Genomic DNA, 57,671 nt, shown 5'->3' with positions numbered 1-57,671 from the left:
CGCTCCCGGGTGACCTGCGCAACACCACTAAACTGCTGGTCGCAAGTCTGCAGTCGAAGTGGGAGACCCTGAAGTGAAGGACGCCGCCGCGGCGCTTACCCGGGGTCTGTCGGCCCGTCACATCCGATTCATCGCCCTCGGCTCGGCGATCGGTACCGGCCTGTTCTACGGCTCGGCCGGCGCGATCGAGAAGGCCGGACCGTCGGTCCTCCTGGCCTACCTGATCGGCGGTGCAGTCGTCTATCTGGTGCTGCGCTCGCTCGGCGAGATGGCGGTCCGGAACCCCGTGTCCGGGTCGTTCGGTGAATACGCGAGCACCCACCTCGGCCCGCTCGCCGGCTTCATGACCGGCTGGACGTACACCTTCGAGATGATCGTGGTCTGCCTGGCGGACGTCACGGCCTTCGGCGTCTACATGGGCTTCTGGTTCCCCGACGTGCCCCGCTGGATCTGGGTGCTGGCGATCGTGTTCTTCATCGGCGCCCTCAACCTGCTCAGCGTGAAGGTGTTCGGCGAGCTCGAGTTCTGGTTCACGCTGGTCAAGGTGGCCGCGATCCTCGCCCTCATCGGCGCAGGCGTGGCGACACTGATCTTCGGCTTCGGCATCTACGACACCGCGGAGGGCGCGAGCAACCTCTGGGACGAGGGCGGATTCTTCGCGAACGGGTTCGGCGGGTTCGTGGCCTGCTTCGCGATCGTGATGTTCGCCTTCGGCGGCACCGAGATCATCGGCATCACCGCCGGTGAGGCGGAGGACCCGGCGCGCACCATCCCGCGCGCCGTGAACACCGTCCCGGTCCGGATCATGCTCTTCTACATCGCCACCCTCGCGGTCATCATGGCGATCATCCCGTGGCACACCATCGGAACCGGCAGCAGCCCGTTCGTGCAGATCTTCGAGGCGATCGGAGTGGGGCCGGCCGCCGCCGTGCTCAACGTCGTCGTCATCACCGCGGCGCTGTCGGCGATCAACAGCGACATCTTCGGCGCGGGCCGCATGATGTACGGCATGGCGCAGCGTGGGCAGGCACCTGCCGCGATGACGAAGCTGTCGCGCTCGGGCGTGCCCTGGATGACGGTCGCCGTGATGATCGGTGCGCTGCTCCTCGCGGTGTTGCTCAACTACCTCATCCCCGAGTCGGTGTTCATCGTGATCGCGTCGATCGCCACCTTCGCCACCATCTTCGTGTGGGTGATGATCCTGCTCGCGCAGATTCGGTCGCGCAGGCGGATGACGAGCACCGAGGTGCGGTCGCTGAAGTTCCCGGTACCGATCTGGCCCGCCGGGCAGATCGCGGCGCTCGGGTTCCTCGGGTTCGTGATCGTCGTCCTCGCGTTCGACGCCGACACCCGGGTCGCCCTTGTCGTCGGTGCCGTGTGGCTCGCCGCACTGACCGCGGCGTACCTGCGCTTCGTCAAGCCGCACGTACACGCGCCGAGCCCGGCGGTCGAGCCCTCGCCGAACTGAGCGAGGGGTCTCACCCGCGCCGGGTGAGGAAACGCCGCCGGTCCGGCGGTTGACTTGGCCCCGTTGCGTCGTAGACGAAGGGCGGGACCGTGAGCGCTGACGTTCGGGCTGTACCCATTCCGGGCGGCGACTCGCTGCCGTTCCCCCCGACCCCGTCCGGGAGCGTCGCGGGCCGGACGATGCAGGAGTCCGTCTACAGTCCGCGTCCGAAGGAGGGGCGCCTGCCGGCGGACGCTCCGAACATCCTCGTCGTCCTCGTGGACGACGCGGGTCCGGGACTGCCGAGCACGTTCGGCGGCGAGGTGCAGACCCCGACGCTCACCCGGACGCTGGGGGAGGGCATCGGCTACAACCGCTTCCACACCACCGCGATGTGCTCGCCGACGCGGGCGTCCCTGCTCACCGGGCGCAATCACCACCGCGTCGGGAACGGTCAGATCGCGGAACTGGCGAACGACTGGGACGGGTACTCCGGGCACATCCCGAAGTCGAGTGCGACCGGCCCCGAGGTGCTGCGCCGGTACGGGTACACGACGGCGGCGTTCGGGAAGTGGCACAACACGCCCGCCGAGGAGACCACGGCCGCGGGCCCGTTCGACAACTGGCCGACCGGCGTCGGTTTCGACTACTTCTACGGGTTCCTCGCGGGGGAGGCGTCCCAGTACGAACCGCACCTGGTCCGGAACACCACCGTGGTGCTGCCGCCGAAGAGTCCGGAGGAGGGCTATCACCTCAGCGAGGACCTCGCCGACGACGCGATCGGATGGCTGCGGAGGCACCGGGCGCTCGACGCGGACCGGCCGTTCTTCATGTACTGGGCGAGCGGGTGCCTGCACGGACCGCACCACATCATGAAGGAGTGGGCGGACCGGTACGCAGGCAAGTTCGACGACGGCTGGGACGCCTACCGCGAGCGGGTGTACGAGCGGGCGAAGGACCAGGGCTGGATCCCGCAGGACGCCGACCTCACCGACCGCGACCCGACGATGCCCGCCTGGGGCGACATTCCCGAGGAGGAGAAGCCGTTCCAGCGGCGGTTGATGGAGGTGGCGGCGGGCTTCGCGGAGCACTGCGACGTACAGGTGGGCCGTCTCCTCGACGAGCTCGACGACCTCGGGTACCGAGACAACACGCTGGTCGTCTACATCTGGGGTGACAACGGCTCGTCCGGTGAGGGCCAGAACGGCACCATCAGCGAGCTGCTCGCGCAGAACGGGATTCCGACGACCACCGCCATGCACATCGCCGCGCTGGAGGAGCTCGGTGGCCTGGACGTGCTGGGCTCGCCGAAGACCGACAACATGTACCACGCGGGCTGGGCGTGGGCGGGGAGCACGCCGTACAAGGGGATGAAGCTGCTCGCCTCGCATCTCGGTGGAACCCGGAACCCGATGGTGGTCCGGTGGCCCGCCAAGGTCGACCCCGACCCCGTACCGCGGGCCCAGTTCCTGCACTGCAACGACCTCGTACCGACCTTCTACGACCTGGTCGGCATCACGCCGCCGCGGACCGTGCACGGGGTTCCGCAGGATCCGCTCGACGGAGCCAGCTTCGCGGCGACCCTGGTGGACCGGGACGCGAAGGCGGGCAAGCTCACCCAGTACTTCGAGATCATGGGCAGCCGCGCGATCTACCACGACGGCTGGATGGCGTCCGCGTTCGGCCCGCGCTCCCCGTGGGTGCCGGGCCTGCCCGCAGGTATCCACGACTGGAACCCGGACGACGACACGTGGGAGCTGTACCACCTCGACGAGGACTGGACGCAGAGTCGCGACCTCGCGGCGCAGCACCCGAAGAAGCTGGCCCAGCTGCGTGAGCTGTTCGCGATCGAGGCGGCGAAGAACAAGGTCCTGCCCGTCGGCGGCGGCTTGTGGGTTGCCGCGATGCATCCGGAGCAGCGCATCTCCACGCCGTACACCAGCTGGAGGTTCACCGGGGACGTCGTCCGGATGCCCGAGTTCTGTGCCCCGGCGCTGGGGAACAAGGACAACCGGGTCACGATCGACCTCGTCGTTCCGGAATCCGGATCGGGTGTGCTGTACGCGCTCGGAGGTAACGGTGGCGGACTCACCTGCTTCCTGGATGACGGGCACCTCTGCTTCGAGTACAACCTCTTCATCCTGATGCGGACGAAAATTCGCTCTGCACAGCCGGTCTCGCCGGGACGGCACACCGTCGAGGTCGTCACGACCTACGCCGAGGTGCGGCCGGGTGGGCCGCTCGACGTGGTGCTGTCCGTCGACGGGTCGGAGGTGGGACGGTCGACGGTTCCGGTCAGCGCGCCACTCCTGTTCACCGCCAACGACTGCCTCGACATCGGCACCTGCCTCGGCTCGCCGGTGTCACTGGACTACTTCGACAGGGCGCCCTTCCCGTTCGACGGCACCATCGACACCGTCGTCGTCGAGTACCTGTGACGTGCGTCAGGTGAGCGGGAACCGCAGCGTACCGATCGACGTGTAGTCGGTTCCGTCGTGGCCGATCATCCACGAGCCGCCCTGCTGTCGACATCGCGCGACCGCGTCGAACGCCTTCAGCATGAAGAGGATCGCGTCCTCGGCATTCGGCGCGAGGGCGAGCTGGTGGGATTCGCCGGGCCGGGACATGTCCAGCCAGACACCCTTGTTCCCGTCGAGTCGCATCCCGACCACGTGGGTGACGTCGACGTACTGGTACTTGCGCTGCTCCCATGGAGTGCTGCGCGAGTATCCCTGTTCGAGCACTTGGATCAGGATGGTCATCGAAGCCTCCCGGGGGCCGACGAGGGTGCAGCCGTCTCGATGCCATCCTCCGCCCATCGTCGCTGTGACTCCACCGTGTCCGACTCGGGTGGTTGGATGGTCCGGTGGTGCATGCGGTGTGGTCGTCCGGATCGGGAGTGCTGCTCTGGGTCGACGACAGTGCCGACACATCCGAGTGGCCGTCACCGCTGCCGGGAATGCTCGGTCGCCGGTTCCGGCATCGGGCCACCGTCACGGTCCCCGACGCTCGCGGCGAGCTGACCGAGGTCACGGTACCGGCGCTGGCGCTGGCACCGGCCGACGCGGCGTCGCTGCTGCTGGATCTGCCAGCTGCGGATCCGCGGCTGCCCGGCGACCTGCGCTACCTGATCCATGTCGCCCGGGGGATCCGGCGCTGGGCCGAGGCCGGCCGGGTGGTTCCCGAACTGCGGCGCGAGGACGGCAATTGGTGGACGCGCTGGCGACTCCTCGGCGGGGACCGTCAGCGCGCGTGGCTCGCCGAACTCGGCGCGGCGATGCCGGGGGTGCTCCGAGCGGCCGGCGGCAGGCAGGCGCTCGACGAGTTCGTCCTGGCGCTGACCGATCCGATCGTCCGGGACCGGCTCGGCGGACGGGACGGCGACCACCCACTGCTGCACGCCCTGCTCACCGACACCCCGCTCGAGGTGCCCGAACGCGCTCGCGTCGGGGAGGCGGAGTCGCGGCTGCGACGGTGGCGCGACTCGCTCGCGGTGGAAGAACCCGATCTCGTCCTGCGGCTGGTCGAGCCGGACGATCTCGACGGTCCCGATGCGGACGTACTGCTGTGGCGGCTCGAGGTGTGCCTGCGAGCGGCGGGGGAGGCCCCGGCGCCGGTCCGCCACACCGACCCCGAGGGACTGCGGGTCGCGCTGCGCCTGCTCGGCAAGGCCATGGAGGTGTATCCGCGGCTGCGCGGGGTGCCGTCGGACCCGGACGGGCTCGACCTGTTGCTCCCGCTGGCGGTGGTGACCGACCTGGTCGCGCACGGAGCTCGGGCACTCGCGGCGGCGGGCGTGACGCTGCTGTTGCCTCGGGCGTGGGTGGTCGCGGCACCGTCGCTGCGACTGACGGTCGCCAGCCCTCCGGTACTCCTCGACACCGACGAACGCGACGTCGGACTTCACCAACTGCTCTCCTACAACTGGGAACTCGCGATCGGAGACCTGGTGCTCACGGCGGCCGAGGTCGAGCGGCTCGCACGGTCGGCGGCGGACCTCGTGCAGCTGCGGGGCCAGTGGGTACAGGCGGACGCAGCTGCGCTGGCGAAGGCCGCGAAGTACGTCGGCGCCCACGGCTCCGACGGTTCGACGACACTCGGCGGGCTGCTGGCGCAGTTGACGGCGGCGGATCCGCCGCCGCTTCCCGTCGACTCGGTCACCGCGACGGGATGGGTGTCGTCGCTCCTCGGTGGTGGCGCGCGTCCCGATCCGGTGCCGCCGCCCGCCGCGCTCGAGGCGACGCTGCGGCCGTACCAGCAGCGCGGACTCGACTGGCTCGCCTTCATGAGCGGTCTCGGGCTGGGCGGAATCCTTGCCGACGACATGGGCCTCGGCAAGACGGTGCAGCTGCTCGCGTTGCTCGCCCACGAGCGGGAGCGATCCGATGCCGCGGTCGCGCCGACCCTGCTGGTGTGCCCGATGTCGGTGGTGGGGAACTGGCAGCGGGAGGCTGCGAGATTCACTCCCGGCCTGCGAGTGCACGTCCACCACGGACCCGGCAGGCTCCGCGATTCCGCGTTCGCGGCGGCCGTCGCGGACAGCGACCTGGTGATCACGACATACGCGGTCGCGACCCGCGACGTCGAACTGATGCACGAAAAACGCTGGGGTCGAGTCGTTCTCGACGAGGCGCAGCACATCAAGAACGCGGCGACGGCGCAGTCGCGGGCGGTCCGCTCGATCCCGGCGAGGCACCGTCTCGCCCTCACCGGCACCCCGGTCGAGAACCGACTGGAGGAGCTGCGTTCGATCCTCGACTTCGCCAATCCCGGCCTGCTCGGGTCGCCGCAGCAGTTCCGGGCCCGGTTCGCGGTGCCGATCGAGCGGTTGCAGGACGAGTCCGCGCTGGCACGCCTGCGCACCGTCACCTCCCCGTTCGTGCTGCGCCGGGTGAAGACGGATCCGGCGGTGATCGCGGACCTTCCGGAGAAGTTCGAGATGACGGTGCGGGCGAATCTCACCGCCGAGCAGGCGGGCCTGTACCGAGGTGTGCTCGACGACATGACGCGTCGCCTGCGCGACGCCGACAACCCGCGGGCGCGCAAGGGCGTGGTGCTCGCCGCCCTGACCAGGCTGAAGCAAGTGTGCAACCATCCGGCGCACTTCCTGGCGGACGGCTCGCCTGCGGTGCGCCGTGGGCGACACCGCTCCGGGAAGCTCGCGCTCGTCGAGGACATCGTCGAGTCGGTTCTCGCCGACGACGAGCGGGTCCTGCTGTTCACCCAGTTCCGCGAGTTCGGGGCGATAGTGGCGCCCTACCTCGCCGAGCGGTTCGGGGTGGACGTGCCGTTCCTGCACGGCGGCGTGTCGCGCACGGCGCGCGATGCGATGGTGCGGGACTTCCAGGACGGTGCGTCCGCGTCCCCGATCATGCTGCTCTCCCTCAAGGCCGGTGGCACCGGATTGAACCTGACTGCTGCGAATCATGTTGTGCACCTGGATCGCTGGTGGAACCCGGCCGTCGAGAACCAGGCCACCGACCGGGCGTTCCGGATCGGGCAGCGGCGCGACGTCCAGGTCCGCAAGCTGCTCTGCGTCGGCACCCTGGAGGAACGCATCGACGCGATGCTTACCGGAAAGGCCGAGCTGGCGGACCTCGCGGTCGGGGTCGGAGAGAAGTGGATCACCGAGATGAGCGACGACGAGCTGGCCGCGCTGATGATGCTCGGCGAGGACGCGGTGGGCGAATGAGGCGGGTGGCGCGGCGGGGTGCGGGCGAGGGCTGGGGACGCCTGCTGACGGCGGCGGTCGAGAAGGCAGCCGGAGGTGCGCGGCTGGCTCGGGGCCGCAGTCACGTCCGGGCCGGGCAGGTGCTCGCGATCCGGATCGCACCCGGACTGGTGATCGGCGAGGTGCAGGGCAGCCAGAACGCGCCGTTCACGGCGAGCGTCACGGTCCGGGTCCTGGAGCGGGACGCGATCGACGAGGTGGTCGGTCGCGTCCGGGGCGCGCCAGGGGTGCTCGCCGCGGTCGCGGGCGGCACGATGCCCCTCGAGCTCGGTGAACTGCTGTTGCCTGCCGGTGCGTCGGACGTCGACTTCGGCTGCACGTGCCCCGATCAGGGATGGCCGTGCCGGCATGCGGCGGCGCTCGTCACGGTGCTCGCGGATCGGCTGGAGGACGACCCGACGCTCCTGCTCACCCTGCGCGGCATCGACCTGGACACCCTCATCGGTGGGGTGGACGAGGCTGCCGGATCCGCAGGCGACGTGGACGACTGGTTCGGCGATCGCGCCGAGCTGCCCGCCCTCCCGAGGCCGGCGTTCGTGTCCGCCCCGCAGGACCTCAACTCGGTGCACCTGCGGGCGGCGCTGCGAGCGCTGACGCCGGAGGAGGATGCCGCCCGTCGCGCCGCCCGCGACCTCGACGATCTGTACAGGGGTCTGTCCGGCGAGTAGACGATCGCCGCGCAGCGGTGAGTTTCGAGGCTGCGGACAGTCGGTACCTGTGACGGAACCGAATCGAAGGAGCGACCCGTGACGATCCCAGCAGGAACAATCGACCGCCGCTACAGCGACGGGACGGCAGTGCCGACTCCGTGGACGGACGTGACGGCGATTCTCGACGCCTCGCAGATCTTCTGGGTGACCACGGTGCGTCCCGATGGGCGCCCGCACGTCACACCGCTGATCGCGGTGCGCGTCGATGGTCGGCTGTACTTCTCGACCGGCCCGGAGGAACGCAAGGCCGTCAACCTGGAGGCCAACGGTGCATGCGTCCTGACCACCGGATCGAACTCGATCGAGTACGGCACCGACGTGGTGGTGGAGGGGATTGCGGCCGTGGTGACGGACCGTGACCTGCTCGAGCGGGTTGCCGACGCGTACAGGGTCAAGTACGGCCGGGAGTGGAGCTTCGAGGTGCGGGAGGGGCGGTTCGTTCACACCGATGCCGGCGGGCAGGCCCTGGTGTTCGGCCTCACCGCCGACACCGTGTTCGCCTTCCAGAAGGGGAATGCCTTCGCTCAGACGCGTTGGCGGTTGTGAGCGTGAAGTCCGGTCGGCCGCGGCCCGCCCTAGACATACATGGACATCCAACTATAGGATGAGCGACATATTTGAGAGGTTCAGCCGCGCCCACGACTCGGGCGCGGAGTCCGCAGTTGGTCTTCGATCGGTCAGGACAGGAAAAATGGTTCAGGAACTCACCCATTTCGTCGACGGCAAGCGCGTCCCCGGCACGTCGGGCAAGTTCGGCGACGTCTACGACCCCAACACCGGCCAGGTCCAGGCTCGTGTCCCGCTCGCGGACAAGGCCGAGACCGAGGCGATCATCGCGAACGCGGAAGCGGCGCAGCGGGAGTGGGCGGCGTTCAACCCGCAGAAGCGTGCCCGCGTGCTGATGAAGTTCCTGCAGCTCGCGCAGGCGGAGATGGACTCCCTCGCGCGGCTGCTCTCGGCCGAGCACGGCAAGACCGTCCCCGACGCGAAGGGCGACATCCAGCGCGGCCTCGAGGTCATCGAGTTCGCGCTCGGCGCTCCGCACCTGCTCAAGGGCGAGTACACCGAGTCCGCGGGCACCGGCATCGACGTCTACTCGATGCGCCAGCCGCTCGGTGTCGTCGCCGGCATCACCCCGTTCAACTTCCCCGCGATGATCCCGCTGTGGAAGGCCGGCCCGGCCCTCGCCGCGGGCAACGCGTTCATCCTCAAGCCGTCCGAGCGTGACCCGTCGGTGCCGCTGCGCCTGGCGGAGCTGTTCCTCGAGGCCGGTCTGCCGCCGGGCGTGTTCAACGTCGTCAACGGCGACAAGGAGGTCGTCGACGTCCTGCTGACCGACGACCGGATCAAGGCCGTCGGGTTCGTCGGGTCCACCCCGATCGCGCAGTACATCTACGAGACCGCCGCCGCGCACGGCAAGCGCGCGCAGTGCTTCGGTGGCGCGAAGAACCACGCCATCGTCATGCCCGACGCGGACCTCGACGAGGTCGCCGACGCCCTGATCGGTGCCGGGTACGGTTCCGCCGGTGAGCGCTGCATGGCCATCTCCGTGGCAGTGCCCGTCGGTGAGGAGACCGCCGACGCGCTGGTCGCCAAGCTCACCGAGCGGGTCGCCGAGCTGCGCATCGGCCGCTCCGACGACGAGGCCGCCGACTTCGGCCCGCTGGTGTCCAAGGACGCCGTCGACCGGGTGAACAGCTACATCCAGATCGGTATCGACGAGGGCGCCGAGGCGGTCGTCGACGGTCGCGGCTTCACCCTCGAGGGCCACGAGGACGGTTTCTTCGCGGGCGCGACCCTGTTCGACAAGGTCACCACCGACATGCGTGTCTACAAGGAGGAGATCTTCGGTCCGGTGCTGCTCGTCGCGCGCGCCGCGGATTACGAGGAGGCGTTGCGTCTGCCGACCGAGCACGAGTACGGCAACGGTGTCGCGATCTTCACCCGTGACGGTGACACCGCGCGTGACTTCGTCTCCCGGGTGAACGTCGGCATGGTCGGCGTGAACGTGCCGATCCCGGTGCCGATCGCGTACCACACGTTCGGTGGTTGGAAGCGGTCCGGTTTCGGTGACCTCAACCAGCACGGTCCGGACTCGTTCCGCTTCTACACCAAGACGAAGACGGTCACGCAGCGCTGGCCGTCGGGCAAGAAGGAAGAGACCAATCACTTCGTCATCCCGACGATGAACTAGGTGGCGGTCATGTTCACCCTGACCGACGACGAGCGGGCGATCAGCGAGACCGCCCGCGACTTCGCCGCCGAGTTCCTCGCGCCCAATGCCGTCGAGTGGGACCAGGCCAAGCACTTCCCGGTGGACGTGCTGCGCAAGGCCGCCGCGCTCGGCATGGGCGGCATCTACGTCCGCGAGGACGTGGGTGGCTCGGGGCTGCGCCGACTCGACTCGGTGCGGATCTTCGAGCAGCTCGCCACTGGTGACCCGTCGATCGCCGCGTACATCTCCATCCACAACATGGTCGCGTGGATGATCGACACCTACGGCACCGACGAGCAGCGCCGACAGTGGCTGCCCGACCTGTGCTCGATGGAGCGCCTCGGCAGCTACTGCCTGACCGAGCCGGGAGCCGGCTCGGACGCCGCGGCGCTGGCCACCAAGGCGGTCCGCGACGGCGACGACTACGTCCTCACCGGCGTCAAGCAGTTCATCTCCGGTGCCGGCGCCTCGGACGTGTACCTCGTGATGGCGCGTACCGGCGACGCCGGTGCCCGCGGCATCTCGGCGTTCGTCGTGCCGAAGGACTCCGTCGGGCTCTCGTTCGGCGCGAACGAGAAGAAGATGGGCTGGAACGCGCAGCCGACACGCCAGGTGATCATGGACGGTGTCCGCGTGCCTGCGGCGAACCTGCTCGGCGGCGAGGGCAACGGTTTCCGTATCGCGATGAACGGACTCAACGGCGGACGTCTCAACATCGCGGCCTGCTCGGTCGGCGGTGGACAGGCGGCGCTGGTGAAGGCGCTCGACTATCTCACCGAGCGACGCGCATTCGGTGCGGCCCTTGTGGATTCGCAGGCCCTGCAGTTCCAGCTCGCCGACATGCGCACCGAACTCGAAGCGGCCCGCACCCTGCTGTGGCGGGCGGCGTCGGCCCTGGACGAGGACACCCCGGACAAGGTGGATCTGTGCGCGATGGCGAAGCGATTCGCCACCGACACCGGTTTCGAGGTCGCGAACCGGGCCCTGCAGATGCACGGTGGCTACGGCTACCTGTCGGAGTACGGTCTGGAGAAGATCGTCCGGGATCTGCGTGTGCACCAGATCCTCGAGGGAACCAACGAGATCATGCGGGTGGTTGTCGCCCGCAGCGTCGTCGCGGGAAAGGTGGGAACCGTATGAGCCAGGCCGACGAGCAGGAAGTTGTCGTCAGACGGTCGGGTGGGGTGGGGCGACTGACCCTGAACAGGCCCAAGGCGATCAACGCCCTCAACCATGCGATGGTGCGGACGATGGCGTCCGCACTGCTCGAGTGGGAGGCCGACCCCGAGGTGACCGCCGTGGTCGTCGACGGTGCCGGTGAACGGGGCCTGTGCGCGGGCGGCGACATCGTCGCAATCCACGACGACGCCAAGTTCGGCGGGACGGGTTCACGCGAGTTCTGGCGTGACGAGTACGTGCTCAACGCCGCGATCGGCCGCTACCCCAAGCCGTACGTGGCGATCATGGACGGCATCGTCATGGGCGGCGGCGTCGGGATCTCCGGGCACGGCAGCGTCCGCGTGGTCACCGAGCGGTCCACCATCGCGATGCCGGAGACCGGGATCGGCTTCGTGCCCGACGTCGGCGGCACGTTCCTTCTCTCCCGCACGCCGGGCGAGATCGGTACCCACGTCGCGCTCACCACGGGCCGCCTGAACGCCGGGGACGCGATCGCCCTCGGGTTCGCCGACCACTTCGTACCGTCCGAGTCGCTCGGCGACTTCGTCGCCGCGATCGAGACCCGCTCGCTCGACGAGGCGCTCGCGACGTTCGCGCAACCGGCTCCCGAGTCACCGCTGCTCGCGCAGCGGGACTGGATCGACGCCGCGTACTCCGCCGACACCGTCGAGGAGATCGTCTCCCGTCTGCAGGCCGCGGGCACCCCGGAGACGACGAAGGCGGCCGAGCGGATCCTCGGGAAGTCGCCTGTCGCACTGACGGTCACACTGCGGTCGCTGCGCCACGCCCGCACCCTCGACTCCCTCGAGGAGGTCCTCAACGAGGAGTTCCGGGTGTCGGTGGCATCGCTGTCCTCCCACGACCTCGTCGAGGGCATCCGCGCGCAGGTGATCGACAAGGACCGCAACCCGCAGTGGTCGCCGGCGACCCTCGCCGACGTCACCGCCGCGGACGTGGACCGCTATTTCCAGCCCCTCGGTGAGCTCGAACTGGGGCTCGCCGCACCCGATCTCGAGGAGGTTCGACAATGAGCACCCTTCCCACCATCGCGTTCCTCGGCCTCGGGCACATGGGCGGGCCGATGGCCGCGAACCTGGTCAAGGCCGGGTACGAGGTCACCGGCTTCGACCCGATGCCCGCCGCGCAGGAGCAGGCGTTCAAGGACGGCCTCACCGTCGCCGACACCGCGGTCGCAGCGGTCGCCGACGCCGACGTGGTGATCACCATGCTGCCCAACGGCAAGCTGGTGCTCGACCTGTACGACGAGATCCTCGGTGTCGCGAAGGCGAACACGCTGTTCGTCGACAGTTCGACCATCGACGTGGCGGACGCGAAGGCCGCCGCGGACAAGGCACACGCCGCCGGCCATCGCGCCGTCGACGCACCTGTCTCGGGCGGTGTCGCGGGCGCATCGGCAGGCACCCTGGCGTTCATGGTCGGAGGCAGCGAAGCCGACTTCGACTCGGCGAAGCCGCTGCTCGACGTCATGGGCGCCAAGGTGGTGCACTGCGGTGGTTCGGGAGTCGGGCAGGCCGCGAAGATCTGCAACAACATGATCCTCGGCATCTCGATGATCGCCGTGAGCGAGGCGTTCGTGCTCGGCGAGAAGCTCGGCCTGACGAACCAGGCGCTCTTCGACGTCGCGTCCAATGCCTCCGGCCAGTGCTGGTCCCTGACCAGCTACTGTCCGGTGCCCGGGCCGCTGCCGACCAGCCCGGCCAACAACGACTACCAGCCCGGCTTCGCCGCCGCACTGATGGACAAGGACCTCGGTCTCGCGTCGAATGCGCTGCGCGCCAACGGGGTCGAGGACGGACTCGGTCTGCGTGCGGCCGAGATCTACCACCGCTTCAACACCGAAGGCAATGGGGGACTGGACTTCTCCGCCATCGTCAACGACATCCGCACGCGATCAGAGGGAACCAAGTGAGCGAGTACGAAACCATCCTGGCCGAGCGCAAGGGCCGTGTCGGCGTCGTCACCCTGAACCGGCCGAAGGCGCTGAACGCGCTGAACAGCCAGTTGATGCGTGAGGTCGTCGCCGCTGTGGAGGCGTTCGACGCGGACGCCGAGATCGGCGCAATCGTCGTCACCGGGTCCGAGAAGGCGTTCGCCGCCGGCGCGGACATCAAGGAGATGCAGTCGAAGACGTTCGCCGAGGTGTACTCGGAGGACTTCTTCTCCGAGTGGGACCGGCTGTCGGCGGTGCGCAGCCCGATCGTCGCGGCGGTGTCGGGCTACGCGCTCGGCGGCGGCTGCGAGCTCGCCATGATGTGCGACTTCATCATCGCTTCCGATACCGCGAAGTTCGGTCAGCCCGAGATCAAGCTCGGCGTCATCCCGGGCATCGGCGGATCGCAGCGCCTGACCCGCGCCGTCGGCAAGGCCAAGGCGATGGACCTGTGCCTGACCGGCCGGAACATGGACGCGGAGGAGGCCGAGCGCGCCGGTCTCGTCGCGCGCATCGTGCCCGCTGCAGACCTGCTCGACGTCGCGCTGGACGCGGCGACGACCATCGCGTCCATGTCGCTGCCGATCGCGCGGATGGCGAAGGAGGCCGTCAACCGGTCCTTCGAGACAACCCTCGCGGAGGGCGTGAAGTTCGAACGCCGCGTGTTCCACTCTACGTTCGCCACCGCCGACCAGAAGGAAGGCATGGCCGCGTTCGTCGAGAAGAGGACGCCGAAGTTCGTGAACGGCTGATCCACTCGGACACACGACGACGGTCCGCGACGCGCACGCGTCGCGGACCGTCGTCGTGTGTCGGCCGTGTGCCGGTATTCGGGTTCCCTAGGGTGTCCTCGTGGACATCGACGAGCTCACCGTTGCCCACCGCGGTTCCGGCACACCCGTGTACAGACTCACCGGCGGAGCCCAGTTCCACTTCCGCTGCGGAGACGGGGGAACGCCGTTCCCGCACTCGTGGGATGTGACGGCGCGCCGGATCGAGGCGATGCTCCGGCTCGATCGATGGCTCGGACCCATCGACGCCACGCCGCGGCCGATGCCGTCGACCACCGCGCCTGTGCTCGATGTCGTGCTGGCCGACCGCCACAGCGCGGAGGAACGCTTCTCGGCCGTCACCCTCCGGGCGTACAGCACACCGCTTCCACCGCGTGAGCAGCTGACTCTCGTTCTCCCCTCCGACGGGCGTCCACCCTGGGCGAGTCTGGTCACGGGCGAGCCGCCCTCGACGTTTCGGGACCGCCCGGACGACGTCGTCGAAGCCACCCTTCGGGATGCCGCACTCCTGCGCCCGATCGTCGGGGCCGTCGGCTTCCACCTGATGTCGGAGCCGTGGATGGAAAGTCAGTACACGGCCCACGCGCTGCCGTTCCTGCAGCGGTACCCCGGACTGAACCTGCCGCACCGGTACGACTGGAACATCGACGGCGCCCGAGTCCAGTCGGTGGACTGGCTCACCGTGCTGGGCGACGAGCTGCTCAGCCCGCTCGGCGGCCGGGACCGGCTTCGGACGCGGCTGGCCGACACCGCGGAGCGGATGGGCGCCCCGGCGCCCACCGTCCTGCCGTACGACGGGGGAGTGGTGGTACGGGCCGGTGCGGGCCCACAGTTCGGCGACAGTGCGGGCCAGGGGGCTCCGCCGAGCTACCGGGTGGTCGACGCCGTCGTCCGGCGGGTGCGCTGGGACGGGATCGCGCACACACCCAGCGGACTGCTCAAGACCGCCCGCGGCGTCGACAGAGTCGACGCGACGCGACGCTGGGCGGCCCGATTCGAGTGAAGGCACCCGGCCCCGACGTCCAGGGACATCGGGGCCGGGTCACGATCGAGCGAGTCCGATCAGAGGCCGAGGTCCTTCGCGATGATCGTCTTCATGACCTCGCTGGTGCCGCCGAAGATGCGGGTGACGCGAGTGTCCGCGTAGAGACGCGCGATCGGGTACTCGGTGACGTAGCCGTAGCCGCCGTGCAACTGCAGGCACTTGTCGATGACCCTGCCCGCCGCCTCGGTGCAGAACAGCTTGGCCTTGGCCGCGTCGGGGACCGTCAGCTCACCGGCGTCGTGCAGTTCGATCGCCCGGTCCACCATCAGCTGGATGGCCTGCACCTCCGTAGCGCACTCGGCGAGAACGAATTTCGTGTTCTGGAACGCTGCCACGGGCTTGCCGAACACCTTGCGGTCCTGGACGTAGGCGAGCGCGTGCGCGAGCGCCGCGGAGGCTGTGGCGGCGGCGCCGAACGCGATCGTCAAACGCTCCTGCGCCAGGTTGTGGGTGAGGTAGCTGAATGCCGCGCCCTCGTCGCCGAGACGGTCCTCCACGGGAACGATCACATCGCTGAACGACAGCTCGGCGGTGTCGGATGTCTTCAACCCGATCTTCTGCAGCTTGCGTCCGACCGCGAAGCCCTCGGTGGCGGTGTCGACGACCAGGATCGTCAACCCGATGCGGCGGTTCTCCTCCGAACTCGGCGCCGTCCGGCACACCACAAGGATGCGGTCGGCGAGCGCGCCGCCGGTGATGAACGTCTTCGCCCCGTTGAGGACGTAGTGGCTGCCGTCGTCCGAAAGCTTCGCACTGGTCGCGATGTTGGCGAGGTCGGAGCCTGTGCCCGGCTCGGTCATCGCGATCGCGAACATCAGGTCACCGGACGCGAATCCGGGCAGCCACCGCTGCTTCTGCTCCTCGGTGCCGTGCTCCAGCAGGTACGGCAGGATCAGGTTGCTGTGCACCGAGTAACTGCCGAACGAGGCGCCCGCCGCCGCGACCTCTTCGGCCACGACGACGTTGAACTTGATGCTCGACTCCCCGCCGCCGCCGTACTCCTCGGGCGTCTGGATGCCCAGGACACCGAGCTCGCCGAGTCGGCGGTAGAAGTCGCGCGGAGGGTGGCCGTCGGCCTCCCAGTCGTGGTGGACGGGTACGACCTCCTTGGCGATGAACTCACGAATGGTCTTGCGGAAGGCTTCGTGATCCTCGCCGAAGATGGTTCGCTGCACGGGAAATCTCCTCTTCGAGTCCGAACGGTGCGGTCGTAGAATGGCTGTGTATCCACGTCCCGCGACCCTGGCACCAGCATGCCCCGCGCCGACGAATCGGCACCATATCGATCGGCTATCGGACCCTTCGTGGTTCCCAATGACAGGTCCCCGCGAAGGTCACCACTTCGTGGGAGCGTCCCCGGTGTCGAAGTCCCCGGCATCCCGGCGCAGTTCCGCCAGAATACGGACGAGGGTGTCGAGCTTGGCGGCCGGAAGTCCGGGATTGGCGAACACCTTGCTGTTGAGGAGTTCGGTGGCCTCGACCGCCAGATCCCTTCCCTGCTGGGTGATCTCGACGAGCGTTGCGCGCCGGTCGCTCGGGTGCGGGACGCGCCGCACCAGACCGGCCTTCTCCAGACGGTCGACCGCGTTCGTCACCGACGTCGGGTGAACCTGCAGTCGCGCACTGGCCTTCGCCATCGGCAGCGCGCCGGTGCGGGTGAAGGTGAGCAGCGCCAGAAGTTCGTAGCGGGAGAACGTCAACCCGGTGGGCTTGAGGACCTCCTCGACGCGGGCGATCATGATCTGCTGCGCTCGCATCACCGACGTCACCGCCGCCATGCCGTCGGCGACGTCGCCCCAGCCGTGTGCCTCCCACTGGCGGTGGGCCTCCTCGATGGGATCGAGCGGTAGCGGTTGTGACGGCATGATCGCCATCATCCCACGAGGTGGCCGGGGGCTCGCGCACGTCGCGCCTGTACCTTCCTTTGCGGAGGTAAAAAGTTGAGCGATGCCCGGACACCGTGGGCGCAGCACGCACTGGTCCAAGCGGTCTTCTTCCTGATGGGCGCCGAACTCTTCCTCGCATCGCCGCTGCTGCCGACGATCGCCGAGGACTTCGGCACGTCGATCCGGTCCACGGCGTGGGTCGTCACCGTGTTCGGACTGACCTACGCGGCGGCGAGCCCGCTGTTCGGCGCGCTCACCGAACACCTGCCGCGCAAGCGGGTGATCCTTGCCGGCGTCGGCGTGTTCGCCGTCGGGGAGGCACTGTGCGCGCTGGCCCCGGGCCTCGGGTGGCTGCTCGCGGCGCGCGCCGTCGGCGGACTCGGCGGGGCCCTCGTCGGTCCGGCGATGTGGGCCTATCTCGCGGAGACCGCGGCGCCACGCGAACGCGGTCGCGCCATCGCAGGCGGGACCGCCGCGTACGCGGGCGGGCAGATCGTCGGGGTGCCGCTCGCGACTTTCGCGGCGGCGGCCTCCAGTTGGCGGGTGGCGTTCGCGGTCGTCGCGGGCGGTCTGATCGTCGCGGGAACGCTGATCGCGCTCCGGCTGCGGGACTCGCACACCGCGGCGCCGCGCCGCACTCCCGCCCACGCAGCGCTCCGCTCGTCCTTCGGCCTGTGGCGAGTGGGGGTGTTCCGGACCATCATGGCGGGGAACTTCTTCGTCCAGGCCGCACGATTGGGTACCTACGCCTACGCCGGTGCGCTGTTCGCCACCCGGTTCGACTTCGGCACCGGCGTTCTCGGCCTCGTCGGGATGCTGGTCGGGCTCGGTTCGTTGCTCGGATCGCTGGTTGCCGGTCCGTTCATCGATCGCTGGCAGTCCACCGGCAGGCACGTCAGTCTGCTCGGCATCGGCTGGGGACTGCTGATGGCGGTCGGGCTCGGTGTCGCGACCACCGCGACGACCTGGCAACTGTGTCTCGCCGGGTTCGTGCTGTCGTTCTTCTCCGGCACCGGCTTCTTCGCGACCGCGCAGGTGTACCTGACGACGGTGATGGCGGAGCGACGCGGTCCTGCGGTGTCGTGGAACAACTCGGTGCTCTACATCGGCACCGGCGCAGGAACCACGATCCTCGGCTTCACCACGCTCGGAGGCACCGCCTTCGCCGTCTGTTCGGTCGCCTTCGCGCTCTGCGCCGCCGGCTTCAGCGCCCTGACCGCCACCCGTCGCGCCTGACCGATTCGGGCATCCCCACGCCAGTGGCTGAAAGTGGCGTTCGTGCGGTCTGTCGAGGTGAACGTGGCTTTCAGCCGGTGGTCGGGGTGGGTGCCGCCTTTGGCTGAAGGTGGCGTTCGTGCGGTCTGTCGAGGTGAACGTGGCTTTCAGCCGGTGGGCCGGGGTGGATCGGGCGGGTTCGGATCACGATGAGCGGAAGGGTGGGCGCCGGGCGGCGAGGAGGGCACAGTGATCGGTGATGCGGGTGTGGCTGAGTGGTCAGGCACCGGCCTGCAAAGCCGTTCACACGGGTTCGAATCCCGTCATCCGCTCGAAGGTCGGGGCCGGTCTCGCAGCCGGCCCCGACTCGTTTCACAGGGGTGCGGGAATCCGGGTGGACCGGTAGCCGCGACCGTCGCGCGTCGGCTGCCACGTCCGCCAGTGCTTGGTGGACAAGCGGAACGGCAGGTTTTCCTGAACCTGGGCAGCCGCCACGGCGAGTCGCTCGTCGGCGGGAAAGTTCAGCCACAGGGACAGCGACGACGACGCGGTGCCGATCGTGGCGCGAACCCCGGATTCGCCGAGCATCCGGCCGTAGCCGTCCACCGGAAACATGCCGAATGTGTCGGCGTCGATTCCCTCGTACACGCCGCCCGTCGTGGAATCGATCAGCCGAACCGGTGCGCTCCAGGTGACGGCCGCGAGCGAGTGACCGTGTCCGGTTCTCGCATCGGTGCCGGCGTCGCCGAGGAGGTCGAGCATCGCCTCGAGGACATCCGCGCCGACTGCCCATTCCGTGTGCGTGCGGTCCCGGCGTCGGGGACCCCCGAGCGCCTCTTCGGTCCGCGACACGAGGCGGGCGGTCACGTCCTCGGGGCCGCCGGACCAGATCCGGAAACCCACCTCGGCGAAGGAGATCGGGGAGGTGTTGCCGTCGACGAACCTGCTGACGTGTTCGTATGCGGCGCGGGGCTTCCTGGTGCGGAGGGAGTGTGCCGCGCCTGCCGACGCGGGGAGTCCGTCATAGGTCACGACGTGGTTCGGCTTCACACGCGCATTGTCCCGTGGCACCGGTACGGACGCGCGAAGGCCCGGCCGGTGCAGCACCGGCCGGGCCTTCGCGTTCGGGTCGAGGTCAGCCGACCGTCGGCGGCTGGTCGACGAGTTGTGCCAGGTAGAGCTGTTCGCCGAGCTTGTCGATGAGTTCGAGCTGCGTCTCGAGGTAGTCGACGTGATCCTCCTCCTCGGCGAGGATCTTCTCGAAGATCCCAGCCGTCGTGTGATCGCCCTTCGCGCGGCACATCGTGATACCGGGTCGGAGCCGCTCGACGACTTCGAGTTCGATCGCGAGATCGGAGGTGAACTGTTCACGAATCGTCTGACCGATGCGGAGTGGGAGGATGCGCTGGTAGTTCGGCAGGGCCTCGAGCATGAGGATGCGATCCGTGAGCGTCTCCGCGTGTTGCATCTCCTCGAAGGACTCCTGCCGCGTTTTCTCCGCGATCTTCGTCAGGCCCCAGTTCGCCTGCATCTTCGAGTGGAGGAAGTACTGGTTGATCGCAGTGAGCTCGCTCGTCAACTGTTCGTTGAGAAGGGCGATGACCTCATCGTCGCCACGCATGACAGCACCTCCGGAGGGTTGGCTGGACGTTGTACACAGCCTAGCCCGCACCGGAGGAGATATCTCGGTGTACTTGTTGCGAGTCTTTGCTCGCTGACGAATGGGTTACGCGCTGATCGGCTCGGCCTCGCATTCCTCGACGACGGCGTAGTGCTGCTCGATCATCGACTTGATGCGGTCGCGGCACATTCCGCAGCCGCGTCCGCGTCCGGCGCCGCAGCCCATGGCCACGTGCTTGGCGGTGCGTGCACCGGCGGCGATGCACTGGTGCACCGTGTCCTCGGTGGTTGCCTCGCAGACGCACACGTACATGTCGTGATCCTCCAGCCCTACTTCCTGGAGGGAAGGCTACACTAACTGCGGCCCGTTTGTGAAGGCTAGGCTAACCCAAGTTTTTGATCTTGATCGTGCCTGCCGAGGGCACTCGGAACGATTGGTTTCGCACCGGCGACGTCGTCGCGGAGTGGCCGGGGAACACTCCGCCACGGGCATTGGAATCGCAGGTCGGCGACGTGGACGACCGAATCGTGGAGCTGGTGCGTGCGCTCGCTCCAGGCATCGATCCGGTCGCCCACGGGGACCACGTGTCGGGGACTCAGACCCCGAAACGCTCGTTCACCTCGGCCTGGGTGAGGCCGTACTCCTCGAGCGTGTAGCGGTGCACCGGCTTGCGGTCACCCGTCTGGGACTCCGCGTGCAGGGCCTCCATGTTCCGCTGCGCCGCCGAACTCAGCGACATCCCGAAGCTCGAGTAGATGTCCTCGACGGTGCCGAGCGGGTCCGCGTGGAAGTCGCCGAAGTCGACGTCGACGAACTGGGCCGGGTCGTACTTCGCGCGCGCGGCGGTGAACGTCTCCAGGCCGCGTGCCCAGAGTTCGAGCTGGCCGCGCCCGATCACGTCACCCTTGAAGGTGTTCGACCAGCCCTCGGTGGCCTGCTCGGCGAGACTGCACGTCGATGCCATGATCGTGCTCGGCGGACGGTGCGTCTGGATGATCAACGCGTCCGGGTACACCGCCATCAACTCGTCGAGCGCGAACAAGTGGCTCGGGTTCTTGAGCACCCAGCGCCGGTCCTGATCGGGCAGGCCGATCAGCTGCAGGTTCTTCTTGTGCCGCGCGTAGGCGTTCGTCCAGTCCTGGCCTTCGAGCCATTTCGAGTACGTCGGCAGGTTCGCGAGGCACTCGTAGGAGACCGACTTGAACGTCTGCCGCAGCAACTGCCAGCACTCCTCGACCTCGGCGGCCGACATGTAGTGCACACCCATGAACTCGGGATGCTCGACGTGGTGCTGGCTGAACTGCGCCTCGATGCCCTGGAACACCGGGTTCGACTCCCACGTGTCCCGCGGCGGCCGCGGCTGCGGCATTTCCGTCAGCCACATCTCCAGGCCCTGGTTCGCGGGGTCGACAGTGAGCAGGCGATGCAGCGCGGTGGTGCCGGTGCGCGGCAGCCCGGTGACGAAGACGGGTCGCTCGATCGTGACCTCGGCGTGCTCGGGGTTCGCCTTCCACGCCGCCTCGGACAGCAGTCGCGCGACGAGAGCCCCCCGCAGGAACACTCGCGAGATCTTGCTGCCGAACGGAGTCAGGTCCTCGTCCCGCGCGTACGAGTCGAGGAGGACGCCGAGGGCTTCGGTGTAGTCGTCCTCGCCGAAGTCGGTCATGCCGGTCATCTTCGTGGCCGAGGCGTGCAGGTCCTCGACGGTGCCGACCGTGGTGCGCTCGGTGCTGTCAGTCATGTGTCCGGATCCTCTAGTGATGGAATTCGCCGCAGTTGACGTCGAGGCACTGCCCGGTGATGCCGCTGGCCATGGGGGAGGCCAGGAAGATCACCGCGTCCGACACCTCGTCGGTGGTGGGCAGCCGCTTGAGGTCGGTGCTCGCCGCGGTGTGGTCGTAGATCTGCTCGACGGTGGTGCCGTACTTGTTCGCCTGGTGTGCGAAGTACTGCTGCAGGGTGTCTCCCCAGATGTAGCCGGGTGCAACCGAATTGATCCGGATCCCCTTCGGTCCCAGCTCTGTTGCCAGCGACTGCGAGACGGACAGCAGGGCGGATTTGGCCATCTTGTAGCTGCCGTACCGCTCCTGCGAGTGCCGCAGCACCATCGAGTTCACGTTCACCACGGCGCCCTTCGACTCCTCCAGCGCGGGTGTGAACAGCTGGGTCAGTCGCAGTGCACCGAAGACCGTCAGCTCGACGGCGTCACGCATGTGCTGGAAGTCGGTGCGCTCCAACGGCTTCATCGAGGGCACCGAGAACGCGTTGTTGATCAGCACGTCGGCGCGGCCGTAGGCGTCCTGTGTGGCGGCGACGAGGTTCTCCACGGAGGCGTGGTCGGTGATGTCGGTGGCCACGGTCAGTGCGCGACGGCCGAGGTCCGCGACCTCCTTCGCGACCTCGTCCAACCGCGACTGGGTGCGGGCGGCGAGCACCAGGTCGGCTCCGGCCTCGGCGCAGCGGAGCGCCAGCGTCCGGCCCAGTGCCGGGCCGACGCCGGAGATGACGACGATCTTGTCCTGCAGAAGTGAAGACATGCTTGTCCTTGTCTGGTTTCTGTCGAGTCGTGTTGTCTAGCCGAGCATCCGGTCGGCGATGGCCGCCTGACGGGCGCCGATACGCGCTGCCCAGTCCTGCTGGGTGATCCGGTTCTCGTCGTGGAAGGGGAGCTTCGCAGCGACCTCGTCGATGCCGACGACCTCGACGGTGGGACCGTCTTCGGGCGTCAGGTCGCGGGATGTCCGCTGCCAGCGGAACTGCAGGATGCCGCGGGGGTGGCCGACGGTCTCGATCCAGTTGGCGATGCCGGGATTGCGCTCGGACACGACCATCCGGATCATCCTGTCCGGGTCGACCTGGGCCTGGTTGTGGTTGAGCGAGGTCTGGTGCCCGGTGTAGTCGAGCGAGATGTACCACATGCTGCCGAGCTGGAAACCCTGGTACGGCGCATCGGATTTCGGGACTGTGATGATCATCGCCTGGTCCTCGGCGAGGTCGTAGTGACCCACGGAGGAGAACTGGGTGGCCAGTCCGCCCGGAGTCGGCCGCGGTGCCGTCATCGTGTTCACCGGCAGCTTGAGGTAGAACCACTCGGGGAACTGCAGCCACGTCTTGACCCGGCTGACGAGGGCCTTGCCCGCGCGCGCGAAGCGCTTCGCCGTCTCCTCGGGCGTCAGGGCGTCGAAGGCGACGCCGATGCGGTCCACCCGTTCGACGCGGATCGATCCGCGCCGCTGGGACCAGTCGCTGTACACCTCGCGCACCACCAGCTGGGACGCCCCGGGGGCGAGGGTGAAGTGGTTCCGTCGGCCACCGCCGTACGGCGACCCGTCCGCCTGTGCCGGGCCGAAGCGCACCTCGAAGTGCCCGTCCGGGTCGATGTCGATGGCGCGGTCGTCGAAGGCGGACTCGCTGCCGGGGACGTTCGAATCGGTGTAGTTGCCGCTGAGTACCTGGAAGCTCAGGTCGCAGGTGCTGCCGCGCTCGCCGGTGACGACGTACTCGGCGTCGTCGTTGACACGGGTGCCGAAGTACAGCGTGTCGGGGTTGTCGAGGCCCATCTTCATGTACGGCCCGGTGCCCTGGATGAAACTCGGGTGGGTCTTCTCGGTCGCCCATGCCGCGTGCGTGCAGGCCAGGATTCCGCCCGCCAGGTACTGGTAGCCCTCGAGCAGGTCCTGCTCCGACCGGATGTGGGGCGCGGCGGCGACGAGCGCCTCGGCTTCGGCGATCGCGTCCGTCAGTGGCCCCGTCAGTACGCCGACCCCGGCCACCGGGGACGTCGCGCCCAATTGATCTGTCACTCCCGCTCCTTGCGTCGCTGGTGCTACCGAACTGGTGGTACAAATATGTACCTATGTGGTAGGAGATTGTTGCTCAGACCATAGAACGCGTTCTAAGGAGTGGTCAATGGCTGCCGAGCCGGACAACGTCACCGGACGTCGATCGCCGCCGACCGAGCGGGTGATCCAGGTGCTCGACCACCTCGTCGCCCGGCCGGACGGCCGATTCGGGCTCTCGGAACTCTCCCGCGACCTCGGGATCAGCAAGCCGACGTGCCTGGGCATCCTCACCGCGCTGGTCGGCGGCGGCTACCTCACACGGGATGTCGACGCGCGTTACGGGCTCGGGCCCGCACTCATCGCCGCCGGCCGGGCCGCCCAACGTGGGTACGCAGCCGGGTCGGTCGTCCGCCCGCACCTGGACGCGCTCGCCGCCGAGTTCGGCGCCGTGTGCACCGCGTCCAGCGTCGTCGGAGATCAGGTGATGATCCTCGAGGTGGCGATCCCCCCGGGTGGCGAGCCCGGCCGGGCCGCGGCGCGGGTGGGGCAGGTGTACCCGTTCGCACCACCGGTCGGGCTGATGTACGTCCTGTGGAGCCACGACGACGAGTTCGCGCGGTGGCTCGAGCGCGACCCCGCCTTCCCCGTGGTCCTCGATCGCGAGTTGCTGCGCCGCGTCGTCGACGACTGCCGGGAGGCCGGGTACCTCGTCGAGAGGCTCACGCCGACCGGGCGCAGGCTGTTCTCCCTGATGGCCGGGGTTGCCGATCGCAACTTGCCCGCCGAACTGCGTGAGCTGGTGGGCGAGATGGTCTCCAGCCTCGGGGAGCGGGTCTACCTCGGTCGCGAGAGGGCTGTGGACGTGGAGTATCCGGTGAGCCTGATCGCGGCCCCGACCTACGACGCGGACGGCAGGCAGTCGATGGTGCTCACCCTGGACGTGGGCGCGGCGATCAGCGGCGCCGAAATCGAGCGCCGGGGGCGGGCACTCGTCGAGGTGGCGGACGCCGTCACCGCGGAGTTCGGTGGGCGATTGCCGAGCCGGGCGGTCCGCTGACCGGCATTGACCGTCGCTGGAACAGGTTCTACAGTCGGCACCACACTTCCAAATTGGTACCGATGCGGTACAAAAATGTACCGACTGCAGCCTCGGAGGCTCGATGACAGCACAGTCCCCACCTGCCAGTTTCCCGCCCAACTACCAGTTGACGCATCTCGATGCGCTGGAAGCCGAAGCGGTGCACATCTTCCGGGAGGTCGCCGCGACCTTCGAGCGGCCGGTGCTGCTCTTCTCCGGCGGCAAGGACTCGGTGGTGATGCTGCACGTAGCACTCAAGGCCTTCTGGCCTGCGCCGCTGCCGTTCGCGGTCATGCACGTCGACACCGGCCACAACTTCGACGAGGTCATCGAGTTCCGGGACCGCGTCGTCGCGGAGCACGGGCTGCGGCTCGTCGTCTCCAGCGTGCAGGAGGACATCGACGCCGGGCGCGTGGTCGACGAAACCGGACCACGGGCCAGCCGCAACCGGCTGCAGACCCACGCCCTGCTGCGTGGCATCCGCGACGGCCGATTCGACGCCGTCTTCGGCGGTGCGCGCCGGGACGAGGAGAAGGCCAGGGCCAAGGAGCGCGTCTTCAGCTTCCGGGACGAGTTCGGGCAGTGGGATCCGCGGGCGCAGCGTCCCGAGTTGTGGCACCTGTACAACGGCAAGCACCGCAAAGGCGAGCACATCCGGGTGTTCCCGCTGTCCAACTGGACCGAACTCGACATCTGGCAGTACATCGCCGCCGAGCGGATCGAGCTGCCGTCGATCTACTACGCGCACCGCAGGCCCGTCGTGCCGCGCGACGGAATGCTGCTGGCGCACACCAGGTTCCTCACGCTGCTCCCCGGCGAGGAGTCGTACGAGGAGCTGGTGCGATTCCGGACCGTCGGCGACGCCACCTGCACCGGCTGCGTCGAGTCCACCGCCGTCACGGCGGAGGACGTCGTCGTCGAGGTCGCGGCCAGCCGCATCACCGAACGCGGCGCCACCCGCGCCGACGACCGCATCTCCGAGGCGGGCATGGAAGACCGGAAGAAGGAGGGGTACTTCTGATGACGCAGCAGCAACTACTTCGCGTCGCCACGGCGGGCAGCGTCGACGACGGCAAGTCGACGCTCATCGGCCGGCTCCTTTACGACTCGAAGTCGATCTTCGAGGACCAGCTCGAAGCGGTCGAGCGCAGCAGCCGCGAACGCGGCGACGAGCACGCGAACCTCGCCCTGCTCACCGATGGCCTACGTGCCGAACGCGAACAGGGCATCACCATCGACGTCGCGCACCGGTACTTCGCGACGCCGCGCCGCAAGTTCGTCATCGCCGACACCCCCGGCCACGAGCAGTACACCCGCAACATGGTCACCGGGGCGTCGACCGCCGACCTCGCCCTGATCCTCGTGGACGCCCGCAACGGCGTGCTGGAGCAGACGCGGCGGCACGCGTTCCTGTCGGCGCTCCTCGGCATTCCCCATCTCGTCGTGTGCGTCAACAAGATGGACCTCGTCGACTGGTCGCAGGACCGATTCGAGGAGATCTGCGAGGAGTTCCGGCAGTTCGCGGCCAAACTCGACGTCCACGACCTGACGTTCGTCCCCGTCTCGGCGCTCAAGGGTGACAACATCGTCACCCGCACCGAGAGCATGCCGTGGTACGAGGGTTCCTCGCTGCTGCACCTGCTCGAGGAGGTACACGTCGCCTCCGACCGCAACCTGATCGACGCCCGGTTCCCCGTCCAGTACGTGATCCGGCCGCAGCGGCAGACGGATGCGGATCTGCACGACTTCCGTGGGTACGCGGGCACGATCGCCAGTGGCGTGTTCAAGCCCGGCGACGACGTGGTGGTCCTGCCCTCCGGCCGTGCCACGCAGATCGCCGAGATCCACGCGCCCGGCGGCGCGCCGCTTGCGGAGGCGTTCGCGCCGGCGGCCGTGTGCATCCGACTGACCGACGACATCGACATCGCGCGCGGTGACACCCTGTGCCGTCCCAACAATCGCCCGCAGGTCGGGCAGGAACTCGACGCCATGGTCTGCTGGCTCACCGAGCAGTCCGAGCTCGCCGAGGGCGGCAGCTACACCCTGCTGCACACCACCCGTTCCACCAAGGCGCGGGTCGAGCGGCTGGACTACCGGCTCGACGTCAACACCCTGCACCGCGACGAGTCCGCAGGGGCGTTGCAGCTCAACGAGATCGGACGCGTCCAGTTGCGTGCGCAGCAGCCGCTGCTGTTCGACCCGTACCGCCGCAACCGGGTCACGGGCAGCTTCATCCTCGTCGACGACGCCACCGGCAACACTGTCGCGGCCGGCATGATCACCGGCCCGACCCTGCGGGAGACCGCGGTGGTCTGGCACACCTCGACCATCGATCGCAGCGAGCGCGCCACCCGTGGCGTGACGGTCTGGCTCACCGGACTGTCGGCCTCCGGGAAGTCCTCCGTCGCAGCGGAACTGGAACGCCGACTGGTGGCCGCGGGAACCCCGGCCTACCGCCTCGACGGCGACAACCTCCGGCACGGGCTCAACGCCGACCTCGGGTTCGGGGCCGACGACCGCGCCGAGAACGTGCGTCGCGTCGGAGCCGTCGCGCAGTTGTTCGCCGACGCGGGCATGGTCGCGGTCGCGTCGCTGATCAGCCCGTACCGCGAGGACCGCGACCGGGTGCGCGCCGCACACGAGGCCGCGGGTCTGCGTTTCGTCGAGGTGTTCGTCGACACCCCGCTCGAACAGTGCGAGGCCCGGGACCCGAAGGGCATGTACGCCCGGGCCAGGGCAGGGGAGATCACCGGTTTCACGGGAATCGACGATCCCTACGAACGCCCGGAGCGGGCCGAGCTGGTCCTCACCCCGGAGGACGGCGATCCGGTCGCGCAGGCCGCCGCGATCATGGAGTACCTGGCCTGATGAGCACCGATTTCGAACTCGACGACGCGCAGCTCGCCGCCGAACTCGCCGCCCGCGCGGGTGACCTGCTCCTCGACCTCCGGGACCGCGAGCTCGGCACCGATCCGCTGCCGAAGGACGACGCCCGGGCGCTGAGCCGGCGGGGTGACGCGGACGCCAACGGCCTGCTGCTGGCGATGCTCGCCGACCACCGGCCCGGCGACGCCGTGCTCTCCGAGGAGTCGGTGGACGATCCGGCCCGGCTGGGTGCGGCCCGGGTGTGGATCATCGATCCGCTCGACGGTTCCCGTGAGTTCGGACTGCCCGGCAGGCCCGACTGGGCGGTGCACGTCGCGCTGTGGGAACGGGACGCCGGAATCACCGCCGCCGCGGTCGCGCAGCCCGCACTGGGGCGGGTGTACCGCAGCGACACCTGCAGCGCGGCGTTCACCGATCACGCCAGGCCGCGAATCCTGGTCAGCGACAGTCGCCCACCGGAGTTCGCCGCGCCGTTGGCGGAACGGATCGGCGGTGACCTCCAACCGATGGGGTCGGCGGGCGCGAAGGCGATGGCGGTCCTGCGGGGGGACGCCGACGCCTACGTGCACGCGGGCGGACAGTGGGAATGGGACTCCGCGGCCCCCGTCGGAGTCGCCCTCGCCGCCGGACTGCACTGCTCGCGCGTCGACGGGACCGAACTGCGGTACAACGAGGCCCATCCCTACCTGCCCGACCTGCTGATCTGTCGTCCCGATCTCGCGCCCGCACTGCTGTCGGGGATCGCGGACCTCACCGGGGCGGCCGCGGACAGTCCTCGAGTGGCGATGGTGCGGGAGTACCTCGGCTCGCTGCTCAGCCACGACGCGAGCAAGGTGCGCCTCGCCGCCGACTGCTTCCGCGTCGAGAACGGCCGCCGAACCGGAGAATCCGGTCCCGAGATCGTTCGCGAACTCGAAACCGGTGCGCAGTACCTGCCGCTCACCGCCATCCGTGAACTCACCTTCACCGAGTTCGGCACCGACGTGGTCGCGCGTTTCCTGCTCGACATGAGCGTCGGGGACGAGACCTCCACGGTCGCGCTGACCGAGCACTTCGCCGTCCCCGGCGCCGAGATCGCGGCCGTCACGGCGATCATCGAGCCCGCCTGATCCGAACCACCAGCACACCGACACAGGAGATCACGAGTTGAGCACCCCCGACCGCATCGTCACCGAGTTCTGCGCGGCCTGGGCCGACGCCGACGTCGACGTCCTCGCGGCGTACTTCACCGAAGACGCGGTCTACCACAACATTCCGATGGCGCCGGTGGTCGGCAAGGCGGCGATCGAGGACTTCCTCACCGGGTTCGTCGGTCAGTTCGGCGGTATCGACTTCCGGGTGCACCGGCAGGTGTCGAGCGGATCGGTCGTGATGAACGAGCGCACCGACGTCTTCACGATCAACGGCACCACGATCGAACTGCCCGTGATGGGCGTCTTCGAGATCACCGAGGACGGCAGGATCGCCGGGTGGCGGGACTACTTCGACATGGGTCCGCTGAACGCGCTCGGCTGAGCGACCCCACCAACGAGGAAACCCCGGTCGACATGGTCGACCGGGGTTTCCTCGTTGACTGGTGCACTCGAAATGCGAGTGCCCCCGGCAGGATTCGAACCTGCGGCCTTTCGCTCCGGAGGCGAACGCTCTATCCCCTGAGCTACGGGGGCGCACCGGCTGAAAACCGGTGTTCCTGTTGGGCGGGATCAGCGTAGCGCATGGTGCTCCGGAATCCATATTCGCACCCTCCCTGTGGACAAAGTACCTGGTAGCCAGCAGCATGAAGCCGACGAGGTGAGGTTCAACGAGGCACCGAGGAAGGCGAGAGCCGATGGTCGACACGACCGGATCCGGATACACCGACGACGAACTCGACCTGGACCTGCGATGGTGGGCAGCAGCCAACTACCTCACCGTCGCGCAGATCTATCTGCAGGCGAACACGCTGCTGCGTGACCCGTTGCGAGCCGACGACGTCAAACCGAGGCTCCTGGGGCACTGGGGCACAAGTCCGGGACTGTCGGCGATCTACACCGTCCTGAACCGGCACATCCGCCGTACCGGCGCCGACTGGCTGTACGTGACCGGGCCCGGTCACGGTGGGCCCGCGCTCGTTGCCGCGACGTACCTCGAGGGCACCTACTCGGAGGTCTACCCCCACGTGGGACAGGACGCCGCAGGTATCGAGCGGTTGTGCCGACAGTTCTCGACACCGGGCGGAATCCCCAGTCACGTCAGCGTGCAGACACCCGGAAGCATCCACGAGGGTGGCGAACTCGGCTATGCGCTCGCGCACGCAGGCGGTGCCGCCTTCGATCGCCCCGACCTGGTGGTGGCCTGTGTCATCGGCGACGGCGAAGCCGAGACGGGCCCGCTGTCCGCGTCCTGGAAGCTCCCGGCGTTCCTCAACCCGCGTCGCGACGGCGCGGTGCTGCCGATCCTGCATCTCAACGGTGCCAAGATCGCCGGGCCCACCGTGCTCGGGCGCAGCAGCGACGCGGACGTCGAGGCCTACCTGTCGGGACAGGGCTGGACCCCGATGTTCGTCGAAGGGGACGATCCGCGGCAGGTGTTCCGGGATCTGGCCGCGGCGGTGGACAGCGCACACGACACGATCACCGGGCTGCAGGAGGCGGCCCGGTCCGCCGACGGCGGCGGCCACGGCCGGTGGCCGGCGATCGTGCTGCGCACGCCCAAGGGCTGGACCGGACCGCACACCGTCGACGGCGTCCTCGTCGAGGGAACCCACCGTGCGCACCAGGTGCCGCTGTCGGGGGTGCGGGACAACCCGGAACACCTGACACTGCTCGAGGAGTGGCTGCGCTCGTACCGCCCGGACACGCTGTTCGACGTCGAGGGCGCGCTGGTACCGGAACTGGCGGCCCTGGCGCCCGTCGGGGACAAGAGGTTGGGCTCCACGCCCTACGCCAACGGTGGACGCCTACGCAGACCCCTGCACGTGCCCGCGCTCGAACGCTATGCACTCGATGTCGCTGCGCCGGGAACGACCTTCCACGAGACGACCCGCGTCTTCGGCGAACTCATGCGCGACATCTACGCCGCGGGAACGCGATCGGACGGCGGCGGTGACTTCCGGCTGTTCTGCCCGGACGAGACCGCGAGCAACCGGCTGGGCGCCGTCTTCGAGGTCACAGACCGCTGCTGGCAGCTGCCCGTCACCGACTTCGACGACGGGCTGGGACCGGACGGTCGGGTGATGGAGGTGCTGAGCGAACACCTCTGTCAGGGCTGGCTCGAGGGCTACCTGCTCGCCGGCGGGCACGGTGTCTTCGCCAGCTACGAGGCGTTCGCGATGGTGAGCGTGTCGATGCTGATCCAGCACGCGAAGTGGCTCCAGCACGCGGTGACCCTGCCGTGGCGCGAGCCGGTGTCCTCACTGAACGTCCTGCTGACGAGCACGTGCTGGCGCAACGACCACAACGGGTTCAGTCACCAGGGCCCCGGCATGATCGACGCCGCGATCCCGCTCGCTCCCGACGTCGTGCGGATCTGGCTCCCGCCGGACTCCAACACGCTGCTGTCGATCGCCGACCACTGCCTGCGCAGCGTCGATCACGTCAATCTGATCGTCGTCGACAAGCAGCCGCACCTGCAGTACCTGACGCTCGACGAGGCCGCTGCGCACTGTGCCGCAGGCGCGTCGGTGTGGCACTGGGCGGGCAACGAACCGGACGCGGGAGAACCGCCGGACATCGTGTTGGCCGCGGCCGGGGACGTACCCACCCAGGAGATCCTCGCGGCCGCCGAACTGCTGCGCGCTTGGGTGCCGTACCTGCGGGTGCGGGTGGTCAACGTCGTCGACCTGATGGCGTTGCTCCCGCCGGGGGATCACCCCCACGGCTTCACCGACGCGTCGTTCGTCGACCTGTTCACCGTCGACACCGACGTCGTCTTCGCCTTCCACGGCTATTCGCGTGCCGTGCACGAACTGCTGCACGGACGACCCGACCCGGGCCGATTCCACGTCCGCGGGTTCAGCGAACAGGGCACCACGACAACACCGTTCGACATGGTGGTGCTGAACCGGATGAGCCGCTACCACCTCGTGATCGAGGCGCTCCGCCGCAGCAGGCGGGTACCCGAGCGCGGCGACGAACTCGTGGCGTACTGCCGCGCCCAACTCGACCGGCACCGTGAGCACGTGGTCGAGTACCTGGAGGACATGCCCGAGGTGCGCGACTGGACCGTCGGTTCCACCCCGCCTCCGCCACCCCCACCTTCGGCATGAACGGAACCGTTCAGTCGATCAGATCGACTGAACGGTTCCGTTCATGCGCGTCAGGCGGGTGCGCCACGGGTAGGGACGCGAGAGGCGACCGTCAGGGGAAGGGGAGCGGTTCGGCGCCCTTCTCGGCGAGCATCTGCGTCATCCGCTCGGACTCGCTCTCCTGCGTCGACACCATGGTCTGGGCCAGGCCGCGCACCGCCGCCACATCGGCGTTCTGTGCGGCGTACTCCATCATCTCGAGTCCGCCCTGGTGGTGCCGCAGCATCAGCTGCAGGAACATCACGTCCGCCGCCTCACCCCGCGCCTGCCGCAACGCCGACATCTCGGCGGACGTCGCCATGCCCGGCATCTGAGCGCTGCCCGAGGACGCGGCACCGGAGGTCGGCGTGGTCGCCGCGGAGGTGCCCTCGTGGCCGGCGCCCTCGTGACCGCCGGCATGGCCGTGCCCGTCACCCATCCACGCCATGTGATCCGCGGTGGACGCCACCGGCTGGTTCCACAGGGCGAGCCACCCGGTCATCTGACCGATCTGGTTCTGCTGCGTGGTCAGCAGGTCGTAGGCGAAGTCGCGGACCAGCGGATCGGACGCGTTCGCGAGGGCGATCGCCGACATCTCGACGGCCTGGTCGTGATGCTCGATCATGTCCTGTGCGAACCCGACGTCGACCGATCCGGCCGTCGGGGTGACCGAATCGTCGTGCAGCAGTTGGTTGGCCAGGAACCCGAGCCCGAAACCGACCGCGATCGCCGCGACCAGCCCCAGGATCGCGAGAGCGGTGCGTTGGCTTCGCGGCGCGGGGTCTGTCGTCTCAGCGGATGTCATGTCCACGTCCTTCCAGTGATTGCTCGACCGGCCGGTTCACCCGGACCACCGGGTGAGGCTGGTCCGTCAGCTCGCCGGTGCGGGCTCGGGCGCCATCGGCAGGCCGGTGCCGCCGATCTCCGACGCGTCCGGGGTCAGGCCCGCACCGTCCATGGAGACCGCGTCCGGACCCGGCTCGCTCGGGTCGAAGGCCGGCGGGTTGTCCGGATCGAAGGCGCCCGGGATCGTCGAGCAGGACGCGCCGACCTCCGGGTAGGCGCCGAACCGGTTCAGGCGCAGCGCGGCCACGAACTGGTTGATCCGCTCGTCGTCCGCGCTGTCGACCTTGAGCTGATGTCCCCAGCTCTGGAGTGAGATCGGCGAGTCGAGGCCCGGGTACGGCGACATCAGCATGTAGGACTTGCCGTCGACACGGTCGGCGAGCTGCTGCCGCTGGTCGTCCGACACGCGATCCGGGTTGTAGGTGATCCACACGGCGCCGTGCTCGAGGGAGTGGACCGCGTTCTCGCTACGGATCGCGTTCGGGTAGACGACACCGGTGCAGGTCGCCCACGTCTGGTCGTGGGGGCCGCCGAAGGGGGGTGCCTGGTCGTAGGCGACGCGCTGGTCCGCCGACACGTGCAGGGCGGCCGGGTACTCGATCTTGACGACGCCGTCGATGCCGTCGGACGGATCCTGGTTCGACTCGCTGGGCGCGAACTTGTCGGCCTCCGCCTTGTCCTGGTACTTCGGCACGAGATTCACGGCGAGCAGGGCCACGAGCGCGACGACGGCGACCACCGCGCCGATCGTCAGCCAGGGAATGTTGCGCTGCTTCGGCAGGCCGCCCCTGGCTGATCCGCCGGACTTCTTGTTGGCGGCCTTGATGGCCTTCGCTGACTTGGCGCTGCTCTTGGCGCCGCGATTTTCCGAACCGCTCGGCATCTGTGGGTGCTCTTTCGCTGATGTGGACGTCAATGTCTGTCACGGGTGGTGCGTCGCGGTCGCCTCGTCGTGTGACGGACGACACCGTCGCACGACGGCGGACCCGCGGTCGCCCCACTGTACGTTCCGTGCCTGAGCGCAGGCTTCGAACGGCCAGCCCATAGGATGAATACCCGTGACTCCCGCCGACCTTGCAGAACTCCTTCGCGTCACTGCCGCGAAGGTCCTCACCGAGCACGATCTGGACGCCTCCGTGCTGCCCGCGACACTGACCGTCGAGCGGCCGCGCAACCCCGAGCACGGCGACTACGCGAGCAATGTCGCGATGCAGGTCGGCAAGAAGGCCGGCACGAACCCCCGTGACCTGGCGACCTGGATCGCCGAGGCGCTGACCGCCGATGCGGGCATCGAGTCCGCCGAGGTCGCCGGTCCGGGATTTCTCAACATCCGGCTCGCCGCCGCGGCCCAGGGAGCCATCGTCGAGAAGGCGATCGCCGCAGGTCAGGAGTACGGCAACGCCGCATCGCTGGCCGGAACCCGGATCAACCTCGAGTTCGTGTCGGCGAACCCGACCGGTCCGATCCACCTCGGCGGCACCCGCTGGGCGGCCGTCGGCGACGCGTTGGGCCGCATCCTGGCCGCGCAGGGCGCCGACGTGACCCGGGAGTACTACTTCAACGATCACGGCGCCCAGATCGACCGCTTCGCCCGGTCGCTGATCGCCGCGGCCAAGGGTGAGCCGGCCCCCGAGGACGGGTATGCAGGCGCGTACATCGTCGACATCGCCGCCGAGGTGGTGCGTCAGCGCCCCGACGCCCTGGAACTGGCCGCCGACGAGCAGCAGGAGGCGTTCCGTTCCCTCGGCGTCGCGATGATGTTCGACCACATCAAGCGGACCCTGCACGAGTTCGGCACCGACTTCGACGTCTACTTCCACGAGAACTCGCTCTTCGAGTCGGGCGCCGTCGAGAAGGCCGTCGCCACCCTCAAGGGCAGCGGGAACCTCTACGAGGAGGACGGGGCCTGGTGGCTCAAGAGCACCGACTTCGGTGACGACAAGGACCGCGTCGTCATCAAGTCGGACGGCAACGCCGCCTACATCGCGGGCGACATCGCGTACTTCCAGGACAAGCGCTCCCGTGGGTTCGACCTGTGCATCTACATGCTCGGCGCAGACCACCACGGCTACATCGGCAGGCTCAAGGCCGCGGCCGCCGCGTTCGGCGACGACCCGGCGACGGTCGAGGTGCTGATCGGTCAGATGGTCAACCTGGTCCGTGACGGTGTCGCGGTGAAGATGAGCAAGCGAGCGGGCACCGTCATCACCCTCGACGACCTGGTCGAGGCCATCGGCGTCGACGCGGCCCGGTACGCGATGATCCGCTCGTCGGTCGACTCGAGCCTCGACATCGACCTCGAGCTGTGGGCCAGCACCACCAGCGAGAACCCCGTCTACTACGTGCAGTACGCGCACGCCCGGCTCGCGTCGCTGGCCCGCAATGCCGCCGATCTCGGCCTGACCACCGAGAACCCGAGATTCGAGCTGCTCACCCACGATCGCGAGGGCGACCTGATCCGCACGATCGGCGACTTCCCGAAGGTCGTCAAGGCCGCCGCGGACCTGCGGGAACCGCATCGGATCGCCCGGTACCTGGAGGAGCTGGCGGGCACCTACCACCGCTTCTACACCGACTGCCGCGTGCTTCCGCAGGGCGACGAGCCCGCGGGTGAACTGCACACCGCCCGACTGGCGCTGTGCGGGGCCACCCGCCAGGTGCTTGCCAACGGCCTCGGACTGCTCGGCGTGAGCGCCCCGGAGCGAATGTGAGCGCGCATCCCGCCGGACCCCGGCACGCCGACATCCAGCACGCGCCGGGCCTGCCCCCGCGGCCGGCCGACCCGGCGCAGATGACCACGCTTCCCGCGGCCGTGTGGCCGCGGGGGGCCGCTCGCGGCGACGACGGCGTCGTCCGTCTCGCGGGCGTCCCGGTCACCGAGCTGGCGGCCGAGTACGGCACCCCGCTGTTCGTGATCGACGAGGACGACTTCCGCTCCCGCTGCCGGGACATGGCCAGGGCATTCGGTTCCGCCGAGCGCGTGCACTACGCGTCGAAGGCGTTCCTGAGCGCCGAGATCGCGCGGTGGATCGCCGACGAGGGCCTCTCGATGGACGTTGCCTCGGGCGGCGAGCTCGCCGTTGCCCTGCACGGCGGATTCCCCGCCGAGCGGATCACCATGCACGGGAACAACAAGTCCGTCGCCGAACTCCGGGCCGCGGTCACCGCGGGCGTCGGCCACGTGGTGCTGGACTCGATGCAGGAGATCGAGCGTCTCGACCAGGTCGCGGGTGAGCTCGGTGTCGTGCAGGAGGTGCTGATCCGGATCACGGTCGGCGTCGAGGCGCACACCCACGAGTTCATCGCCACCGCGCACGAGGACCAGAAGTTCGGGTTCTCGCTGTCCGGTGGCTCCGCCCTCGACGCGGTCCGCCGGGTGTTCGAGACCGACAACCTCAAACTCGTCGGCCTGCACAGCCACATCGGGTCGCAGATCTTCGACGTCGACGGTTTCGAACTGGCAGCGCACCGCGTCATCGGGTTGCTGCGTCAGATCGTCGACGGGTTCGGCGTCGAGAAGACCTCGCAGGTGTCGATCATCGACCTCGGCGGTGGACTCGGTATCTCGTACCTCGAGAGCGACGACCCGCCGCCGGTGGACGACCTTGCCGCGAAGCTCGCGAACATCGTGGAAACGGAGTCCGCGGCGGCGGGGCTGCCCGTGCCCACGCTGATGGTCGAGCCGGGCCGCGCCATCGCCGGTCCGGGCACCGTGACGCTCTACGAGGTGGGTACCACCAAGGATGTGCGCTTGGACGGCAACGCAACTCGGCGTTACGTCAGCGTGGACGGCGGAATGAGTGACAATATCCGCACTGCGCTGTACCAAGCCGAGTACGACTGTCGGCTGGTCTCGCGGGACAGTCGAGCGGAACCCGTTGTCGCGCGCGTCGTGGGCAAGCACTGCGAGAGCGGTGACATCGTGATCCGCGACGTCTGGGTGCCTGAGGACGTCGCTGCCGGGGATCTCTTGGCGGTCGCCGCCACCGGCGCATACTGCTATTCGATGTCCAGCCGCTACAACCTGCTCACCCGGCCCGCCGTGGTTGCGGTACGCGACGGGAAGTCCCGCCTCGTGCTGCGCAGGGAAACCGTGGAAGATCTGCTCAGCTTGGAGGTACAGCAAGATGACTGAACCGAACGCCGTGATCGGTGTGGCGGTACTCGGCCTCGGTAACGTGGGCAGCGAGGTCGTGCGGATCATCCGTGAGAACGCCGCCGACCTCGAGTCCCGGATCGGTGCCCCACTCGTGCTGCGTGGCATCGCGGTTCGCCGGATCGACGGTGACCGCGGTGTGCCCGAGGGCCTGCTGACCACCGACGCGGACTCCCTCGTCGCCCGCCCCGACGTCGACCTCGTCGTCGAGGTCATCGGCGGTATCGAGGTGCCACGCAAGCTCATCCTCGCCGCACTCAACTCCGGGAAGTCGGTCGTCACCGCGAACAAGGCGCTGCTCGCCGAGTACACCGGTGAACTGGCCGAGGCCGCCGAGAAGGAGAACGCGGACCTCTACTTCGAGGCCGCGGTCGCGGGCGCGATCCCTGTCATCCGTCCGCTGACGCAGTCCCTCGCCGGTGACCGCGTCAACAAGGTCGCGGGAATCGTCAACGGCACCACCAACTTCATCCTGTCCGCCATGGACGAGACCGGCGCGGACTACTCCGACACGCTGGCCGAGGCGGGGCGCCTCGGTTACGCGGAGGCCGATCCGACGGCCGACGTCGAGGGCTTCGACGCCGCCGCCAAGGCCGCGATCCTGGCGTCGATCGCCTTCCACACCCGCGTCACCGCGGGCGACGTCTACCGCGAGGGCATCTCGAAGATCACCTCCGGTGACCTCGAGGCGGCGAAGTCGCTCGGCTGCACCGTCAAGCTGCTGTCGATCTGCGAGCGGGTCGTCGCGGAGGACGGCACCGAGCGTGTCTCGGCGCGGGTATACCCGTCGCTCGTCCCGCTCGACCATCCGCTCGCCTCGGTGAACGGTGCCTTCAACGCGGTCGTCGTCGAAGCGGAGAACGCGGGCCGGCTCATGTTCTACGGGCAGGGCGCCGGCGGTGCACCCACCGCGTCCGCCGTCATGGGCGACGTCGTGATGGCCGCCCGCAACAAGGTGAACGGTGGTCGCGGCCCGCGCGAGTCGAGCTACGCCGCCCTCGCGATCGCCCCGATCGGCGAGATCCCGACGCGCTACTACGTGAACATGCAGGTTGCGGACCGCGCCGGTGTGCTCTCCGCGGTGGCCGCGGAATTCGCCGAGCACGGCGTGTCGATCTCGACGGTGCGGCAGGAAGGCGAGGGCAGCGGTGCCCGGCTGATCGTCGTCACTCACCGCGCCACCGATGCTGCACTCTCCGAAACCGTTGCGGCCCTTGGCAAACTCGACTTCGTCACCGCGGTCACCAGTGTTCTCCGATTGGAAGGTTCCAGTGAATAGCCCTCGTCAGCACACCCCCGTTCACACGCCCTGGCCGGGCCTGATCGAGGCGTACCGGGACCGGCTCCCGATCGGGGAGAACTGGAAGACGGTCACCCTGCTCGAGGGTGGGACCCCGCTGGTGCCCGCCGGCCACCTCTCCGAGATCACCGGCTGCGACGTGTACCTGAAGGTCGAGGGGCTCAACCCGACCGGGTCGTTCAAGGACCGCGGCATGACGATGGCCGTGACCGACGCGCTCGCCCGCGGCCAGAAGGCCGTCCTGTGCGCCTCCACCGGTAACACCTCCGCGTCGGCCGCCGCATACGCCGCCGTCGCCAAGATGACCTGCGCGGTGCTGGTTCCGCAGGGCAAGATCGCGATGGGCAAGCTGGCTCAGGCCGTTATGCACGGTGCGAAGATCATCCAGGTCGAGGGCAACTTCGACGACTGCCTCGAACTGGCGCGCAAGACCACCGCCGAGTTCCCGACCATCGGTCTGGTGAACTCGGTGAATCCGGTGCGCATCGAGGGCCAGAAGACCGCTGCGTTCGAGATCGTCGAGGCGCTCGGCAAGGCCCCCGACATCCACGCCCTGCCGGTCGGCAACGCCGGCAACATCACGGCGTACTGGAAGGGCTACTCGGAGTACCACGCCGACGGCATCTCCTCGTCCCGGCCGCGGATGCTCGGGGTCCAGGCGGCGGGCGCCGCTCCGCTCGTCCACGGCGCCCCGGTCAAGGATCCCGAGACCATTGCGACCGCGATCCGCATCGGATCGCCCGCGTCCTGGAACGGTGCGGTCGCGGCCAAGGAGGAGTCGAACGGTGCATTCCGTGCGGCCACCGACGACGAGATCCTCGAGGCGTACCGCCTGATCGCGCGGACCGAGGGCGTCTTCGTCGAGCCCGCGTCCGCGGCGTCCGTCGCCGGTCTGCTCGCGGCGCACAAGGAGGGCTGGCTGGATCGCGGCCAGACCGTCGTGTGCACCGTGACGGGCAACGGCCTCAAGGATCCCGACACGGCCCTGCTGGGAATGCCTGCGGTCCAGCCGATCCCGGTCGATCCGGTTGCCGTGGCCACGGCACTCGAGCTGGTGTAGTGACCGCCTCCCGAATCGACGAAGCAGCCATGACTCAGACCTTGCCGGCGGGCCTGTCGGTGACGGCGCGGGTGCCCGCGTCCTCGGCCAACCTCGGCCCGGGGTTCGACACGCTGGGAATGGCGCTCGGCCTGTACGACGAGATCTCCGTGACGACGACCGAGTCGGGACTGTCCGTCCGAGTGGAGGGTGAAGGGGCGGACGACGTCCCGTGGGGACCCTCGCACTTGGTCGTTCGCGCCATCGAACGCGGACTCGAAGCCGCGGGCGTCTGGGCGGGAGGGTTGGACGTGGTGTGCCGCAACGTCATTCCCCACTCCCGCGGGCTCGGGTCGTCGGCCTCCGCGGCAGTCGGGGGGCTCGCGGCCGCGAACGGGCTCGTCGCCCTGCTCGATCCCGCGCTGGCTCTGGACGACGAGCAGATGGTGCAGTTGTCGTCCGAGTTCGAAGGTCACCCGGACAACGCCGCGGCGAGCGTGCTCGGCGGGGCCGTCGTCTCGTGGAGCGAGGACCAGGTCGACGAGGACCTTCCGCGCAGGTTCGGGGCGGTCCGCCTCGAGGTCCATCCGTCCATCCGGGCGGTCGCGCTGGTGCCGGAGGATCGTTCGTCGACCTCCCACACTCGGGGGCTGTTGCCTGAGCTCGTTCCGCACGGCGACGCCGCCTTCAATGCGAGCAGGGCGGCTCTTGCCGTCGTCGCCCTCACCACGCGGCCGGACCTGCTGCTCGTCGCCACCGAAGACCGGTTGCACCAGCAGCAGCGGGCCTCCGCGCTACCGGTGACCACCCGTTGGGTGGCCGCGCTTCGTGAACGTGGCATCGCCGCCGTGGTTTCGGGAGCTGGGCCGACGGTTCTCGCGCTGACCACCGCGCCGTTCCCCGCCGACCTGCGTTCGGCGGTCGAGGCCGACGGTCTGCGGGTACTCGATCTGAAGATCGCGGACGGGGTACGCACCGACTGAGCAACCGGGGTGGTGTGACGACGCACACCACCCCGGTTGTCCTTGCCCGTATTCGTGTTCACGGCTATCCTGAGGGCGTTCGCCCATCGTGCGTATCAGTCGCCGGTGCTCTACAGGGCAATCACTCCCGATGCAGGGGCTTCCTGATCGCTTCTCGCGATCGCGAGGCTCGGAATTCACGGATCAGCCCCCCCGAGTCCCGGACTGCGCTTTTTCCGCCCGAATCCGAGTGCTTCGAGGTCGTCGAGGCAATGGTGGAATCGTCCAGGAGAAGGTGCCTGAACCAGAACGGGTGAACGGCCCGACATTTTCCGAAACATGTCCGGCACATCCGAGTTCAGTCATTGAGCTGCGGAACGAACCCTCGACCCAGCGCCGCGCGGGCGAGGGAAGGAAAGGACATCCGTGACCGATACGGACCTGATCGCCACTCCTGTGCTCGACGATGCGGTGTCGACCGCGTCGGGCTCGACCGGCGGTGCACAGACTTCTCAGACGGCTTCGGCCGTCACAGCCGCGACCAAGCGCGCCGACGCGCGTCGCGGTGCCGGACTCTCCGGCATGGTGCTGACCGAACTGCGTGCACTCGCAGGCGAGCTCGGCATCAAGGGGACCTCCGGAATGCGCAAGGGCGACCTGATCGCCGCGATCAAGGAGCGCCAGGGCGGCAGCGCCCCCAAGGCGGCCACGAACAAGGCTCCCGCCAAGAACGAGGCTCCCGCCAAGGTCGACGCTCCCGCCAAGGACGACGCTCCCGCCAAGCGCGAGGCTCCGGCCAAGAAGGCCAAGGCCGAATCCGGCGACGCCGGGGAGCAGACCGCGATCGCGATCGCCGAGGTCGACACCCAGGCCGAGGGCGAGCAGGGTGGCCGTCGTGGACGACAGCGTCGCGGCGCGTCCCGGCCCGCGGGCAGTGCAGCTCCCGAACAGGCCGAGGCGCCCGAGCAGCAGCCTGCTCGGCAGGAGCAGCAGCCGCGGCAGGAGCAGGGCAATGAGCGCCCGCGCCGTGAGCGTGGCCAGGGTGACCGCAACCAGGGTGACCGCAACCAGGGTGACCGTAGCCAGGGCGAGCGTGGCCAGGGTGGTCGCAACCAGGATCGCAACCAGGACGACCGCGGACAGGGCAACGGCCCCCGCAACGAGTCGCGCGACAACCGGGACGACGACGGCGAGGGCCGGGGTCGTCGCGGGCGTCGCTTCCGGGAGCGTCGCCGTGGTCGTGAGCGCGGCGAGGGCGGCGGTGGCGGCGACGTCGAGATCCGCGAGGACGACGTCCTGCAGCCGGTTGCCGGCATCCTCGACGTCCTCGACAACTACGCCTTCGTGCGGACCTCCGGCTACCTCGCCGGTCCGAACGACGTCTACGTGTCGATGAATCTCATTCGCAAGAACGGGCTCCGCCGCGGCGACGCCATCACCGGTGCCGTCCGCGTGCCCCGTGAGGGCGAGAGTGGCGGCAGCCAGCGGCAGAAGTTCAACCCGCTGGTCCGGATCGACACCGTCAACGGTGGGGACGTCGAGGCCGCGAAGCGTCGCCCCGAGTTCAACAAGCTCACCCCGCTCTACCCGAACCAGCGGCTGCGTCTCGAGACCACGCCGAACATCCTGACCACCCGCGTCATCGACCTGATCATGCCGATCGGCAAGGGCCAGCGTGCCCTGATCGTGTCGCCGCCGAAGGCGGGCAAGACCACGGTTCTGCAGGACATCGCGAACGCGATCGCCACCAACAACCCCGAGTGCTACCTGATGGTGGTGCTGGTGGACGAGCGTCCCGAAGAGGTCACCGACATGCAGCGGTCGGTGAAGGGCGAGGTCATCGCCTCGACCTTCGACCGCCCGCCGTCAGATCACACGTCGGTCGCCGAGCTGGCCATCGAGCGCGCCAAGCGACTCGTCGAGCAGGGCCGTGACGTCATCGTGCTGCTCGACTCGATCACCCGACTGGGCCGTGCGTACAACAACAGCTCGCCCGCGTCCGGACGCATCCTGTCCGGTGGTGTCGACTCGACCGCGCTGTACCCGCCGAAGCGGTTCCTCGGCGCTGCTCGCAACATCGAGAACGGCGGGTCGCTGACGATCATCGCGACGGCGATGGTCGAGACCGGATCCACCGGCGACACGGTGATCTTCGAGGAGTTCAAGGGCACCGGCAACGCGGAGCTCAAGCTCGACCGCAAGATCGCGGAGCGTCGCGTGTTCCCGGCGGTCGACGTCAACCCGTCCGGCACCCGCAAGGACGAGCTGCTGATGAGCCCGGACGAGTTCGCGGTCGTGCACAAGCTGCGTCGTGTCCTGTCCGGCCTCGACTCGCACCAGGCGATCGACCTGCTCATCGACCGGCTCAAGAAGTCCAAGAGCAACGTCGAGTTCCTGATGCAGGTCACGAAGACCGCACCGGGCGCCATCGGCGACGACTAGAGGGAACAGATCGGCGACCGACGTCGTTTAGGAGAACGTCGGTCGCCTCTGGCAGAATGAACGACCGCGCATCCGGCGCTCGCCGGGTGTTGGAAACACAATGTCCGGTTCCGGTTCACGGCTTCGATTCGCGAAGTCGACCCGGCGACCACGAAAGGGACACCATGAAGGCAGGAATCCACCCCGAGTACGTGGCGACCACCGTCGTCTGCGGTTGCGGCAACACGTTCGAGACCCGCAGCACCGCCACGAGCGGACGGATCACCGTCGAGGTCTGCTCGCAGTGCCACCCGTTCTACACCGGCAAGCAGAAGATCCTCGACACCGGCGGACGCGTTGCCCGCTTCGAGGCTCGCTACGGCAAGCGTGCGCCGAAGAAGGCCGCCGCCGACAGCTAGCGACATCGCCGACGCCCGTCCTGTGCACCTTGCAGGCCGGGCGTCGGCTTTTTTGCATCCCCACGTCTTCACCCGATTCCAACGCACACCTGGAGCGCATCATGGCGGGCACGACCCAGCCCTCGGCGATCGACGACATCCTGGCCGAGCACGCCGGCCTCGAAACGCAGCTGGCGGACCCGTCGCTGCACAACGATCCTGCCGCCGCCCGGCGGGTGGGCAAGCGCTTCGCCGAGCTCGCGCCGATCATGGCGACCCACGCGAAGCTCGTCGCCGCCCGCGACGACCTCGCCGCTGCCCGCGAACTCGCCGCCGACGACGCGTCCTTCGCGGCGGAACTGCCGGAGCTGGAAGCGCAGGTCGCCGAGCTCGACGTCACGCTCACCGACCTTCTCGCGCCGCGCGACCCGCACGATGCCGACGACGTGGTGCTCGAACTCAAGTCCGGTGAGGGCGGCGAGGAGTCCGCACTCTTCGCCTCCGATCTCGCGCGCATGTACGTCCGCTACGCCGAACGTCACGGCTGGCGTGTCGAGGTCCTCGACGTCACCGTCTCCGACCTGGGTGGATACAAGGACGCGACGCTCTCGATCAAGTCCAAGGGCGACACCCGCGACGGCGTCTGGTCCCGCCTCAAGTTCGAGGGCGGCGTGCACAGGGTGCAGCGCGTCCCCGTCACGGAGTCGCAGGGGCGGGTCCACACGTCCGCCGCAGGCGTGCTCATCTACCCCGAGCCCGACGAGGTGGAGGAGGTGCAGATCGACGAGGGCGATCTGCGTATCGACGTCTACCGGTCCTCAGGCAAGGGCGGTCAGGGCGTCAATACCACCGACTCCGCGGTTCGCATCACCCATCTCCCGACCGGCATCGTCGTGACCTGCCAGAACGAGCGGTCGCAGCTGCAGAACAAGGCACGCGCGATGCAGGTGCTCGCGGCGCGCCTGCAGGCCGCGGCGGAAGAGGCCGCAGACGCCGAGGCATCCGCGGGCCGCGCCAGCCAGGTCCGGACCGTCGACCGGTCGGAGCGCATCCGCACCTACAACTTCCCGGAAAACCGCATCACCGATCACCGGATCGGATTCAAGGCCCACAACCTCGACGCCGTCCTGGACGGTGAGATGGACGCCTTGCTCGACGCGCTGGGCAAGTCCGACCGGGAAGCGCGTCTCGCAGCAGAGTGAGCGCCACCGCTGCTCGCGTGAGTGTCGCGGGAATCTGCAGGTCCACGTGTGACGGTCGGCGCATCCCGCCGAACCCGGGCATGGCAGGCTGAGCGCGTGACCAGACAACCGCTGCGCCTGGCGATCCTCGACGCCACGCGAATCCTCGAGGACGCCGGCGTTCCGAGTCCGCGCACGGACGCCGAACTGCTCGCCGCGCACGTCGTCGGTGTCGAGCGCGGCCGCCTCGGGCTGATTCCGCTGGTCGATCCCGACGTCATCGAGAAGTACCGCGGTCTCGTCGCGCGGCGCGCCGAGCGAATTCCGTTGCAGCACATCACCGGTGTCGCGGCGATGGGTGCCATCGACCTCGCCGTCGGCCCGGGTGTGTTCGTTCCGCGTCCCGAGACCGAACTGTTGCTGGCCTGGGCGATCGCGGTGCTCGAGACGACCCCGACGCGTCCGCCGGTGGTCCTGGACCTCTGCACGGGGTCGGGGGCGCTGGCGCTGGCGATCGCACACGCCCGGCCCGACGCGGTGGTCCACGCGGTCGAACTCGACACCGCGGCCTTGGCGTGGGCACGCCGCAACGCCGACACCCGCGCGGCGGCGGGGGACACCCCGATCGTGCTCCACCACGGCGACGTCACCGACCGCACCCTCGCGCCCGAACTGGAGGGCGGCGTCGATCTGATCGTGTCGAACCCGCCGTACATCCCGCTCGGTGCGCAACTCGATCCGGAGGTCGCCGACCACGACCCGTCGACCGCGTTGTTCGGCGGCGCCGACGGCCTGTCCGTGATCACCCCGATGGTGGCGAACATCGCGCGGTGGCTCCGAATCGGCGGCGCCCTCGCGATCGAGCATGACGACACCAACGGCACCCAGGTGGCGGGGCTGCTGCGAGAACGGCGGGTGTTCGGCGAGGTCGCGGAGCACAACGACCTGGCGGGCAAGCCCCGATTCGTGGTGGCGCGGCGCGTCGCCACCGCCACCGAAGCGGCACGGGGACACTGACAGGGCGCAACCGTCGACAGACAGACCGGCGAACGTGCCCTAGCACGGCTGCGCACCGGGAACCGACGGGGGTGGCGGAGACACCGGTGCTGTGGGCCGGGTGAAAGGATGAACAGGTGAGCATCGTCTACGACTGCGGGCAATCCGACACACGCGACGCCGGAATCCGGGCTGCGGGAAACGCGCTCAAGGCAGGGCGTCTCGTCGTCATGCCGACCGACACGCTCTACGGCCTCGCGGCCGACGCGTTCGACAGCGACGCCGTCGCCGGCCTGCTCCGGGCCAAGGGCCGCGGGCGTGACATGCCGGTGCCGGTCCTCGTCGGCTCCTGGAACACGATCGACGGACTCGTGTTCACGGTGAAGCCCGAGGCGCGTGAACTAGTGCGCGCGTTCTGGCCGGGCGGGCTGAGCCTGGTCGTCCAGCAGGCGCCGTCGCTCGCCTGGGATCTCGGCGACACCCGCGGCACCGTGATGCTGCGAATGCCGCTGCACCCCGTCGCCCTGGAACTGCTGCGCGAGGTCGGTCCGCTGGCGGTGTCCAGCGCGAACATCTCCGGTCACGCGCCTGCGACGACCGTTGAACAGGCGCGCAGCCAGCTCGGCGGCAGCGCCGCGGTGTACCTCGACGGCGGTCCGGCCGAACATGCCGTCGCCTCGACGATCGTCGACCTGACGTCCGACGCGCCTCGCGTCCTCCGGGAGGGTGCAGTCCCGACCGCCGAGGTCGCGGAGGTGCTCGGCGTGACGGTCGAGAGTCTGCTCGGAGGCGCGCAAGGATGAGCGCCGCACTGTGACCGTCGCCGATGCCACGTTCCTGATCGCGGCGGAGGCACCGGCGTCCCGTGGGGCCGGGGTGCCGGTCCGTGAACTCCTGCTGGTGCTCTTCACCGCCGCGGTCGTGACCTTCCTCGCGACCGGGGGAGTGCGCCTGTTCGCGCTGAAGTTCGGTGCGGTCGCCGTTCCCCGTGACCGCGACGTGCACGTCACGCCGACGCCGCGGCTCGGCGGGCTCGGGATGTACTTCGGCTTCGTCGCGGCCCTGCTCTTCGCGCAACAGCTTCCGGCGCTGGCGCGGGGATTCGAGTACAACACCAAGGACATTCCCGCGGCTCTGGTCTCGGCGACGGTCATCGTCGCTGTCGGCTTCGTGGACGACCGCTGGGGTCTGGACGCGCTGACCAAGTTCGTCGGCCAGGTCACCGCGGCGGGCGTGATGGTCGTCATGGGTGTGAGCTGGCTGGTGCTGTACGTGCCGTTCGGTGGTGGCACGACCCTGGTGCTCGACCAGTTGCAGGGCGGCCTGTTCACCGTTCTCGTCGCGGTCGTGATGATCAACGCGATGAACTTCGTCGACGGCCTCGACGGGCTAGCCGCAGGACTCGGTTTCATCGCCGCGCTGGCCATCCTGGTCTTCTCGGTCGGCCTGCTGCACGGGCAGGGCGGCGACGTCAGCGCGTATCCGCCTGCGATGCTCGCCGCCGCACTCGCGGGCGCGTGTCTCGGCTTCCTGCCGCACAACTTCCAGCCGGCCCGCATCTTCATGGGCGACTCGGGTTCGATGCTGATCGGACTGATGCTGGCCGCGATCTCCACCAGTGCGTCCGGGCGGATCCCGTTGAACGCCTATGGTTCCCGCGACATGCTCGGTCTGCTCTCGCCGCTGCTGCTGGTCGGCGCGGTGATGTTCATCCCCATCCTCGACCTGCTGCTCGCCGTCGTCCGGCGGACCATGGCCGGTCGCAGCCCGTTCGCGCCCGACAAGATGCACCTGCATCACCGCCTCCTGCAGATCGGGCACTCGCATCGCCGGGTCGTGCTGCTCATCTACTTGTGGGTCGGGGTGCTCGCGTTCGGTGCGGTCGGCACGGCCCTGTTCGACCGTCGGCTGGTCGTGCTCCTGGTGGCGGGTGGGCTCGTGTTCGCGTTGGTCGTCACCGCGGTTCCGTCGCTCCGCGTCCAGCGGGTACGTGGTCGCGATCGGGACGCGGTGTGAGCGCCCGCTACCCTGGTTGCTTGTGAGCTTCTCTCCCCAACCCCTGCCCGACCCGTCCGCACCCCTCCGCGCCGCAGTGCGGTGGGGGATCGCCGGCCTGATCGCTCTCGCAGTCGTGGGTTCGCTGGTCGCGTCCCTGATCGCGGGGTGGGCAGGCCTGTGGGGAGCGCTCATCGGCGTCGCGGTCGGTGGCGGATTCATCCTGTGCACCGCGCTCGCGGTCCTGTTCACGGAGAAGATGCCGCCCGCCACCTCGGGCCTCGTGCTGCTCGGCAGCTGGCTGCTCAAGATGATCCTGGCGATCGTGGTCCTCGGCCTGCTCAAGGGGATGGATTTCTACAGCAAGGGTGCTCTGGCCACGGTCATCGTGCTCGCGCTGATCATCGTGCTGGGTGCGGAGACGATCGGTCTCGTGCGGGTGAAGGTGCCGTACGTCGACACCGTCGATCCCGAATCCGATTCGAAGTAGTACTACGACCAGTAGTTTTCTTCTGCCCGCAGACCCCGTCTACACAACGTCGTAGTTGTCTTGATAAGGTCAGGGTCACGTGACAGCTGGAACGGTGCGAATCAGACGAAACAGCACCGGTCCTCAGTCACGAAGGTGATTCCCATTCGAGGTGTTTCGAGTACCGAAACCGCGTGGTGGAACCGCCGAGTCGACGACCGTCGCCGACACCGACAGACGCAACGCACCCGTGAACTTGGCGTGACCGGGCGAGCCGCAGCGGCTGACGAATACGCGAGCCGACCTGGTCGACTTGTTAGTTCGTCAATGTCCGATCGAACCGCAGGCGATGCCGCCTGCGGCCACGACAACGGGAGAGACCGCTGAGCGTCACCACCCTGGCCGCGGAATTCCATCCGCCGTCACTAACAGACTTCTTCCCTCCCGCTGTGCTGTTCGAGGGCACGCCGTTCGAGCTCGATCGTCTGATGCTGGTGCGCATCCTGATGACGGTCGTCCTGCTCGGCTTCTTCGCGATCGCGATGCGCAGCCCGAAGCTGATCCCGCGTGGCGCCCAGAACGTCGCCGAGATGGCACTCGCCTTCGTCAAGGATCAGATCGCCGACGAGGTTCTCGGCAAGGAGCAGGGCAAGCGGTTCCTGCCCGTCCTGTGCACGATCTTCTTCACGGTCCTGTTCCTGAACGCGTCGAGTGTGATCCCGTTCCTGAACATCTCCTCGAATGCCCGTGTCGGCATGCCGATCGTGCTCGCCGCGCTCGCGTATGTGGTGTTCAACTACGTCGGCATCAAGAAGTACGGCTTCTTCAAGTACGTGAAGTCCAGCATCGTGGTCCCGAACGTCCCGATCGCCCTGCACTTCCTGCTGATCCCGATCGAGTTCATCTCGACCTTCATCCTGCGGCCGTTCACGCTGACCGTCCGACTCATGGCCAACATGCTGGCCGGCCACATCATGCTCGTGCTGTTCTTCAGCGCCACCCAGTACTTCTTCTTCGAGGCCGCGGCCGGAATGAAGATCTTCGGTGTGTTCTCGCTGGCAGCCGGCTTCGGCTTCACCCTGTTCGAGATGCTGGTGATCTTCCTGCAGGCGTACGTCTTCGCCCTGCTGACCGCCGTGTACATCGACCTGGCGCTGCACGCCGACTCGCACTGACCTGCGAGCCGACAGCGTCGGCATCCGCGGGGATCGACCACCCAACACCACACATACTGACCCTGCGCCGAACCCGGCGACGGGCAACAGAAAGGGAACGGAAAACCACATGAGCCTCTCGTACCTGGCACAGGAAGTCACCTCCGAGGTCACCGGTGGCGGATTCGGCGCCATCGGTTACGGCCTCGCCGCGATCGGCCCCGGCATCGGCGTGGGCATCGTCGTCGGTAAGGCCATCGAGGGCATCGCCCGTCAGCCCGAGCTCGCCGGCCAGATCCGTACCAACATGTTCCTCGGTATCGCGTTCACCGAGGCCCTGGCGCTGATCGGCCTCGTCGCCGGCTTCATTTTCTGATCACGCCATGTCGAACATTGCAGTGATCGCGGCCGCGGAGGGCGAGGACATCAATCCTCTCGTCCCCGCGACCTATGACATCGTCTGGTCGCTGGTCTGTGTTGCTGTCATCGGCTTCTTCTTCTGGAAGTACATCCTTCCGAAGTTCCAGCAGGTTCTCGCCGATCGCTCCGACCAGATCGAAGGCGGCATCAAGCGTGCCGAGGAGGCGCAGACCGAGGCGAAGGCAGCGCTCGAGCAGTACCGCGCCCAGCTCGCCGACGCTCGTACCGAGGCCGCGGCCATCCGCGAGGATGCCCGCACCCAGGGTCAGCAGATCATCAACGAGATGAAGGTGCAGGCTCAGGAGGAGAGCGACCGAATCGTCGCAGCCGGCAGCAGCCAGCTCGCCGCTCAGCGTCAGCAGATCGTTGCGGAGCTGCGCAGCGACCTCGGCCGCACCGCGGTCGACCTGGCCGAGAAGGTCATCGGTGAGTCCCTCGCCGACGACGTCAAGCGGGCAGGCACGATCGACCGTTTCCTCAGTGAACTGGACACCGTCAGCGCTGACTCCGCAAACGGAAAGTGAGCACCATGTACGCAGCAAGCCGTGAGGCGCTGACTCAGACGAGGAGCGCCCTGGAATCAGCACTGGCCGGGGTTTCGGCCGGTGCGGCGACTGCGGCTGCGGCACAGACCGGCGCGGAGCTGTTCACGGCGGTCGAGGTCCTCGACGGCCAGCGCACACTCCGCGCCGCGTTGGCCGATCCGTCGGCTCCCGCGTCCGTCCGGCAGGCACTCGCCGACCAGGTCTTCTCGGGCAAGGTTTCCGCCGAGACCCTGGCGACGATCGACGCCGCGGCAGGCCAGGACTGGTCGACCTCCGCAGACCTGCGCAACTCGCTGGTCCTGCTGGGCCGGGAGTCGCTGCTGCGTGCAGCCGACGACCAGAACCAGCTCGACACCGTCGAGGACGAGCTCTTCCGGCTCGGGCGCATCGTGGCGGGCAACCCCGACCTCGAGCAGGGCCTGTCCGACCGGGCCCGTCCGGCATCGGCCAAGCGTGAGCTGCTGGCCAAGCTGCTGTACGGCAAGGTCACGGCGGTCACCGAGGCGTTGGCAACCCAGGCCGTCGGTCGACTGAAGTCGGCTCCGGCGGATGCGCTCAACGAACTGTCCGAGCTGGCCGCGGCGCGGCGCGACAAGGCGGTCGCACACGTGCGTAGCGCCACCGCGCTGTCCGAGGCCCAGACCGAACGGCTCGTCGAGACGCTGACCAGGACCTACGGGAAGCCGGTCACGGTGCACGTGGAGGTCGACCCCGAACTCCTCGGTGGACTCGTGGTCCGCGTGGGTGACGAGGTCATCGACGGCAGCGCCGCGGGACGACTCGCATCGCTGCGCAAGAACCTCAAGTAGCCGGCGTCCACGCTGCGCCCCGCAGCACCCACCCAGAACCATTTTCGAGACCAGATACCGAGAGCAGGAAGAACATGGCGGAGCTGACGATCTCCTCCGACGAGATCCGTAGCGCGATCGAGAACTACACCGCGAGCTACTCCCCGGAGGCCTCCCGTGAGGAGGTCGGCACGGTGTCCGACACCAGCGACGGCATTGCGCACGTCACCGGCCTGCCTTCGGCGATGGCCAACGAGCTGCTGGAGTTCCCCGGCGGCGTCCTCGGTGTGGCGCTGAACCTGGATGCCACCGAGATCGGTGCCGTCATCCTGGGTGACTTCCAGGACATCGAGGAGGGCCAGCAGGTCAAGCGGACCGGCGACGTCCTGTCCGTCCCCGTCGGCGATGCCTTCCTCGGCCGCGTCGTGAACCCGCTCGGCCAGCCGATCGACGGCCTGGGCGAGATCGAGTCGACCGAGAACCGCGACCTCGAACTGCAGGCCGCAACCGTGCTCGAGCGTCAGCCCGTCGAGGAGCCGCTCCAGACCGGCATCAAGGCCATCGACGCGATGACCCCGATCGGCCGCGGACAGCGTCAGCTCGTCATCGGCGACCGCAAGACCGGCAAGACCGCGGTCTGCATCGACGCGATCCTGAACCAGAAGGCCAACTGGGCGACCGGCGACCCGAAGCAGCAGGTCCGCTGCATCTACGTCGCCATCGGTCAGAAGGGCTCCACCATCGCCGGCGTCAAGCAGGCTCTGGAGGAGAACGGCGCGATGGAGTACACCACCATCGTCGCGGCTCCGGCTTCGGACTCGGCCGGCTTCAAGTGGCTCGCCCCGTACACCGGCTCGGCCATCGGCCAGCACTGGATGTACCAGGGCAAGCACGTCCTCGTCGTGTTCGACGACCTGACCAAGCAGGCCGAGGCGTACCGCGCCATCTCGCTGCTGCTGCGTCGCCCGCCGGGACGTGAGGCCTACCCCGGTGACGTCTTCTACCTGCACTCCCGTCTGCTGGAGCGTTCGGCCAAGCTGTCCGACGCGCTCGGCGGTGGCTCGCTGACGGCTCTGCCGATCATCGAGACCAAGGCCAACGACGTCTCGGCCTATATCCCGACCAACGTCATCTCCATCACCGACGGCCAGGTCTTCCTTGAGTCCGACCTGTTCAACAAGGGCATCCGCCCGGCGATCAACGTCGGTATCTCGGTTTCCCGAGTCGGTGGCGCCGCGCAGACCAAGGGCATGAAGAAGGTCTCCGGCTCGCTGCGTCTGGAGCTCGCCCAGTTCCGTGAGCTCGAGGCGTTCTCCGCCTTCGCCTCGGACCTGGACGACGCCTCGAAGGCTCAGCTCGAGCGCGGCCAGCGTCTGGTCGAGCTCCTCAAGCAGGACCAGTACAGCCCGATCGCCGTCGAGGACCAGATCATCTCGATCTACCTCGCGGGCGAAGGTGTCTTCGACTCCGTGCCGGTCGGCGACGTCCGCCGGTTCGAGTCCGAGCTACTCGAGGATCTGCGCCGCAACGCCGCTGGTGTGTACGAGCAGATCGCAGGCGGAAAGGCGCTCGACGGCGACTCGATCGAGGCCCTCAACGCCGCGACCGACAAGTTCAAGCAGGGCTTCCTCGCTTCCGACGGCAGCCGTGTCGTCAACGAGGCCGAGGCTGCTGCTCTCGGTGCCGACGAGGTCAGCCAGGAGCAGGTTTCCGTCACCCGCAAGCACGTCGCCAAGTGAGCGCGGCGGCCGTGACGGACACCAATTGGGAAGGAGGGACTGAGTAGATGGCGAACTTGCGCGAATTGCGCTCCCGCATCAAGTCGGTCAACTCGACCAAGAAGATCACCAAGGCGCAGGAGCTCATTGCGACCTCCCGCATCACCAAGGCGCAGATTCGGGTCGCGGCCTCCAAGCCGTACGCCGAGGAGATCACCAAGGTGCTCTCCGCGCTGGCGAGTGCCTCGGGATCTCTCGATCACCCGCTCCTGAACGAGCGGGCGAACCCGAAACGTGCCGCCGTGCTGGTCGTGACCAGCGACCGCGGCATGTGTGGTGGTTACAACTCCAACGTCCTCAAGGAGGCGGAGGAGCTGTTCCAGCTGCTGCGCAGCGAGGGCAAGGAGCCGGTGCTCTACGTGCTGGGCACGAAGGGCCTGACCTACTACACGTTCCGTGACCGTGACGTGAAGGGTGCCTGGACCGGATTCTCCCAGGATCCGGGCTACGCCGACGCCGCGCGCGCCAGCAAGCACCTCGTCGAGCTGTTCATGGCGGGATCGGGCAACACGATCCCGGCGTACAACGGTGAGGGAACGGTCGAGGGCGTCGACGAGCTGCACATCGTCTACACGAAGTTCGTCTCGATGCTGACGCAGTCTCCGGAGGTCCGCCGGATGGCGCCGCTGGAGGTCAACTACCAGGATTCGAACTTCGAGCTCGGTGAGGACATGCTCTCCGACTCGAACGGTGCTGAGCCCACGGCCCAGTACGACTTCGAGCCGGAGGCCGGGACGCTGCTGTCCGCCCTGCTGCCGAAGTACATCAACACCCGGATCTACTCGTCGCTGCTCGATGCCGCGGCGTCGGAGTCGGCCGCGCGTCGCACCGCCATGAAGGCGGCCACCGACAACGCGAACGAGCTGGTGAACACCCTGAGCCGTGAGGCCAACCAGGTGCGCCAGGCCCAGATCACCCAGGAAATCAGCGAGATCGTCGGTGGCGCGAATGCGCTGGCCTCGAGCGCAGGAAGTGACTAGCACATGACCGCAGCAGTAACCCAAACCAACGCGAACGGCACGGCAACCGCCGGCCGGGTCGTGCGGGTCATCGGTCCCGTTGTGGACGTTGAGTTCCCGCGTGGCGCCGTTCCGGCCCTGTTCAATGCGCTGAACGCAGAGGTCACTCTGCCGACGGTCGCGAAGACTCTGACCCTCGAGGTGGCGCAGCACCTGGGCGACAACCTCGTGCGCACCATCTCGATGCAGCCCACCGACGGCCTGGTCCGTGGCGCCGCGGTTGTCGACTCCGGTCGGCCGATCTCGGTTCCCGTCGGCGACGTCGTCAAGGGCCACGTGTTCAACGCCCTCGGTGACTGCCTCGACACCCCGGGCCTCGGTCGCGACGGCGAGCAGTGGGGCATCCACCGCAAGCCCCCGGCCTTCGATCAGCTCGAGGGAAAGACCGAGATCCTCGAGACCGGCATCAAGGTCATCGACCTGCTGACCCCGTACGTCAAGGGCGGCAAGATCGGTCTGTTCGGTGGCGCCGGCGTCGGCAAGACCGTTCTGATCCAGGAGATGATCACCCGTATCGCCCGCGAGTTCTCCGGAACCTCGGTGTTCGCAGGCGTCGGTGAGCGCACCCGTGAGGGCACCGACCTTCACCTCGAGATGGAAGAGATGGGCGTCCTCCAGGACACCGCCCTTGTCTTCGGCCAGATGGACGAGCCGCCGGGAACGCGTATGCGCGTCGCCCTGTCCGCACTGACCATGGCGGAGTATTTCCGCGATGTGCAGGGCCAGGACGTGCTGCTGTTCATCGACAACATCTTCCGCTTCACCCAGGCCGGTTCCGAGGTCTCGACCCTGCTCGGTCGTATGCCGTCGGCCGTGGGTTACCAGCCGACGCTGGCGGACGAGATGGGTGAGCTCCAGGAGCGCATCACCTCGACCCGTGGCCGCTCGATCACCTCGCTGCAGGCGATCTACGTCCCCGCCGACGACTACACCGACCCGGCGCCGGCCACGACCTTCGCGCACCTCGATGCGACCACCGAGCTCTCGCGCCCGATCTCGCAGATGGGTATCTACCCCGCTGTGGATCCGCTGAGCTCGACCTCCCGCATCCTGGAGCCCGGCATCGTCGGTGCGGAGCACTTCCGCGTCGCGAACGAGGTCAAGCGGATTCTGCAGAAGTACAAGGAACTGCAGGACATCATCGCCATCCTCGGTATGGACGAGCTGCAGGAAGAGGACAAGGTCCTCGTCGGCCGCGCCCGTCGTCTGCAGAAGTTCCTCGGCCAGAACTTCATCGTCGCCGAGAAGTTCACGGGCGAGGCCGGCTCCGTGGTGCCGCTGCGCGACACCATCGAGGCGTTCGACCGCGTCTGCAAGGGCGAGTTCGATCACCTGCCCGAGCAGGCGTTCAACAGCTGTGGTGGACTCGACGACGTCGAGGCCGCTGCCGCCAAGATCGCCGGAAAGTAGTCGACGATGGCTGAGATGACCGTTGAGCTCGTCGCCGTCGAGCGGCGGCTGTGGTCGGGGCAGGCGACTCTCGTCAGCGCCCAGACCACCGAGGGTGAGATCGGCATCATGTACGGCCACGAGCCCGTCCTCGGCCAGCTGGTCGAGGGTGGGACCGTTGCCATCACCACCGAGGGCGAGCGTCTGGTCGCCGCGGTGCACGGTGGCTTCCTCTCGGTGACCGGCAAGACGGTGACGATCCTGGCGGAGTCCGCGGACTTCTCCGGTGACATCGACGTCGACGCCGCGAAGGCCGTCCTCGCGGATACCACCGCATCCGACGAGGCGATCGCCATCGCCAAGGGCCAGCTGCGCGCAGTCGAGCGGGCCTGAGAAACATCACGACAAGCCGCGACGAGTAGGCCGACGAGCAGTGACAGCCGGAGTGATCGTTCTTTCGATTCTGGTTGTGCTGCTCGCGGCCCTCGTCGCGGCTTTCGCGTATCGACTGGTGGTGCTGCGCCGGGGTGGGACCGCGGCGATCCTCCGGAACCTGCCGAACGACGCCGGCATCGGGTGGCGTCACGGAATCATCCGATACGGCGAGGAGACCCTTCAGTTCTTCAAGCTGTCGAGCCTGCGGCCGGGCCCGGATTCGCGAATCTCGCGACAGGGCATCGAGATCGACGGGCGTCGGTCACCTCAGGACACCGAGTACGACATCATGACCGACGAGATCGTCATCGTCTCGGTTCGCGACGGCGACTCCGGGCTCGCGTTCGAGTTCGCCCTCGACCGCGGCGCGCTGACCGCGTTCCTCTCGTGGATCGAGTCCCGTCCCTCGGGTCGGTCACTGCGCGGGCGTCCGCCCGGAATGATCGACTGACATGAAACGAACCCCGGCCGTCGGCCGGGGTTCCGTCGTTTCAGGGCCGGTCGCCGCCCGGCTTCCACAGCACGTCACCGTCGGGATTGGCGACCCTGCCCAGGATGAACAGCAGGTCGGACAGTCGATTGAGGTACTTGGCGGGCGTGACGTTGGTGTCGTCGGGAGCTGCGTCGACAGCCGCCCACGCGGCGCGTTCCGCCCGCCGCACGATCGTGCGGGCCACGTGCAGGTATGCGGCGAGCGGCGTCCCACCCGGGAGGATGAACGAGTTCAGTGGAGTCAGTCCCTCGTTGAACTCGTCGCACCACGCCTCGAGCCGGTCGATGTACTCCGGTGTGATCCGCAGCGGCGGGTACTTCGGGGACTCGACGACAGGCGTCGACAGGTCGGCGCCGGCATCGAACAGATCGTTCTGAATCTGCCTCAGCACCAAGGTCATTCGCTCGTCCGGGTTGCCGACCGCCATGGCCACACCGAGAGCGGCGTTCGCCTCGTCGCAGTCCGCGTAGGCCGCGAGCCGCGGGTCGTTCTTCGACACACGAGAGAAGTCGCTCAGACCGGTGGTTCCGTCGTCGCCGGTACGCGTGTAGATGCGGGTCAGGTGGACTGCCATGTCGTCACCGTACGCGCCCCGACGGCGTCTCCGGGTGGCCTGACTAGGCTGTGCGACTGTGAGTGAACGCTTTCTGGTCACCGGCGGCAACAGACTGTCGGGTGAGGTCTCGGTCAGCGGCGCGAAGAACAGCGTGCTGAAGTTGATGGCAGCGGCGTTGCTCGCCGAGGGCACGACGACCATCACGAACTGCCCGGACATCCTCGACGTGCCGCTGATGGCGGAGGTCTTGAGGGGGCTCGGCTGCGAGGTGGTCCTCGAGGGTGACGAGGTCGCCATCACGACACCCGCCGAACCCGAGTACCACGCGGACTTCCCCGCGGTGACGCAGTTCCGGGCGTCGGTGTGTGTGCTGGGGCCGCTCGTCGCGCGCTGCCGCCGCGCTGTAGTCGCGCTGCCGGGTGGAGATGCGATCGGATCCCGACCGCTGGACATGCACCAGAGCGGGTTGCGGTTGCTCGGCGCCAAAAGCGAGATCCAGCACGGATGCGTCGTCGCGGAGGCCGAGGACCTGCACGGAGCCAGCATCCGACTTGCCTTCCCGTCGGTGGGTGCCACCGAGAACATCCTGATGGCCGCGGTCCTCGCCCAGGGCGAGACCGTCATCGACAACGCGGCCCGCGAACCCGACATCGTCGACCTGTGCAACATGCTCGGCCGCATGGGCGCACGGATCGAAGGTGCTGGGACATCGACGCTGACAATCCAGGGCGTGCGCGAGCTACGACCGACGACCCACCGCGTCATCGGTGACCGCATCGTCGCCGCAACCTGGGGTGTCGCGGCAGCGATGACCAGGGGAGACGTCCGTGTGCGCGGCGTCAATCCCCGCCATCTCGCGCTGGTTCTGGACAAACTGCGGGCAGCGGGCGCCGAGGTGACGACCGAAGCGGACGGATTCCGCGTCGTGCAGGCCGACCGACCACGCGCCGTCAACTTCGCGACCCTGCCCTTTCCCGGATTCCCCACCGACCTGCAGCCGATGGCGATCGGCCTGGCGGCGATCGCCGACGGCACGTCGATGATCACGGAGAACGTGTTCGAGGCGCGGTTCCGCTTCGTCGAGGAGATGATCCGGCTCGGGGCCAATGCCCGGACCGACGGCCACCACGCGGTGGTGCGGGGTATCCCGCATCTGTCCAGTGCTCCGGTGTGGTCCTCGGACATTCGCGCCGGAGCGGGCCTGGTCCTGGCCGGCCTGGTCGCGGACGGAACGACCGAAGTGCACGACGTCTACCACATCGATCGGGGCTACCCCAGGTTCGTCGAAGACCTCACGGACCTCGGTGGCGACATCGAACGAGTGGCTGCCGCGGACTGACCCGCGGGTGTTCCGGGAACGGCAAGGGCGCTGCTTCCTCGCATGAGTGCGAGGAAGCAGCGCCCTTGCCGTTTCGCGAGCAACTTCGGGGCCGGTAGCCGGGGGGAGTGTCCGGCGTCACAACACGTGTTTCGGCGGTCGGCGACGCATTCACGATCGTCCGACCTGCGCGTTTGATGGTGTTCGGTGTC

Annotated in this window: 52 protein-coding genes and 2 tRNA genes; 41 read left to right on the top strand and 13 right to left on the bottom strand. The window is 68.4% G+C overall.

Features of this window, described 5'->3' with window-relative positions:
• Positions 1-73 precede the first annotated feature (73 nt).
• Together ACFSJG_RS11235 and ACFSJG_RS11230 are read left to right on the top strand one after the other, a co-directional pair.
• Entirely contained in the window at positions 74-1,468 is a 1,395-nt protein-coding gene (locus tag ACFSJG_RS11235; RefSeq protein ID WP_378485318.1) for an amino acid permease, read from the top strand.
• A gap of 179 nt (positions 1,469-1,647) precedes the next feature.
• Positions 1,648-3,885 carry a sulfatase-like hydrolase/transferase gene (locus ACFSJG_RS11230; protein WP_378485944.1) on the top strand — a complete coding sequence of 746 codons (2,238 nt, stop codon included), beginning with the start codon at positions 1,648-1,650 and terminating at the stop codon, positions 3,883-3,885.
• A 6-nt stretch (positions 3,886-3,891) separates the two neighbouring features.
• Here ACFSJG_RS11230 and ACFSJG_RS11225 read toward each other — a convergent pair whose 3' ends face one another.
• Complete coding sequence (locus ACFSJG_RS11225; protein ID WP_378485317.1) at positions 3,892-4,209, bottom strand: hypothetical protein; 318 nt, start codon at positions 4,207-4,209, stop codon at positions 3,892-3,894.
• Positions 4,210-4,313: 104 nt separating this feature from the next.
• On the opposite strand from ACFSJG_RS11225, the gene ACFSJG_RS11220 reads away from it, so the two are divergent.
• From ACFSJG_RS11220 to ACFSJG_RS11180, 9 genes are all read left to right on the top strand, one after another.
• Positions 4,314-7,139, top strand: a complete 2,826-nt coding sequence (locus ACFSJG_RS11220; RefSeq protein WP_378485316.1) for a DEAD/DEAH box helicase — start codon at positions 4,314-4,316, stop codon at positions 7,137-7,139.
• The gene (locus tag ACFSJG_RS11215; RefSeq protein WP_378485315.1) at positions 7,136-7,846 is read left to right on the top strand and encodes an SWIM zinc finger family protein; all 711 of its coding nucleotides are present in this window, start codon (positions 7,136-7,138) and stop codon (positions 7,844-7,846) included. The genes ACFSJG_RS11220 and ACFSJG_RS11215 overlap by 4 nt, the downstream gene beginning before the upstream one ends.
• Before the next feature lie 78 nt (positions 7,847-7,924).
• Positions 7,925-8,434, top strand: a complete 510-nt coding sequence (locus ACFSJG_RS11210) for a pyridoxamine 5'-phosphate oxidase family protein (protein WP_378485314.1) — start codon at positions 7,925-7,927, stop codon at positions 8,432-8,434.
• Positions 8,435-8,579: 145 nt separating this feature from the next.
• Positions 8,580-10,082 (top strand): CoA-acylating methylmalonate-semialdehyde dehydrogenase, encoded by a 1,503-nt coding sequence (locus ACFSJG_RS11205; RefSeq protein ID WP_378485313.1) that lies wholly within the window; start codon positions 8,580-8,582, stop codon positions 10,080-10,082.
• A 9-nt stretch (positions 10,083-10,091) separates the two neighbouring features.
• Entirely contained in the window at positions 10,092-11,243 is a 1,152-nt protein-coding gene (locus tag ACFSJG_RS11200) for an isobutyryl-CoA dehydrogenase (protein WP_378485312.1), read from the top strand.
• Entirely contained in the window at positions 11,240-12,313 is a 1,074-nt protein-coding gene (locus ACFSJG_RS11195) for an enoyl-CoA hydratase/isomerase family protein (RefSeq protein WP_378485311.1), read from the top strand. The genes ACFSJG_RS11200 and ACFSJG_RS11195 overlap by 4 nt, the downstream gene beginning before the upstream one ends.
• Complete coding sequence (gene mmsB / locus ACFSJG_RS11190; RefSeq protein ID WP_378485310.1) at positions 12,310-13,212, top strand: 3-hydroxyisobutyrate dehydrogenase; 903 nt, start codon at positions 12,310-12,312, stop codon at positions 13,210-13,212. The genes ACFSJG_RS11195 and mmsB overlap by 4 nt, the downstream gene beginning before the upstream one ends.
• Complete coding sequence (locus ACFSJG_RS11185) at positions 13,209-13,985, top strand: enoyl-CoA hydratase (protein ID WP_378485309.1); 777 nt, start codon at positions 13,209-13,211, stop codon at positions 13,983-13,985. The genes mmsB and ACFSJG_RS11185 overlap by 4 nt, the downstream gene beginning before the upstream one ends.
• A 100-nt stretch (positions 13,986-14,085) precedes the next feature.
• Positions 14,086-15,027 carry a type VI immunity family protein gene (locus tag ACFSJG_RS11180; protein ID WP_378485308.1) on the top strand — a complete coding sequence of 314 codons (942 nt, stop codon included), beginning with the start codon at positions 14,086-14,088 and terminating at the stop codon, positions 15,025-15,027.
• Positions 15,028-15,086: 59 nt separating this feature from the next.
• On the opposite strand, the gene ACFSJG_RS11175 is transcribed toward ACFSJG_RS11180, so the two are convergent.
• Complete coding sequence (locus ACFSJG_RS11175) at positions 15,087-16,244, bottom strand: acyl-CoA dehydrogenase family protein (RefSeq protein ID WP_378485307.1); 1,158 nt, start codon at positions 16,242-16,244, stop codon at positions 15,087-15,089.
• A 159-nt stretch (positions 16,245-16,403) separates the two neighbouring features.
• Complete coding sequence (locus ACFSJG_RS11170; RefSeq protein ID WP_378485306.1) at positions 16,404-16,934, bottom strand: MarR family winged helix-turn-helix transcriptional regulator; 531 nt, start codon at positions 16,932-16,934, stop codon at positions 16,404-16,406.
• Positions 16,935-17,009: 75 nt separating this feature from the next.
• Between ACFSJG_RS11170 and ACFSJG_RS11165 the strand changes: the two genes are divergently transcribed.
• Positions 17,010-18,191 (top strand): MFS transporter, encoded by a 1,182-nt coding sequence (locus ACFSJG_RS11165; RefSeq protein ID WP_378485305.1) that lies wholly within the window; start codon positions 17,010-17,012, stop codon positions 18,189-18,191.
• A 240-nt stretch (positions 18,192-18,431) separates the two neighbouring features.
• Positions 18,432-18,502, top strand: a tRNA-Cys gene (locus ACFSJG_RS11160).
• Positions 18,503-18,542: 40 nt separating this feature from the next.
• On the opposite strand, the gene ACFSJG_RS11155 is transcribed toward ACFSJG_RS11160, so the two are convergent.
• The 6 genes from ACFSJG_RS11155 to ACFSJG_RS11130 all read right to left on the bottom strand — a co-directional run bounded on the left by ACFSJG_RS11155 (position 18,543) and on the right by ACFSJG_RS11130 (position 23,564).
• The gene (locus ACFSJG_RS11155; protein ID WP_378485304.1) at positions 18,543-19,220 is read right to left on the bottom strand and encodes a hypothetical protein; all 678 of its coding nucleotides are present in this window, start codon (positions 19,218-19,220) and stop codon (positions 18,543-18,545) included.
• Between the two features lie 85 nt (positions 19,221-19,305).
• Positions 19,306-19,791, bottom strand: coding sequence for a bacterioferritin (gene bfr, locus ACFSJG_RS11150; protein WP_378485303.1), 486 nt, complete (start codon positions 19,789-19,791; stop codon positions 19,306-19,308).
• Positions 19,792-19,896: 105 nt separating this feature from the next.
• Positions 19,897-20,103: a (2Fe-2S)-binding protein gene (locus tag ACFSJG_RS11145; protein WP_378485302.1), complete on the bottom strand. Its 207-nt coding sequence runs from the start codon at positions 20,101-20,103 to the stop codon at positions 19,897-19,899.
• 283 nt (positions 20,104-20,386) lie between these two features.
• Positions 20,387-21,532 carry a sulfotransferase family protein gene (locus ACFSJG_RS11140; protein ID WP_378485301.1) on the bottom strand — a complete coding sequence of 382 codons (1,146 nt, stop codon included), beginning with the start codon at positions 21,530-21,532 and terminating at the stop codon, positions 20,387-20,389.
• 13 nt (positions 21,533-21,545) lie between these two features.
• The gene (locus ACFSJG_RS11135; protein WP_378485300.1) at positions 21,546-22,328 is read right to left on the bottom strand and encodes an SDR family oxidoreductase; all 783 of its coding nucleotides are present in this window, start codon (positions 22,326-22,328) and stop codon (positions 21,546-21,548) included.
• A 36-nt stretch (positions 22,329-22,364) separates the two neighbouring features.
• Complete coding sequence (locus ACFSJG_RS11130; RefSeq protein WP_378485943.1) at positions 22,365-23,564, bottom strand: hypothetical protein; 1,200 nt, start codon at positions 23,562-23,564, stop codon at positions 22,365-22,367.
• 136 nt (positions 23,565-23,700) lie between these two features.
• Here ACFSJG_RS11130 and ACFSJG_RS11125 point away from each other — a divergent pair, with 136 nt between their 5' ends.
• The 5 genes from ACFSJG_RS11125 (at position 23,701) to ACFSJG_RS11105 (ending at position 29,052) form a co-directional block, all read left to right on the top strand.
• Positions 23,701-24,630, top strand: coding sequence for an IclR family transcriptional regulator (locus tag ACFSJG_RS11125; RefSeq protein WP_378485299.1), 930 nt, complete (start codon positions 23,701-23,703; stop codon positions 24,628-24,630).
• 103 nt (positions 24,631-24,733) lie between these two features.
• Positions 24,734-25,672, top strand: coding sequence for a sulfate adenylyltransferase subunit CysD (cysD, locus tag ACFSJG_RS11120; RefSeq protein WP_378485298.1), 939 nt, complete (start codon positions 24,734-24,736; stop codon positions 25,670-25,672).
• Positions 25,672-27,519: an adenylyl-sulfate kinase gene (gene cysC, locus ACFSJG_RS11115; protein WP_378485297.1), complete on the top strand. Its 1,848-nt coding sequence runs from the start codon at positions 25,672-25,674 to the stop codon at positions 27,517-27,519. Before cysD ends, cysC begins: the two co-directional genes overlap by 1 nt.
• On the top strand, positions 27,519-28,646 hold the full coding sequence (locus tag ACFSJG_RS11110) for a 3'(2'),5'-bisphosphate nucleotidase CysQ (RefSeq protein WP_378485296.1): 1,128 nt from the start codon (positions 27,519-27,521) through the stop codon (positions 28,644-28,646). Before cysC ends, ACFSJG_RS11110 begins: the two co-directional genes overlap by 1 nt.
• Before the next feature lie 37 nt (positions 28,647-28,683).
• Positions 28,684-29,052, top strand: coding sequence for a limonene-1,2-epoxide hydrolase family protein (locus tag ACFSJG_RS11105; RefSeq protein ID WP_378485295.1), 369 nt, complete (start codon positions 28,684-28,686; stop codon positions 29,050-29,052).
• A 79-nt stretch (positions 29,053-29,131) separates the two neighbouring features.
• On the opposite strand, the gene ACFSJG_RS11100 is transcribed toward ACFSJG_RS11105, so the two are convergent.
• Positions 29,132-29,204 (bottom strand) — tRNA-Arg (locus ACFSJG_RS11100).
• 161 nt (positions 29,205-29,365) lie between these two features.
• Between ACFSJG_RS11100 and ACFSJG_RS11095 the strand changes: the two genes are divergently transcribed.
• Positions 29,366-31,783, top strand: coding sequence for a phosphoketolase family protein (locus ACFSJG_RS11095; RefSeq protein ID WP_378485294.1), 2,418 nt, complete (start codon positions 29,366-29,368; stop codon positions 31,781-31,783).
• A 91-nt stretch (positions 31,784-31,874) separates the two neighbouring features.
• Here ACFSJG_RS11095 and ACFSJG_RS11090 read toward each other — a convergent pair whose 3' ends face one another.
• Together ACFSJG_RS11090 and ACFSJG_RS11085 are read right to left on the bottom strand one after the other, a co-directional pair.
• The gene (locus ACFSJG_RS11090) at positions 31,875-32,606 is read right to left on the bottom strand and encodes a DUF305 domain-containing protein (RefSeq protein WP_378485293.1); all 732 of its coding nucleotides are present in this window, start codon (positions 32,604-32,606) and stop codon (positions 31,875-31,877) included.
• 66 nt (positions 32,607-32,672) lie between these two features.
• Positions 32,673-33,530: a DUF3105 domain-containing protein gene (locus tag ACFSJG_RS11085; RefSeq protein WP_378485292.1), complete on the bottom strand. Its 858-nt coding sequence runs from the start codon at positions 33,528-33,530 to the stop codon at positions 32,673-32,675.
• Positions 33,531-33,705: 175 nt separating this feature from the next.
• Here ACFSJG_RS11085 and argS point away from each other — a divergent pair, with 175 nt between their 5' ends.
• From argS to ACFSJG_RS10980, 21 genes are all read left to right on the top strand, one after another.
• Positions 33,706-35,358 carry an arginine--tRNA ligase gene (gene argS, locus ACFSJG_RS11080; RefSeq protein ID WP_378485291.1) on the top strand — a complete coding sequence of 551 codons (1,653 nt, stop codon included), beginning with the start codon at positions 33,706-33,708 and terminating at the stop codon, positions 35,356-35,358.
• A complete protein-coding gene (gene lysA / locus ACFSJG_RS11075) occupies positions 35,355-36,782 on the top strand; it encodes a diaminopimelate decarboxylase (protein ID WP_378485290.1) in 1,428 nt (475 codons plus the stop codon). Before argS ends, lysA begins: the two co-directional genes overlap by 4 nt.
• Complete coding sequence (locus tag ACFSJG_RS11070; RefSeq protein WP_378485289.1) at positions 36,775-38,082, top strand: homoserine dehydrogenase; 1,308 nt, start codon at positions 36,775-36,777, stop codon at positions 38,080-38,082. The genes lysA and ACFSJG_RS11070 overlap by 8 nt, the downstream gene beginning before the upstream one ends.
• Positions 38,075-39,163, top strand: a complete 1,089-nt coding sequence (gene thrC, locus ACFSJG_RS11065) for a threonine synthase (RefSeq protein WP_378485288.1) — start codon at positions 38,075-38,077, stop codon at positions 39,161-39,163. Before ACFSJG_RS11070 ends, thrC begins: the two co-directional genes overlap by 8 nt.
• Positions 39,164-39,192: 29 nt before the next feature.
• The gene (thrB, locus tag ACFSJG_RS11060; protein WP_378485287.1) at positions 39,193-40,125 is read left to right on the top strand and encodes a homoserine kinase; all 933 of its coding nucleotides are present in this window, start codon (positions 39,193-39,195) and stop codon (positions 40,123-40,125) included.
• A gap of 405 nt (positions 40,126-40,530) precedes the next feature.
• Entirely contained in the window at positions 40,531-42,546 is a 2,016-nt protein-coding gene (gene rho, locus ACFSJG_RS11055; RefSeq protein WP_378485286.1) for a transcription termination factor Rho, read from the top strand.
• A gap of 164 nt (positions 42,547-42,710) precedes the next feature.
• Positions 42,711-42,944 carry a 50S ribosomal protein L31 gene (gene rpmE, locus ACFSJG_RS11050; RefSeq protein WP_007532714.1) on the top strand — a complete coding sequence of 78 codons (234 nt, stop codon included), beginning with the start codon at positions 42,711-42,713 and terminating at the stop codon, positions 42,942-42,944.
• A gap of 101 nt (positions 42,945-43,045) precedes the next feature.
• Positions 43,046-44,125: a peptide chain release factor 1 gene (gene prfA / locus ACFSJG_RS11045; RefSeq protein WP_378485285.1), complete on the top strand. Its 1,080-nt coding sequence runs from the start codon at positions 43,046-43,048 to the stop codon at positions 44,123-44,125.
• A 96-nt stretch (positions 44,126-44,221) separates the two neighbouring features.
• Positions 44,222-45,121, top strand: a complete 900-nt coding sequence (gene prmC, locus ACFSJG_RS11040) for a peptide chain release factor N(5)-glutamine methyltransferase (protein ID WP_378485284.1) — start codon at positions 44,222-44,224, stop codon at positions 45,119-45,121.
• A gap of 116 nt (positions 45,122-45,237) precedes the next feature.
• Positions 45,238-45,903, top strand: a complete 666-nt coding sequence (locus ACFSJG_RS11035) for an L-threonylcarbamoyladenylate synthase (protein ID WP_378485283.1) — start codon at positions 45,238-45,240, stop codon at positions 45,901-45,903.
• Positions 45,904-45,913: 10 nt separating this feature from the next.
• Complete coding sequence (locus ACFSJG_RS11030) at positions 45,914-47,116, top strand: glycosyltransferase family 4 protein (RefSeq protein ID WP_378485282.1); 1,203 nt, start codon at positions 45,914-45,916, stop codon at positions 47,114-47,116.
• 22 nt (positions 47,117-47,138) lie between these two features.
• Positions 47,139-47,585, top strand: coding sequence for a hypothetical protein (locus ACFSJG_RS11025; RefSeq protein WP_378485281.1), 447 nt, complete (start codon positions 47,139-47,141; stop codon positions 47,583-47,585).
• A gap of 428 nt (positions 47,586-48,013) precedes the next feature.
• Complete coding sequence (atpB, locus tag ACFSJG_RS11020; protein WP_378485280.1) at positions 48,014-48,739, top strand: F0F1 ATP synthase subunit A; 726 nt, start codon at positions 48,014-48,016, stop codon at positions 48,737-48,739.
• 109 nt (positions 48,740-48,848) lie between these two features.
• Entirely contained in the window at positions 48,849-49,094 is a 246-nt protein-coding gene (locus ACFSJG_RS11015) for an ATP synthase F0 subunit C (RefSeq protein ID WP_007532702.1), read from the top strand.
• A gap of 7 nt (positions 49,095-49,101) precedes the next feature.
• On the top strand, positions 49,102-49,662 hold the full coding sequence (locus ACFSJG_RS11010; protein WP_137875724.1) for a F0F1 ATP synthase subunit B: 561 nt from the start codon (positions 49,102-49,104) through the stop codon (positions 49,660-49,662).
• Between the two features lie 5 nt (positions 49,663-49,667).
• A complete protein-coding gene (locus ACFSJG_RS11005) occupies positions 49,668-50,492 on the top strand; it encodes a F0F1 ATP synthase subunit delta (RefSeq protein ID WP_378485279.1) in 825 nt (274 codons plus the stop codon).
• A gap of 74 nt (positions 50,493-50,566) precedes the next feature.
• Positions 50,567-52,210: a F0F1 ATP synthase subunit alpha gene (atpA, locus tag ACFSJG_RS11000; protein WP_378485278.1), complete on the top strand. Its 1,644-nt coding sequence runs from the start codon at positions 50,567-50,569 to the stop codon at positions 52,208-52,210.
• A gap of 47 nt (positions 52,211-52,257) precedes the next feature.
• Positions 52,258-53,229 (top strand): F0F1 ATP synthase subunit gamma, encoded by a 972-nt coding sequence (locus ACFSJG_RS10995; protein WP_378485277.1) that lies wholly within the window; start codon positions 52,258-52,260, stop codon positions 53,227-53,229.
• Between the two features lie 3 nt (positions 53,230-53,232).
• Entirely contained in the window at positions 53,233-54,678 is a 1,446-nt protein-coding gene (gene atpD / locus ACFSJG_RS10990) for a F0F1 ATP synthase subunit beta (RefSeq protein ID WP_378485276.1), read from the top strand.
• Positions 54,679-54,684: 6 nt separating this feature from the next.
• Positions 54,685-55,050, top strand: a complete 366-nt coding sequence (locus ACFSJG_RS10985; RefSeq protein WP_378485275.1) for a F0F1 ATP synthase subunit epsilon — start codon at positions 54,685-54,687, stop codon at positions 55,048-55,050.
• Positions 55,051-55,102: 52 nt separating this feature from the next.
• Positions 55,103-55,543: a DUF2550 domain-containing protein gene (locus ACFSJG_RS10980; RefSeq protein ID WP_378485274.1), complete on the top strand. Its 441-nt coding sequence runs from the start codon at positions 55,103-55,105 to the stop codon at positions 55,541-55,543.
• A 40-nt stretch (positions 55,544-55,583) separates the two neighbouring features.
• On the opposite strand, the gene ACFSJG_RS10975 is transcribed toward ACFSJG_RS10980, so the two are convergent.
• The gene (locus tag ACFSJG_RS10975; RefSeq protein WP_378485273.1) at positions 55,584-56,159 is read right to left on the bottom strand and encodes a cob(I)yrinic acid a,c-diamide adenosyltransferase; all 576 of its coding nucleotides are present in this window, start codon (positions 56,157-56,159) and stop codon (positions 55,584-55,586) included.
• Between the two features lie 58 nt (positions 56,160-56,217).
• Here ACFSJG_RS10975 and murA point away from each other — a divergent pair, with 58 nt between their 5' ends.
• On the top strand, positions 56,218-57,480 hold the full coding sequence (gene murA / locus ACFSJG_RS10970) for a UDP-N-acetylglucosamine 1-carboxyvinyltransferase (protein WP_378485272.1): 1,263 nt from the start codon (positions 56,218-56,220) through the stop codon (positions 57,478-57,480).
• The last annotated feature ends 191 nt before the right edge of the window (positions 57,481-57,671 follow it).

Origin of the sequence: Rhodococcus gannanensis, from assembly GCF_042681175.1 — a bacterium.
Lineage (GTDB): Bacteria > Actinomycetota > Actinomycetes > Mycobacteriales > Mycobacteriaceae > Rhodococcus_G > Rhodococcus_G gannanensis.
This window is presented reverse-complemented; position numbering and strand designations above follow the sequence as displayed.

Coding starts and splice junctions, on each gene's coding strand:
- atpA (WP_378485278.1), top strand. CDS start 50,567: ATGGCGGAGCTGACGATCTCCTCCGACGAGATCCGTAGCGCGATCGAG.
- thrB (WP_378485287.1), top strand. CDS start 39,193: ATGACTCAGACCTTGCCGGCGGGCCTGTCGGTGACGGCGCGGGTGCCC.
- ACFSJG_RS11015 (WP_007532702.1), top strand. CDS start 48,849: ATGAGCCTCTCGTACCTGGCACAGGAAGTCACCTCCGAGGTCACCGGT.
- cysC (WP_378485297.1), top strand. CDS start 25,672: ATGACGCAGCAGCAACTACTTCGCGTCGCCACGGCGGGCAGCGTCGAC.
- ACFSJG_RS11205 (WP_378485313.1), top strand. CDS start 8,580: ATGGTTCAGGAACTCACCCATTTCGTCGACGGCAAGCGCGTCCCCGGC.
- bfr (WP_378485303.1), bottom strand. CDS start 19,791: ATGCGTGGCGACGATGAGGTCATCGCCCTTCTCAACGAACAGTTGACG.
- ACFSJG_RS11170 (WP_378485306.1), bottom strand. CDS start 16,934: ATGCCGTCACAACCGCTACCGCTCGATCCCATCGAGGAGGCCCACCGC.
- ACFSJG_RS11090 (WP_378485293.1), bottom strand. CDS start 32,606: ATGACATCCGCTGAGACGACAGACCCCGCGCCGCGAAGCCAACGCACC.
- prfA (WP_378485285.1), top strand. CDS start 43,046: ATGGCGGGCACGACCCAGCCCTCGGCGATCGACGACATCCTGGCCGAG.
- rpmE (WP_007532714.1), top strand. CDS start 42,711: ATGAAGGCAGGAATCCACCCCGAGTACGTGGCGACCACCGTCGTCTGC.
- ACFSJG_RS11215 (WP_378485315.1), top strand. CDS start 7,136: ATGAGGCGGGTGGCGCGGCGGGGTGCGGGCGAGGGCTGGGGACGCCTG.
- ACFSJG_RS11085 (WP_378485292.1), bottom strand. CDS start 33,530: ATGCCGAGCGGTTCGGAAAATCGCGGCGCCAAGAGCAGCGCCAAGTCA.
- ACFSJG_RS11230 (WP_378485944.1), top strand. CDS start 1,648: ATGCAGGAGTCCGTCTACAGTCCGCGTCCGAAGGAGGGGCGCCTGCCG.
- ACFSJG_RS11125 (WP_378485299.1), top strand. CDS start 23,701: ATGGCTGCCGAGCCGGACAACGTCACCGGACGTCGATCGCCGCCGACC.
- ACFSJG_RS11195 (WP_378485311.1), top strand. CDS start 11,240: ATGAGCCAGGCCGACGAGCAGGAAGTTGTCGTCAGACGGTCGGGTGGG.
- ACFSJG_RS11005 (WP_378485279.1), top strand. CDS start 49,668: ATGTACGCAGCAAGCCGTGAGGCGCTGACTCAGACGAGGAGCGCCCTG.
- ACFSJG_RS11140 (WP_378485301.1), bottom strand. CDS start 21,532: ATGACTGACAGCACCGAGCGCACCACGGTCGGCACCGTCGAGGACCTG.
- ACFSJG_RS11010 (WP_137875724.1), top strand. CDS start 49,102: ATGTCGAACATTGCAGTGATCGCGGCCGCGGAGGGCGAGGACATCAAT.
- ACFSJG_RS11095 (WP_378485294.1), top strand. CDS start 29,366: ATGGTCGACACGACCGGATCCGGATACACCGACGACGAACTCGACCTG.
- ACFSJG_RS11070 (WP_378485289.1), top strand. CDS start 36,775: ATGACTGAACCGAACGCCGTGATCGGTGTGGCGGTACTCGGCCTCGGT.
- ACFSJG_RS10985 (WP_378485275.1), top strand. CDS start 54,685: ATGGCTGAGATGACCGTTGAGCTCGTCGCCGTCGAGCGGCGGCTGTGG.
- ACFSJG_RS11145 (WP_378485302.1), bottom strand. CDS start 20,103: ATGTACGTGTGCGTCTGCGAGGCAACCACCGAGGACACGGTGCACCAG.
- mmsB (WP_378485310.1), top strand. CDS start 12,310: ATGAGCACCCTTCCCACCATCGCGTTCCTCGGCCTCGGGCACATGGGC.
- ACFSJG_RS11110 (WP_378485296.1), top strand. CDS start 27,519: ATGAGCACCGATTTCGAACTCGACGACGCGCAGCTCGCCGCCGAACTC.
- ACFSJG_RS10975 (WP_378485273.1), bottom strand. CDS start 56,159: ATGGCAGTCCACCTGACCCGCATCTACACGCGTACCGGCGACGACGGA.
- ACFSJG_RS10995 (WP_378485277.1), top strand. CDS start 52,258: ATGGCGAACTTGCGCGAATTGCGCTCCCGCATCAAGTCGGTCAACTCG.
- ACFSJG_RS11200 (WP_378485312.1), top strand. CDS start 10,092: ATGTTCACCCTGACCGACGACGAGCGGGCGATCAGCGAGACCGCCCGC.
- ACFSJG_RS11135 (WP_378485300.1), bottom strand. CDS start 22,328: ATGTCTTCACTTCTGCAGGACAAGATCGTCGTCATCTCCGGCGTCGGC.
- ACFSJG_RS11225 (WP_378485317.1), bottom strand. CDS start 4,209: ATGACCATCCTGATCCAAGTGCTCGAACAGGGATACTCGCGCAGCACT.
- atpD (WP_378485276.1), top strand. CDS start 53,233: ATGACCGCAGCAGTAACCCAAACCAACGCGAACGGCACGGCAACCGCC.
- cysD (WP_378485298.1), top strand. CDS start 24,734: ATGACAGCACAGTCCCCACCTGCCAGTTTCCCGCCCAACTACCAGTTG.